Raw genomic sequence first — 57,671 nt, 5'->3', positions numbered from 1 at the left:
AGATGGGCGCGGGCTTCCCGGACGTCCGGGTCGACAAGTTCCACATCGACGCCCTCGCCGCCCAGTTCGTGCTGCACCCCGACCGGTTCGACGTGGTCGTCGCCAGCAACCTGTTCGGCGACATCCTGTCCGACCTGGGCCCGGCCTGCACCGGCACGCTCGGCATCGCCCCGAGCGCGAACATCAACCCCACCGGCGACCACCCGAGCCTGTTCGAGCCGGTGCACGGCTCCGCCCCGGACATCGCCGGCCGCGGCATCGCCAACCCGGTCGGCCAGATCTGGTGCGGCTCGATGATGCTGGACCACCTCGGCCACCCCGACGCCGCCGCCCACCTGCTCGGCGCCATCGAGGACGTCCTGGCCGAGGGCCCTTCGCAGGCGCCGCTCACCCCCGACCTGCACGGCACCGGCACGACGGCCGAGCTCGGCCACGCGATCGCCGAACGAGTCCGGGAACGCGCCCTCGGCTGAGGGCAACCGAAACGCGCGCGCCGGTCTTCATGGGTGAGAGCGAGGACGGCTCAGGGAGCGCGTGACCCCCGGGAGCCCGGGTGCCAGCATGCCGAGGGCGCCCGCGGCGAGCGTACCGATGATCGATGTGATCAGGGCGAGCCGCTGTCCGCGCAGGAGAACGTGCTGAACCTCGCGCTCGCCGACCTCGTCGGCGATCCAGGCCTCGACGGCGCCGGTGGGGATCTCGCCGAGGAAGCAGGTGATCTCCAGGACCGTGCCGACCGCCACCGGTTGGAAGGGGGACAGGCCGGCAGCCTGGACCGGGTAGACGAGCAGCAGGGTGAAGGCGAGCGCGAGGAGGAAGCCGGAGCTCGCGGTGAGCAGGTAGTACACCCCCGCTGATCATCGCGCACGGCGCATTTGTCACACCCGGGCGGTGGTCTCCACGAACGGATTCGGGACCGGGCGGCCGAAGTGGTAGCCCTGGGCGTACTCGTAACCGAGTTCGCGCAGGTAGGCGGCCTGGTCGGCGGTTTCCACGCCCTCGGCTACGGCGCGCAGGCCGAGGCCGTTGCTGACGTGGATGAGGGCGTCGACGATGACGGCGCGCCGGCCGGGGGTGATCTCGTCGACGAACGACTTGTCCACTTTCAGCACGTCGACCGGGACGGTGCGCAGCAGCCCGAGCGACGAGTGACCGGTGCCGAAGTCGTCGAGGGCGATCCGGATGCCGGAGCGGTGCAGCGTCTCGACCGCCTCGACCGCGGTCCGGCCGGCGAACAACGCGGTCTCGGTGACCTCGACGAGCAGGGCGTTCGGGTGCACGCCGGCGTCGGCCAGGATGCCGGCGACGACGTCGGGGAAGCCGGGTTCGTTGAGCTGGCGGGCCGAGACGTTGACGCTGACGTACTGCGGGGCGCGGTCGCCGAGCTCGCGGCCCCACGTGGCGAACTGCCGGCAGGCGGTCCGCATCACCCATTCGCCGAGTTCGACGATCAGGCCGTTGTCCTCGGCGACCGGGATGAACGCGGCCGGGCTGACCGGTCCGCGGACCGGATGTTCCCAGCGCACCAGGGCCTCGACCGCCGCGACCCGCGCGTCGCGCAGCTCGACGATCGGCTGGTAGACGACGCGGAAGTCACCGTCGTCGAGGCTGTGCCGCAGGTCCGCACCGAGCCGTTCGGCGGCCTCGGCCCGTTCGTCCAGCTCGGCGCTGTAGTTGACCAGCTGACCGCCGGACGCCTTGGCCGCGTACCGGGCGGTGTCGGCGCGGCGGACCAGCTCGGTTGCGCCGATGTCGCCGGTGGCCTCGGCGACGCCGAGCCGGGCGTTGAGCAGCAGCTCGTGCTCGCCGGCGTGCACCGGGTGGCGCAGCATCTCGGTCAGCCGGGCGGAGACGGCGTCACCGTCGCCGGGCAGGGTGTCGCAGACCAGTACGGCGAACTCGTCGGCGCCCATCCGGGCCACCACGTCGCCTTCGCGTACGCATTCGCGCAGCCGCCCGGCGACCGCCACCAGGGCCTGGTCGCCGACCGCGCGGCCGAGCCGGTCGTTGATGTGCTTGAACCCGGCCAGGTCGATCATGACGAGGTGGCAGGTGCCCTCCCCGACCGCCGTGGCCGCCCGCCGTTCCAGGTCGCGGCGGTTCGGCAGGCCGGTCAGGTCGTCGCACATCGCCAACTCGCGCAGCTGCCGAGCCTGGCTGTCCACCCGGGCGATGTAACCGGACATCCGCGTCGCGACCAGCACGAACAGCGCCATCGAGCCGAGCGCGACCGCGCCCCAGCTGAGCCGTCCGCCGCCGTCGTTCTCGCCCTGGACCAGCAGGATCGCCGGGACCAGCAGCATCGAGGCGGTCAGCACGACCAGGCGGCCCCGGCCGAGGCTGTCGCCGTCGGCGAGCACCGGCCGGCTCATCGACGGGTGCAGCGCGGCCGCGGCGAACAGGGCGTACGCCATCAGGTACCCGCCGAAGACCAGCTGCGACCCTTCGGCGAACACCGTCGGCAGCAGCGCGTAGACGACGTTGCAGAGCAGGGTGATCGCGCTGCCCGCGGTGAGCAGCCAGAGACTGGCCGTCCGTGACCCGCGGCGCAGCAGGATCGGTGCGATCACCGCGCAGAGCAGGACACCGACCGTGAGGTTGCCGGCGGCGACCAGGCGGGCGGCCGGGGACATCGAGCGGTCGGTCATGACCGGCTCGATCAGGAACGTCCAGTAGACGATGCCGACCGCGACGCCAATGATCGCCGAGTCGATCACGTTGCCGGACCGGGCGGCGCCGCGCTCGCGGGTGAGGCGGAACAGTGCCACGGTCAGCAGGGGGTAAGCGCTCAGGTAGAGGGCGTCCGCCAGGGACGGGTACGACACGCTCTGCTGGATCAGCGCGAACCAGGCGTAGACCAGATCGCCGACCGCCCAGAGGGCGATGCCGCCGGCGAAGAGGTACCACATATTGCGCGACGCCGGCCCGTGGGCGCGGGCGCCGGCGATCATCAGCGCGCACGAGCCCACCGAGATGGCGGTGGAGACGGCAACGGACAGCCATCCGTACGGCAGCAGTGTGAAGACCACCGCGGCGGCGATCCCCGAGGCCAGCCACACCCGCCACCACGGGCGGAGCCGGAAGTCCGTCACACTTTGTCTTTTCGGCGGATGATCCGCGAAGTTGAGGCGTACGCCCTCAAGCCGGCCTCGCCGCTGCCGAAGAAGCGGGTGCGATGAAACTGACGACACCGCGCCCCGCCCGGTTGATCACGCGCGCCTGCCTCGGCCTGTTCGCCGTGGCCGCGGCGTGGTTCGCGGTCAACCTGATCCATCCGGCCGGGCCGCCGGTCCTGCTGTGGCTGACCATCCCGTTCTACGGGCCGCTGGTCGCTGCGGTCTTCTGGCTCACCGCCCGCAATCCGGCGCTGCCGGCACCGACCCGGCGGTTCTGGCGGCATCTGTCCGCCGTGCCGCTGCTGATCGGCGCCGGTCAGACCGCGCAGGCGGTGGACGTCCTGGTTCATCCGGGTGCGCGGGCCTCGTACACCGGGCCGTTGATGTTGATCTTCGATGGTGTCGGCCTGCTGGTGCTCAGCTATGCGCTCAGCCGGCTGCCGGTCGGCGGCGAACAGCGCGGCGCGCTGGCCCGGGTGGTTCTGGATGCGGGCAGCGTGGCGCTGGCCGCGGCCGTGTTCATCTGGCATTTCGGCACCCGGCCGGCGCTCGCCGCCGGGATCAGCCCACCGGTGATCACCTCGCTGATCCTCGCGGTGCTGGCCATCATGGCGGTGTTCGCGCTGGCCAAGGCGGTGCTGGCGGACTTTTCGGCGATCGACGGCCGGGGTCTGCGCCTGCTCGCGGTCGGCGTGCTCGTCGGCGCGCTCGCCCCGATGCTGCAGCCCGTGCTGGCCGGCGTCGACGAGCGGCTCTACATCGCCCAGGTGCACCTGCCCGCCGTCTTCTGCCTGGCGGCGCTGTCGGCCCAGGCGCAGTGGCGGAGCCAGGCGGCGGCCCGCGGGGCCCGCAAGCGGCGGCGCTCGTACAGTCTGCTGCCGCATCTGGCGGTGGTGGCGGTCGACGGGCTGCTGCTGTGGGAGGCCTGGACCGGCGGCGACGACCTCGCGGTCGTGGCGACCTGCGCGGTGGCGCTCACCGCGGTGGTGACGAGCCGGCAGATCTCGGCGCTGCGCGACAACAACCGGCTGCTCGCCCAGGTGAACCACGCGGCCTCGCACGACGCGCTGACCGGCCTGGCCAACCGGGCGCTGTTCCAGCAGCGCCTCACCGAGTCGCTGGCCGCGCCGCACGCCGGCCCGGTGACCGTGGCGCTGCTCGATCTGGACGGGTTCAAGCAGGTCAACGACACGTTCGGGCACGAGGCCGGTGACGCGCTGCTGACCACGGTCGGTGAGGTGCTGCGCGACTGCGTCCGGCCCGGGGACACCGCGGCCCGGCTCGGCGGGGACGAGTTCGTGCTGGTCCTGCCGGACACCGGGCAGGACGAGGCAGCCCGGATGGCCGAGACGATCGGCGCGGCGTTGCGGCGGGACGCGCTGCGTGTCCGCGCCAGCATCGGGCTCGCCTGCGGCGTCGCCGGCGAGGATCCGGACGAGCTGCTGCGGAGGGCGGACGCAGCGATGTACGCGGCGAAGAAGATCTCGGGTACGGCGTACCAGCACGCCGCCTGACCGATGCCGGCTGGTTGACAGACATCCCATGATCTTTGATGTCAAGCGGCAAGTTGTTGATCTTGTTGATGGTGTGTCCAGGCGGTGTGTTCGTCGTACGGGGTGCCGGTCTTGAGGCAGCCATGCAGAATCCCGACGAGGCGGTTGCCGAGCTGGCGCAGCGCGGCGCGGTGCCCGATGCCGCGCGTGCGTTGCTGGTCGTAGTAAGCGCGGGCGCCGGGTGAGGCCTTCAGCGCGGCGAAGGCCTGCTGGCCGAGGGCATCGATGAGCCGGTCGTTGTGGACGTAGCGGGCGAGCACGATCTTCTTCTTGCCGGATGCCTTGGTGATCGGGGAGGTCCCGGCGTAGTTCTTGCGGGCCTTGGCATCGGAGTAGCGGGTCTTGTCGTCGCCGAACTCGGCGAGCACCCGGGCGCCGAGGATGCCACCGAGGCCGGGCTGGCTCAGGTAGACCTCACCGTCCGGGTGCCGGCCAAAATGCGCCCCCACCTGCTGTTCCATCATGTCGATCTGGGTGTTGAAGGTGGTCAGGATCGCGACCTGGGCCTGCACGGTGACCGCGTAGGCGCCGGCGACCACGCTCGGCTGGGCCAGCTGCGGTGTCCGTAACACCTCCTGGATCTTGGCCACCTTGCCGGGTATGCCCCGGCGGCGCGCGCGGCGCAGCGCCGTGGTGATCTGCTCGTCGTCGAGTGCGGCAGCGGTGACCGGGTCCGGTGCCGCCGCCAGCAGTTCGAGGGTGTCCGGGGCGTCCAGGTCGTCGAAGGCGGTCACCGCGGCGGGGAAGAAGTCCAGCAACGCCCGCCGCAGCCGCAGTGTGTGCCGGGTCCGTTCCCAGATCAGCGTCTTGTGCGCCCGGGTCACCACTTTGATCGCCTCGGCCAGGTCACTGTCCCCGGCGACCGGCCGCAGCTGATGCCGGTCGGTACGCACCATGTCGGCCAGGGTGTGCGCATCGGCCGGGTCGCTCTTGGCCCCGGACACGCTGTGCCGTTCCCGGTACCGGGCGACCCGCAACGGGTTGATCGCGTACACCTGATAGCCGGCTGCGAGCAGCGCCTGCACCCATGGCCCCCGCTCGGTCTCGATCCCGACCACGACCTCGACCGGCTCGTCGTCGTCGCCGACGTGCTGGCCGATCATCGCGTGCAACCGGGAGATGCCCGCGATCCCCTCCGGCAGGCGGGCCCTGCCCAACCGGCGACCGGCCTCGTCCTGCACCTCCACATCGTGGTGATCCTCGGCCCAGTCGTCCCCGACCAGCAGCAACAACGCCTCGTCCTCCCTGTTCACGGCCGATCCGTAGCAGCCTGCGGGAGCACTACCGCAACCTAATGATCAAGTGCTCACGCCAAAGCGCAGCGGGCACGACATCCCATCAGCGGTCTGGTCTCCCAACCACCAGGCAGGGGCACGATCTGTCAATAGGACTCGACGTCCTGGGCTAAGCAGTGCTCACCTGCCGGCGGCTACCGGCACCGAGTCTGACTCACGCCGACCCGGTAAATCTCATTAGGGCTGTTAGCGAGGCCCTCGAACAGCCCTGTTAACCAGCCGCATTGCGAACGGCCCTGTCAACCAGCCGCGATGCGCAGGTCGGCCTCGATGGCGGCGGTGGCGGCGAGCAGCGGCGGCAGAAGGCGTTCGCGGATGTCGTCGACGGTGGCGCGGGCGGCGTGCACCGAGACGTTGACCGCGCCGGTGGCCGCGCCGCTGCGGTCGCGGATCGGGGCGGCGATGGCCCGCAGGCCCTCCTCCAGCTCCTGGTCGACGATCGAGTGGCCGGTCTCGCGTACCCGGTCCAGCTCGGCGCGCAGCGCGTCCGGCGTACAGATGGTGCGGTCGGTGAGCGGCTCCAGCTTGGCCCGTGTGAGGTACGCCTCAAGCTCGGCCGGTGAGAGCGCGGCCAGCAGGACCCGGCCCATCGAGGTCGCGTACGCCGGAAACCGCGTCCCGACGTTGATCGCGACCCGCATGATCCTGCTGGTTGGGACACGGGCCACGTAGACGATGTCGTCACCGTCGAGCACCGACATCGACGACGACTCGCGGACCTGGGCGACCAACCGCTCCAGGTGCGGCTCGGCGACCTCGGGTAGCGAGAGGCTGGACAGGTACGAGTACCCGAGCTCCAGGACGCGCGGGGCCAGGGAGAACAGCCGCCCGTCGGTCCGCACGTACCCCAGATCGGTCAGAGTCAGCAGAAATCGGCGTGCCGCGGCGCGGGTCAGACCGCAGGCCCTGGCAACGTCACTGAGGGTCAATTCGCGATGTTGTGCGTCGAATGCGCGGATCACCGCGAGCCCCCGCTCGAGCGACTGCACGTAGTACGGTTCCCGCGGCATCAGATGATCGAAAGCAATCGTTGACGTGACACGGGGCACATCATAGCGTTCTTCATGAGAACTCTTGTTCGGAGAGCGCACACATTTCGAAGGAGCAAATATGCGGCGTCTTCTCGCGGGGATGGTGGCGGTGGCGGTCGCCGGTTCGCTGGCGGCGTGCGGCACATCGAGCGACTCAAGCGGTTCCGGTGACTCGGGCGGCGTGGACAACGTGAAGGTCGGCGTGATCCCGATCGTCGACGTGGCGCCGATCTACCTCGGTCAGCAGAAAGGCTTCTTCAAGAACCGCAACATCGAGCTGACCATGGAGGCCGGACAGGGTGGCGCCGCCATCGTCCCCGGCGTGGTCAGCGGCCAGTTCCAGTTCGGCTTCAGCAACTTCACCTCCCTGATGATCGCGCAGACCAAGAACGTGCCGATCAAGGCGGTGGCCGCGGGTGTCGCCTCCACCGGTGAGCAGGGCAAGGACTTCGGCGCCGTGGTGGTCAAGGCGGACAGCCCGATCAAGACCGCGGCCGACCTGGTCGGCAAGAAGGTCTCGGTGAACACGCTCAAGAACATCGGGGACACGGTCACCCGCGAGTCGGTGCGCAAGGCCGGCGGCGACGGGGCGAACGTGAACTTCGTCGAGATGCCGTTCCCGAACATGCAGGCGGCCCTGGAGAAGGGCGACATCGACGCGGCCTGGGTGGTCGAGCCGCAGCTCTCCACGATCAAGGCGGCCGGTGGCCGTGAGGTGGCCTCGACGTTCGTGGACGCGGCGGACGACCTGACCGTGGCGGCGTACTTCGCCTCCACCAAGCTGATCGCCGACGACCCCGACCTGGTCAAGCGCTTCACCGAGGCGATCAACGAGTCGCTGGCGTACGCCGACGCGCACCCGGACGAGGTCCGCACCACGCTCAGCTCGTACACCAAGATCGACGCGGCGCTCGGCGCCAAGCTGGTGCTGCCGAAGTGGCCGACCCAGATCAACGAGCCGTCGGTCGAGAAGCTCGCGACGCTCGGCGCCACGGACGGCATCTTCTCCGGCAACCCGGACCTGGAGAAGCTGCTCCCGTGACATCGGTTCGCCGCCGCAACCCGGCCCGGTCCGGCAGTCCCGCCCTTCTGGGCGCTGCCGGTCTGGCCGGGTTGCTCCTCATCATCGAACTGCTCCCCCGGCTCGGCCTGGTCGACGACCGCTACCTGCCGCCGACCAGCCGGATCGCCGCCGCGCTGGCCGACGAGACGGGCAGCCCCCAGTTCTGGACCTCACTCGGCGACACCCTGATCGCCTGGGCGCTCGGGCTGGCCATCGCGGTCAGCGCCGGCGTCCTCGCCGGCATCCTGATCGGCTCGGTCCCGGTGCTGCGCGAGCTGACCGCCTCCACGGTCGAGTTCCTGCGGCCGATCCCGTCGGTCGCGCTCATCCCCCTGGCTGTGCTGCTCTACGGCACCGACATCGGCTCCACCCTGATGCTGGTCTGCTACGCCGCCTTCTGGCAGGTGTTCGTGCAGGTCCTGTACGGGGTGGCGGACGTCGACCCGGTCGCGTACGAAACCGCGCGCAGCTTCCGGTTCTCCGCGTGGGCCCGGATCCGGCACGTGCTCTGGCCGACCGCCCTGCCGTACGTGTTCACCGGCATCCGGCTGGCCGCCTCGGTCGCGCTGGTCCTGGCGATCACCGCCGAGCTGGTGATCGGCGCGCCCGGCCTGGGCAAGGAGATCGCGGTCGCGCAGGCGTCCGAGGCCGTCCCCACCATGTACGCGCTGATCGTCGTCACCGGCATCCTCGGCGTGCTGATCAACCTGCTGGCCCGTACCGGCGAGCGCCGCCTGCTCGCCTGGCACCAGTCGGTCCGGGGCGAGGTGACCGCATGAACGTGCTGAAACGGGTTCTCTACGTCGTCGCGCTGCCCGCCGTGCTGTTCGGCGCGTGGTTCGTGCTCAGCGACGGCAGCGAGAACTTCTACTCGCCGCCGCTGCGCAGCATCCTGACCGCGTTCGGCGACACCTGGCAGGCCGACCGACTGCGCGCCGACGTCTTCCCCAGCCTGCTGCGGCTCTTCGCCGGATATCTGCTGGCCGCGCTGATCGGCATCGCGCTGGGCGTGGCGATCGGCCTGAACCGGCGACTGCGGGCCACCGTCGAACCGGTTCTGGAGTTCTTCCGGGCGATTCCGCCGCCGGTGCTCGTACCGGTGATCATGCTCTTCGCCGGCATCGGCGACGGCATGAAGGTGATCGTGATCGTCTTCGGCTGCATCTGGCCGATCCTCCTCAACACCGTCGAGGGGGTGCGCGCGGTGGACAGCGTGGTGCTCGACACCGCCCGCGCGTACGGGGTGACCGGCCCGGCCCGGCTCACCCGGGTGATCCTGCCGTCGGCGGGTCCGCAGATCGCGGCGGGGCTGCGCCAGGCGCTGTCGATCGCGATCATCCTGATGGTGATCAGCGAGATGTTCGCGGCCAGCAACGGGCTGGGCTTCACCATCGTCCAGTTCCAGCGCAGCTTCGCGATCCCCGAGATGTGGAGCGGGATCATCCTGCTCGGCCTGCTCGGTTTCGTGCTGTCGCTGCTGTTCCGGCTCGCCGAGCGGCGGGCTCTGCGGTGGTACGAGGGCCTGCGCGCGGCGCAGCGCCAAGGGTAGGAGGTCGACGATGCTCGAGGTGAAGGGCCTGCGGAAGGTCTACCGGTCCGGTTCCCGGGAGGTGGAGGCACTCCGCGACCTCACGTTCACCGTGGACAGCGGCGACCTGGTCTGTCTGGTCGGGCCGTCCGGCTGCGGCAAGACGACCCTGCTGCGCTGCATCTCCGGACTGCTCGACCCGACCGGCGGCGACGTGCGGGTCAACGGCAAGGCGGTGGACGGTCCACCGCCTGGCATGGCGGTGGTCTTCCAGGAATACGGGCGCAGCCTGTTCCCCTGGATGAGCGTGCGGGACAACGTGGAGCTGCCGCTCAAGCAGAAGAAGGTGGCTCGTAATCGTCGCAAGGAGCTGGTGGACGAGGCGCTGGACGCCGTCGGGCTGACCGGGACCGAGTCGGCGTACCCGTGGCAGCTCTCCGGCGGCATGCAGCAGCGGGTAGCGATCGCGCGCGCGGTGGCGTACGAACCGCAGACCCTGCTGATGGACGAGCCGTTCGCGGCGGTCGACGCGCAGACCCGCGCCGACCTCGAGGACCTGGTCCGGTCACTGTGGAAACGGCTGAACGTGACCATCCTGTTCGTCACCCACGACATCGACGAGTCGGTGTACCTGGGGCAGCGGGTCGTCATGCTCTCCTCGTCGCCGACCGTGGTGCAGGACGAGCTGGTCATCGACCTGCCGGCCGAGCGGGACCAGCTGCACACCCGGGCCGACCCTCGCTTCGTCGAGCTGCGGACCAAGGTGTACGAGCAGATCCAGCTGGCCAAGAAGGCAGCCAGATAGGCGGCGATAGGTATCGATTGGTATGAGGGTGTGAGCTGCCTGCGCTGCCATGCTCAGGCCATGCGAGCACTCTCCCTCCTCGGCGTCGCCACCCTTGTCGCCGGCCTGACCACGGCTGCCGCCGCCCCGGCCCAGGCTGCCGTCCCGGCACCGAACATCCCGGTCGCCAACGTCAAGGCCCACCTGACCCAGTTCCAGAACATCGCCACCGCGAACGGCGGTAACCGGGCCCACGGCCGGCCCGGTTACCTCGCCTCGGTCACCTACGTGCAGAACCTCCTCAACGCCGCCGGCTTCACCACCACCCGGCAGTCATTCACCTACAACAGCGCCACCGGCTACAACCTGCTCGCCGACTGGCCGGGCGGGGACACCTCGGACACGCTGATGATCGGCGGGCACCTGGACAGCGTCACCTCGGGTCCCGGCATCAACGACAACGGCTCCGGCTCGGCGGCCATCCTCGAGGTGGCTCTGCAGGTCGCCCGGTCCGGGTTCCAGCCCGACCGGCACCTGCGTTTCGCCTGGTGGGGCGCGGAGGAGCTGGGTCTGCGCGGCTCCACGGCGTACGTGAACTCGCTGACCACGGCCCAGCGGTCGGCGATCACCGGTTACCTCAACTTCGACATGGTGGGCTCGCCGAACGCCGGCTACTTCCTCTACGACGGCGACAACTCCGACGGCACCGGCGCCGGTCCCGGGCCGGCCGGATCGGCGGAGATCGAGCAGACCCTCGCGGCGTACTTCACGTCGATCGGGGTGCCGACCCGGGGCACCGACTTCGACGGGCGCAGCGACTACGGGCCGTTCATCCGGGCCGGCATCCCGGCCGGCGGCACGTTCACCGGGGCCGAGGGCACAAAGACCGCCGCGCAGGTGCAGCTCTGGGGCGGGACGACCGGGCGGTTCGACCCCTGCTACCACGCGTCCTGCGACACCCTGACCAACATCAACGACACGGCGCTGGACCGGAATGCGGACGCCATCGCGTACGCGGTCTGGAACCTGGCCTCCGCCGGTCAGCAGCCGCCCGGCCAGACGGTCTGGTCCGACGACCTGGAGACCGCCACCACCTGGACCGCGCTGTCGACCGACACCGCCACGGCCGGCCGGCTGGAACGCGGCAACCCGGCGGCCACCAGCAGCTCCGGCGTCGCCACCCAGCTCGATGCGGCCGCCGGCGGCAGCTACGCCCTGATCACCGGCGCCACTGCCGGGTCCAGCGCCGGCGCCAACGACCTGGACGGCGGCGTGACCACCCTGCTCTCCCCGTCGATCACGCTGCCGAGCGGCACGCTGACGCTGAACCTGTCCTGGTACCTCGCCCACCTCAACAACGCGACCAGCGCCGACTACCTGCGGGTCCGGGTGGTCTCGGGGTCGACCACGACCACGGTGCTGAGCCAGAGCGGCGCCGCCAGCAACAAGGCGGCGGCCTGGGCAACGGCAACGGCAAACCTTTCGGCGTACGCCGGACAGACGATCCGCCTCCAGATAGAGGCCGCCGACGCGGGCACCGCCTCTCTCGTGGAAGCCGCCGTCGACAACCTCCGCATCACCAGCGCATAACTCGACCCCGGCTGACGCCCGGTGCTGCCGAACGGCCTCTGAAGCAGCCCCCGGCGTCAGCCGGCCACCCCCAGCTGACCGCCACAGCTGCCTCCCGCCCCCGGAAGCAACACTCACCGTCAGCCGACCGCACCGGCTGACCCCCACAGCTGCCTCCCGCCCCCGGAAGCAACACTCACCGTCAGCCGGCCGCACCGGCTGACCGCCACGGCTGCCTCCCGGGCCCGGAAGCAACACTCACCGTCAGCCGGCCGCACCGGCTGACCGCCACGGCTGCCTCCCGGGCCCGGAAGCAACACTCACCGTCAGCCGGCCGAACCAGCTGACCGCCACAGCTGCATCCCGGGCCCGGAGGCAACACTCGGCGTCAGCCGGCCGAACCGGCTGACCGCCACGGCTGTGTCCCGGGCGCGGAGGCAACGCTCGGCGTCAGCCGGCCGAGCCGGCTGACGGCCAGGGCTGTGTCGTGGGCGCGGAGGCAGCGGTGGTTGTCAGCTGGAGGTGGAGGGTAAGCCCGGCGGGGGCGCTGGGGCGTCTCCATGTGGGTGGTCGCTTGGTGCGGCGGGGACTTTGCGTCACGCGTACCACGGAAGGTTTTCTCAGGCTGGGGCGTGCTGCGCCGATCGGGAACTACGGCCTCTCCCGCAGTCAGAGAAGGACGCGCCCATGAGCAGCCCCGCGCCCGCCGGATGGTACGCCGACCCCAGCGGCCTGCCCGCCCTCCGCTGGTGGGACGGCCAGGAGTGGACCTCGCATGTCCAGCCCGGCGCGCCCGCTGCCCCGCCGACCACCATCTCGGCCGGGTGGCGGGGCGGGCCGGCGACCAAGCCGATCGGCGAGCCGGTGCCGGGGCCGCATACTGGCGAAGCCGCAGGTGGCGAGCTGTTCGCGCCGGCCTCGGCGGAGATCACGGCGCCGTCCATCACCACGCCGGCGGCACCGCTGCCGGCTGCTTCACCGGGGTACGGGTCCGCCTTTCTGTCCCAGCCGGTGGATGCCGTGTCCGAGCAGTTGGGATATACGACTCCGCTGCCGGTGGCTGTGCCGGAGCCGGTCACGGGCCGGATGTCCGCTTCGCGCCGAACGGTCATGGTCGGAGCGGTCAGCCTGGTGATCAACCCGCTGCTGCTGTGCTCGATCTTCGCGATTCTGATGGGGCTGCGGGAGCTGCGCGGGTCGGGGCCGGGGTCGCCGGCACGCCGTGACGGGACGCTGGCGATCGTGCTGGGTTCGGCCGGTGTGGTGACCCAGGCGATCTACGCCTACCTGCTCATCCAGGTGCTCTGACCGGCTCGGCCGGCAGCGGCGGCTCGATCCGGCCGAGCCGCTGCTGCAGGCGGCGCAGCGGAGCCGGCGCCCACCAGTTGGCGTCTCCGGCCAGCCGCAGGAAAGCCGGCATCAGCACGCCGCGGACCAGCGTGGCGTCGACGAGCACAGCGAGGGCCATGCCGATGCCGAGCTGTTGGAGGAAGACGACGCGGCCGGTGGCGTACGCCGCGAACGACGCGGCCAGGATGACCGCGGCGGCGGTGACCAGCGGCGCGCTGCGGGCGATGCCGGCGGGGACAGCGGCGTACGGGTCGCCGGTGCGGTCGTACTCCTCCTTGATCCGGGCCAGCAGGAAGACCTCGTAGTCCATCGACAGCCCCCACGCGACGCAGAACATCAGGATCGGGATGCTCGGCTCGATCGAACCGGTCGGCGTGAACCCGAGCAGCCCGGCGAAGTTGCCCTGCTGGAAGACGAAGACCAGCGCGCCGAACATCACCGACAGGCTGAGCAGGTTGAGTGCGGCGGCCTTCAGCGGGGCGACGACGCTGCCGGTCATCAGGAACAGGACGATGAAGGTGACGATCAGGATCGCGGCGCCGATCAGCGGCAGCCGGTCCAGCACGCCGGCGCGGTAGTCGGCCAGGTCGGCCGGGTAGCCGCCGACGTCGACCGGGGCGGGCGCGGGGACGGCCCGGACGGCGGCGACCAGCGCAGTGGCGTCCGTTTCGAGGGCGGCGCTGGACGGGACGACGGAGAGCCAGGTGCCACCGGAGCCAGTGAAGCGGGCGGGGTCGATGCCGGGCACCGGGGCGCCGGCGGTGAACGAGCCGGCGGCGGAGTCGACGCGAACCACCCCGGTCAGGCGGGAGAGAGCCGCAGCGTAGGAATCGAGGTCCGCCATCGGGGCCGCGACGATCTGCAGGGCGTCGGCCTCCTCCTGGGGGAAGCCGGCGCGGATGTCGTCGTACATCTGGCGGACCGGCGCGGAAGCGGGCAGCACCCGGTCGTCGGGCAGGCCGAACCGGATCCCGAGCAGCGGCGCGCCGAGAAGCAGCAGGACGGCGAGGGCGCTTCCGCCGTACCGGATCGGTTTCTTCATGACCCGCACAGCCAGGCCGTGCCAGAAAGTGCCGTCGCCGCGCGCCGCAGGCTGCGCGCGGCGGCCGAGCAGCGTGAGCGCTGCCGGCAGGAACACCGTCGCGGCGAGCGCGGCGGCCAGCACCACAGCGATGCCGGCGTAGGCGAACGACGCGAGGAAGGGGAAGGGGAAGAGCAGCAGCACGGCGAGGGACGCGGCGACCGTGGCGGCCGAGAAGATCACGGTACGCCCGGCGAAGCGCCTGCTGCGCCGGACCGCCTCGGTGACCGTCGCGCCGGCGCGCAGCTCCTCCCCGAACCGGAAGATCATGAACAGGCCGTAGTCGACCCCGAGGCCGATCCCCATGACCAGCGCGATGTTCGACGCGAACGTGGAGATCTCGACGAACTCGACGACACCGCGCAGCAGAGCGAGCGACCCGAGCACCGCGAAGATCCCCGCCCCGAGCGTGACCGCCGCGGCCGCCGGGCGCCGGAACACCACGCAGAGCAGCACGAACACCAGCGGGAGGACGATCAGTTCGGCGCGCAGGAAGTCGGCCCGGGCCTGCTGCATGACGGTACGGAAGACCTCGTCCCCACCCCCGACCTGCACAGTGATCGTGCCGTCCGCCCGGGTGAACGCCGGCGTGAGGGTGGGCAGGACGTCGCGGCGTACGTGATCCGCGTCCCCGGGCAGCCACGCGAGCACCAGCGCCTGCCGGGCATCGTCGCTGCGCAGCGTGCCCAGGTTGCCGGTGCTCCAGTAGGACCAGACGTCGGCCACTCCCGGTCGCCCGGCCAGTTCCTCGGTGAGGGCCTGTCCGGCGGCGACCACGGCGGGACTGTCCACAGTGCCGGCAGTTGCGGTCACCAGCAGGGTCAGATTGGGGCTTCCGGTGCCGAACTGCCCGGCTAGCGCAGCCCGGGCCCGCATGGACTCGGCGCCGGGCGCTTCGAACCGGTTGAGCGAGAGCCGGTCGAGCACCCCGGCGGCGAGGATCGCGGAGAGGACGGTGAGCAGGGCGGCAACGGCCAGGGTCCACCTGGCCCGGCGACGGGTCATCGGGGTCTCCTGCTATTTTGCGAGCAACGACTCGTGTTTGACGGCCACAATACGAGCGATCGCTCGTGTTTTGCAAGGAGTGTCCATGCCCGACGAACGTCCGCGCCGCCGGCAGGCGCGGGGCGAGCGGCGGATCGCCGAGATCCTCGACGCCGCGGCCGGCGTCTTCGCCCAGGTGGGCTACGAGCGTGCCACCACCAACGCGATCGCCGCGACGGCGGGCATCTCGCCCGGCTCGCTGTACCAGTTCTTTCCGAACAAGACAGCCCTGGCCCAGGCTCTCGCGGACCGATTCGTCGCCGAGATGGGAATCGCGCACCGGGCCGCGTTCGACGGGGACCTCGCGGCCCTCCCGCTCGACGAGCTGCTGGACCGGGTGGTCGATCCGATCCTCGCGTTCAACGTGGACAATCCCGGGTTCAAGGCGCTCTTCGCCCGCCCTGACATGCCGCCCGACCTGGCCGCCGCGGCCGGGCCGATCCAGGGCGCACTGCTCGGCCGGATCGAAGCGATCCTGGCCACGCGGGCCCCGGAGCAGCCGGACGCGGACCGCGTCCGCAGCGCGCGGGTGCTGGTGCAGATCTTCCAGGCGATGGTGCCACTCGTGGTCGCCGCACCCGAGGAGGAACGGCCCGCGCTTGCGGTGGAGCTGAAACGGGTACTCGGCGGGTACCTGAGAACAGTCGAAGCTCCGAAGTGACCGATCACCGACACCGATATGCGGGTTTGTTCACCGGCCGATAATGTGGGTGGCCCCCGCGCCGCCGCATCCGGAGGCACAGATGAATCGGAACTGGCTCACCACCGTCGGCGTCGGGATCCTGCTGGGACTGATTCTCCTCTTCGTGGTGCTGGCCTCCTGCAGCCCGGATGACGAGGGCAACAACACCGGCGGCCAGCCGGGGCCGTCCGCCTCCGCCGTGCCGTCCGGCTCACTGCCGCCGGACAGTCCGTCACCCGTCGCGCCGACGCCGTCCGGGACCCTGCCACCCGACCCGGGCGAGACCGACCCGGAGACCGAGGAGCCGACCCGGACGCCGACCGACCCGGTCTCCACCCGGACGCCGTCCGGTGGGGTGGACGCCGGTGGTGGCAGCGGGGTCAGTGGCCGCAAGCTGGCGCTGCTGGTGACCGGCGCGTTCCTGCTGACCGCGGCGATGGGCACGGCCGGCTACGCGTTCCGGCGCCCGGGACGCGGCTGACGGATGAACGCACGGCGCCCTCCCCCGCTGAGGTGGGCTGATGACGTCCGGCGCGAGGCTCGGCCGCAGTGGGTGGATGACGTCCGGCGCGAGGCTCGGCCGCAGTGGGTGGATGACGTCCGGCGCGAGGCTCGGCCGCAGTGGGTGGATGACGTCCGGCGCAAGGCTCCGCCGCCGTGGGCCCGGCCGGCGCGGTCTTGGGTGCGTGACCGCCGGGCAGCAGCGTTCGCGCTGCTGCTGGCGGTGCTCGGGACGGTGACCACCGCGATGGGGTTCCGGATCGAGGACGGCCTGCCGCCACCCGTCGCCGAGCCGGAGCCGCCGCCGGCAGCCTTTGCCTCGGCCCCGCTTTCGGAGGCCGCCGAACCGGTTCCGGCACCTCCCTCGCGCGCCGCCGCAGTCAAGAAGGACACCATGAAGCGGTCGGCGCCCGTCCGGCTCGACATTCCGGCAATCAAGTTGCGTACACCCGTCACGGCGGTCGGCCTGCGCCGCGACGGGACCATCGACGTCCCGCCACTGCGCGCCGACGCCCCGGCCGGCTGGTACAAGAACGCGCCCTCGCCGGGCGAGTCCGGCGCCGCGGTGCTGGTCGGGCATGTGGACACGGCACGCGAGGGCCCGGCAGTGTTCTACCGGTTGCGCGAGTTGCGGCGCGGCGACCGCATTTCGGTACGGCGTACCGACGGTACCGCAGCCGAGTTCGTGGTTTCCAAAGTGACCACACACCCGAAGAACGACTTCCCGAGCGACGACGTCTACGGCCCGGTGGACGGTCCGGAGCTTCGTCTGATCACCTGCGGCGGGACGTTCGACCGGTCGCAGGGGAGCTATCGGAGCAACGTCGTGGTGTTCGCCCGAAGAGCCCCGTAAGCGATTCCGGGACCGGTTCCAGTGGACTTATCGGACACCGCGGTTCCGGAACCTGACTGCCTTGCCCGACTATGCCCGGGATGCCGGTTCACCCCTCTTGACATGGGCGTTCGCCGATTGCTTCTGTGACCGGGATCATTGCGATCTTGTTTCCGGAAGGGACTCCCCGCATGACCCTAATTCGCGAGCGCATGGGCCGTACCCCACTGCGCCGCATCACCGCCGGAGCGCTCGCTCTCGGCCTGGCCCTCGCCGCTGCCGGCGCCGGCAGCTCGCCGGCCGCCGCCGCGACGGCGAGCGCCGGCGCCCCGAACCTCGGCGCGAACGTGACCGTCTTCGACCCGAGCATGCCGCTGGCCGACATCCAGGCCAAGCTGGACGCCACGCATGCCGCGCAGGTCAACAACGAGATGGGTACGCAGCGGTACGCGTTCCTGTTCAAGCCCGGGACGTACGGCACCGCTGAGAAGCCGCTGCAGTTCCAGGTCGGCTACTACACCGAGATCACCGGCCTCGGCGCGAACCCCGGCGACGTGGTGATCAACGGCAAGGTGGAGGTCTACAACCGCTGCCTGAGCACCGACCCGGCCAACCCGAACTGCATCGCGCTGGTCAACTTCTGGCGCACCATCTCCAACCTGACCGTCAACGTCAACGGCGCCGGGCAGGACGGCTGCCGGGCGGGCGCCAACTTCTGGGCCGTCTCCCAGGCGGTCTCGATGCGCCGCGTCCAGTTCACCGGCGGTCCGCTGACGCTGATGGACTACTGCACCGCCGGCCCGCAGTACGCCAGCGGCGGCTTCATCGCCAACTCCAAGCTGCCGGCCACCACCAACGGCTCGCAGCAGCAGTGGCTGACCCGCAACAGCGAGGTCGCGAGCTGGTCGAACGCCGTCTGGAACCAGGTGTTCGCGGGCGTCACCGGCGCGCCGGACGACTCGGCGTTCCCGAACCCGCCGTACACCACTCTGGACACCACCCCGGTCAGCCGGGAGAAGCCGTACCTGTTCGTCGACGGCTCCGGCCGTTACCAGGTGCGCGTTCCGGCCGCGCAGCGCAACACGAGCGGCGTGAACTGGAGCGGTCCGGGGCGCACCATCCCGCTCTCGGACTTCTACATCGCCAAGCCGGGTGACTCGGTCACCAAGATCAACCTGGCCCTGGCGCTGGGCAAGCACCTGCTGCTGACCCCGGGCGTGTACGACATCGCCCGCAGCATCGAGGTGTGGCGCCCGAACACCGTCGTCCTCGGCATCGGTCACGCGACCCTGACCGCGGTCAACGGCTCGACCCCGATCGACGTCGCGGACGTGCCCGGCGTGATCGTCGCCGGCGTGACCATCGACGCCGGCACCAAGGAGTCGAAGGTTCTGCTGCGCGTCGGCAAGAAGCACGGCCTCGGCATCAGCTCCCCGTCGAACCCGACGACGCTGAGCGACGTCTACTTCCGCGTCGGCGGCCCGCACATCGGCAAGACCGACACCGCGCTCGAGGTGAACAGCGACGACGTGCTGATCGACCACACCTGGGTGTGGCGCGGTGACCACGGCGTCGAGGGCTTCACCGAGGGCGTCAACGGGGACACCGACCGGTGGCGTACCAACACCGGCCGGTACGGCGCGGTCATCAACGGCGACGACGTGACGGCGACCGGCCTGTTCGTCGAGCACTTCCAGAAGTACAACACCGTCTGGAACGGCGAGCGGGGCACCACCGTGCTCTACCAGAACGAGCTGCCGTACGACCCGCCGACCCAGGCGGACTGGATGAACGGCAAGGTCAAGGGCTACGCCGGCTACAAGGTGGGCGACCGGGTCAAGAAGCACACCCTGTACGGCGGTGGCGTCTACGTCTTCAACCAGAACAACCCGTCGATCGAAACCGAGAACGGGTTCGAGGTGCCGCAGACGCCGGGCGTCAAGCTGCACCACATCATGACCGTCAACCTCAGCGCCGGCGTGATCAACCACGTGGTGAACGGCGTCGGTGAGGCCGCGGACATGACGAAGGTCGGGCAGCCGGTCTACGTGACCGACTACCCCGCCGCGCCGTAATCGAGTCTGGTGGTCACCTATCCGCTCGCCGGGTGGGTGACCACCAGCACCGGACGGCCCGCTTTCTCGATCAGGCTCAGCGGCACGCTCCCGAGCAGCCGCTGGGCCACCAGCGGTCGTGCGCTCGACCCGACCACGATCAGGTCGGCGGACTGCTCCTCGGCGTACCGGATGATCTGATCGACCGGGCGACCGGGAAGGACCGCGCGCGACGCCTCGATGCCGGCGTCGGCCAGACGCCGGATGGCGGCCTCCGCGGCGCGCTCGGCGCGCTCGGTGTAGACACTGCGTGGCATCGGGGCCAGGTGCTCGGTCTCCAGCTCGTCGACCGCGACCACCGCCACCGTCGCCCCGGTCTGCCGCACCAGGTCAGCGGCGGCGTCCGTGACCCACGGCTGATCGGCCTCGGGATTGGCGGCGAGCACGATATGCATGGTGGCCTCCCCTAGCTCCCAGGTTTCCCGACACCCAAGGTACGGGTAACGTCACTGTTCCGCAGGTTCCGTGTTTCCGTGGCTTCGGGACGAGGGGCGAGCTATGGCTGATGCGATCAGGACCGAATCGGAACAGCCCACACTGAAACGGGTCATCGGGCCCGCACTGCTGCTGCTCTTCGTGGTCGGTGACATCCTCGGCACCGGGGTGTACGCACTGACCGGCAAGGTCGCGGCAGAAGTCGGTGGTGCGGTGTGGCTGCCGTTCCTGCTGGCCTTCGTGGTCGCGCTGCTGACCGCGTTCAGCTATCTGGAGCTGGTCACCAAGTACCCACGGGCGGCCGGGGCCGCGCTCTACACGCACAAGGCCTTCGGCATCCACTTCCTCACCTTCATGGTCACCTTCGCGGTGATGTGCTCGGGCCTGACCTCGGCGTCCAGCGCGTCCAAGGCCTTCGCGGGCAACTTCGGCGAGGCGTTCGACCTGTCCATCGGCGACGGGTTCGCGCTGACCGCCGTGGCGCTCGGCTTCATCACGCTGGTCGCGCTGATCAACTTCCGCGGCGTCGGCGAGAGCGTCAAGGCCAATGTGGTGCTCACCGTCGTCGAGCTGACCGGTCTCCTGATCGTCATCTGCATCGGCGCGTGGGCGCTCGGCGGCGGCAACGGCGACCTGTCGCGGCTCACCGAGTTCAACACCCCGCCCGGCGACGCCGTCGCCCTCTCGGTCACCGCCGGCACCGCGCTCGCCTTCTTCGCGATGGTCGGCTTCGAGGACTCGGTGAACATGGCCGAGGAGACCCGCGACCCGGTCCGCATCTTCCCCAAGGTGATGCTGACCGGCCTCTGCATCACCGGCCTGATCTACGTGTTGGTGGCCATCTCCGCCGTCGCGCTGGTCGCCCCCGACGATCTCGCCGAGGGCAGCACCCCGCTGCTCAAGGTGGTCGAGGCCGGGGCGCCGGCGTTCCCGCTCACGATCTTCGCCTTCATCACCATGTTCGCGGTGGCCAACTCGGCGCTGATCAACATGATGATGGCGAGCCGGCTGCTCTACGGCATGGCCAACGAGCGGGTGCTGCCGTCGGTGCTCGGCCGGGTGCACCGCACACGGCGTACGCCCTGGGTGGGCATCCTCTTCACCACCGCGATCGCCTTCGGACTCATCTGGTTCGCCGACCTGACCGCGCTCGGTGGCACCACCGCGCTGCTGCTGCTCTGCGTCTTCACCGTGGTCAACGTGGCCGTCCTGGTGCTGCGCCGCGACCCGGTCGACCACGACCACTTCAAGGCGCCCACCGTGATCCCGGTGATCGGGGCGATCGCCTGCGCCTTCCTGGCCAGCCCGTTCTCCGGGCGCGCCACCGCGGACTACCGGATCGCCGGAGTGCTGCTCCTGGTCGGTATCGTGCTCTGGGCGATCACATATGCGGCGAACAAGTACGTGCCGGGCGCGATAACCCGACCCTGAACGAGTGACCATCGCAGATCGATCATGAAGCGGTAACCCTCCGGAAACCCGCATCGACCGAGGTCGGATCGCATCGTGGCACTTCGCCACCCTGATAGTGGCTGCTCAACGTGATGTGCGAAGCTGCCCGCTACCACATGCACCCTCCTCTCCAGTCCGGAGGCCCGATATGGCATCATTCCTCTACTTTGTTGCCGGGCTCGTGATCGGCGTGATAGTCGGCTGGCTGCTCTGGGGCTGGCGCCTCGTCAGCCCGCGGCCCAAGCGCACAGCCGACACGACGCCGGCGGCCGACGCCGCCCCCGCGGTGGTCACCGAGCCGGTCGCCGCCGAGCCCGCCATCACGGCGCCCCCCGCGGCGCCTGCGCCCACCGCTTCCTCCGCCGGCGCTTCCACTTCCGCTGACGCGCCTTCCTCCGCTGCCGACTCTGCTGCTGCCGCTTCTGCTGCGGCTTCTGCCGCGCCTTCGACTGCTGCCGCCTCGGACGAGACCCCCTCCTCGGCCGATGCGTCGCCCGCTGCCGCCGGCACCGAAGCCGAGGCCGAGGCCGAGGCCGCCGAGTCGAAGCCGGCCGCGAAGTCCGAAGAGGTCGCCGCGGCTGTCGACGCCCCGGCCGAGCCCGCCGCTGCCTCCGCATCGGACGAGCCCGCCGCCTCCGAAGCCGAGCCGACCATCGCTGTCACCCCGGACGAGCCGGCCACCGTTACTGCTGCCGCTGAGCCCGCGGCCGCGGACGAGCCCGCCGTGACCGTGGACGAGCCGGCTCCGGTTGCCGACGCCACGCCGGAGCCCGTCGCGGCCGCGCTCGAGCCGATCCCGGCCGCCGAGCCGATGGCTGACGCGCCGGTCGACGAGGCGCCGCCGGTCATCCTCGTACCGCCGGCCGGCGTCGAGGAGCCGGACGACCTCACCAAGATCGCCGGCATCGGCCCGAAGATGGCCATGGCGCTCGCCGCATCGGGCATCACCACCTACGCGAAGCTGGCCGAATCCGACGTCACCAGCCTGAAGCTGGCGCTCACCTCGGCCGGCCTGCGCGGCTCGGCGAGCCTCGCGAGCTGGCCGGAGCGCGCCCGCGAGCTGGCCGGCGTCAAGAGCTGACACAGCTGAGCAGCGATCCGGCATCCGCGGGTGCCGGATCGCTGTGACCCAGGCCACCTGAAAAAGTTGCAGGCCGGGAGCGACCCGGACGATGGTTGCGGCCGTCCACCCCGGCAGCAACCAAGGAGCCACCGAATGTCGATGTCCGTCAGCGCAGCGACCGCTTCGACCTGGAACAGCTACGCCGCATGGAGCCGTCTGCAGGACGCCCGCGGCAGGCTCAGCACCGACTCCGCCTGTGAATCGTCCTCCTCGGCGGCGCTCACCGCCGACCGCGCGGCCGTCGTCAACGCCGCACACGAGGTCGCCCGCATCGAGGCCGCCCGCGCAGCCGACATAGCGCGGCTCAAGAAGGGCAACCACACCTTCGACCTGCTGGTCTGACCTGACTGGGCGCCACACAAGCGCCGGCTGGGCCGCAGAAGCTGAGCCACAGCCGAGTCCCGGCCGTCGCACTCAGACGCACAGCAGTGAACCGTGCAGCCGCAGGCCGGTCATCCATTCATTCGGCAGCCCGGTCTCCCACTTGAGCGACGGCCACCCGCCCGAGCCGTCCCCGCTCACCCAACGACCGCCGCATTCCCTGCGCCAACGACGGCCCAGCGCACCCAGCCGTCGCCCAAGCAGGCAATCACCACCGCATTCCACGCGCCAACGACGGCCCGGCGCACCCAGCCGTCGCTCATGCAGGCAATCACCGCCGCATTCCACGCGCCAACGACGGCTCGGTGGACTCGGCCGCCGCTTGTGCGGGCAATCCGAGCCCCATTGCCGTCTGGGCGACGGCTCGGAGCGGGCAGCCGTCGTTCATGCGCCTTCGTGGCCCGCTGGTCAAGAGCTGGGGATGACGGCTATCCGTCAGGACACGGCGGCGGCTGTGGTCGTCCGGTCGCTGAACTGGGGAGATCGGGCGTACCAAGACCACTGGATCCAGTGAAATCGCGATGTTGGCATCTTGTTGAATCGAAGTTGATCGACATCGGTGACGGCCGCTGGGCGGCGCAACATCATCCCTGGTAGATCGCTGTTCCCGGCGGACCGCGCGACGCCGACCGGATCGAGATCAACGACGCTGCGTCGTGGATGCGTGGCGGTTCGTAATCATCGAGGGGTTTCGGTGGTTGCCCTCGGCATCGCACCATGGATGCAGGGTGATGCGATGAGCGGCCGACGGCTGGCAGTGGTGGTGACAGTCGAGCACCACGAAGATCCTGTCCTGAGCAGGTTCGCGGTGCCGTCGGCTGACGTGCCCGCGTTCGCTGAGGTGCTCGGGGACTCGGGCCTCGGTGGGTACGAGGTGGCGCTCCTGCGCGACCCCGGCACCGCGGAGGCGTTCGGGAAGGTGCGGGCCCTGTTCGAGGGGCGCGATCAGGACGACAGCGTCCTGTTCTACTTCCGGGGCGTCATGCTGACCGGGCCCGGCGGCGGGCTGTTCCTCGCCGGCGCGGACACCAGCATGGGCCGCCCGGCCGACACCGCGCTGGACGTGTCGCAGATCGCTGTAATGCTGCAGCGCAGCCGGGCCGGGCAGGCCGTCGTCCTGCTGGACGGGCGCACCGGTGGGCCGGTCGACGCCGGGCACCACTTCCGGGCGGCGCGCTCGGCGGAATGGCAGAGCCGGGTGGTGATCGCCGCGACGGCGCGGCCCGAGCCGCCGACCTTCGCCGGGATGATCGCCGACGGCGTGCGCAGCGGCGCCGCGGACCGGGATCGCGACGGTTTCATCGGGATCGGCGAGCTCCACGACCACCTGCGGGAACGGGATCCGAGCGTACGTCAGTGGGTCTTCGGTTCGGGCCGTCAGCCGTACCTTGCCCGGGTCCGTCGCCCGGGAAGTGACCAGATGGCGCTGATCGCCCAGCTTGCCACCGCAGCGGCCGGCGAAGATCTGTCCCGGGCCGTCGAGGCCCGCGAGACGCTGCGCCGGATGGCGAACGGCGAGGGCCGCATCGCCGCGGCCGCCTCGGCAGCCCTGCGCCGCACCTCGGTCCGGATCGCGGAGCCGGCGCTGGACTTCGGCCGGGTGGCGCCCGGCACCCGGCAACTGGCCGCGGCGGTGCCCGTGCAAGGGCCGCCGCTGGCCGCCGCTTCGGCCGTGACCACCTCGGCGGACGGGCTGCACGCTCGGCTGGAAGGCGGGGTTCTGCGGATTTCCTGGTTCCCGACCGTGGGCCGCCTGGACGGAGCGATCACCCTGGACGGCCCGGCCGGCACAGCCCGCCTGATCGTGAGCGGCGAGGTGGCCGAAGATTTCGACGTGGCAACCGGCGGCTGGGTGCCGGCTGCCGGTGCGAACGGTGTCGAGCCGGATCCGACTGCGGCCTTCCCGCCCGGGCCGGTGGCCGCGGGGCCGCCGCACGGCTCGCCGGTCGCCGGACCCGGAGCGATTCCGGTCGGGCCGTCAACCGTCGCGCCCGTCGCGCACCTGGCCGGACCCCCGGCCTGGACACCGCACGGCTCGCCGGTTGCTCAGCCGGCCAGCGCGCCGCAAGCCGGACCGGCAGCGCCCCAAACAGGACCAGCGCCCCAAGCGGGACCGGCAGCGTATCCGGACGGAATGCCGGGAAGCACGCCGCCGAGTGCCGGCACGGCGCAAGTCAGGCCGGGGCCGTTCCCGCCGGGCCCACCCAGCGCGGCTGTGACACCGACCGACGACGCTTACCCGCCGGCGACACCCGCGCACGCCCCGTCACCCGCCACATCGGTGACACCAGTCGACGACGCCCACCCGCCGGCGACACCCGCGCACGCACCGTCACCCGCCACATCGGTGACACCAGTCGACGACGTCCACCCGCCGGCGACCCCGGCCCGCGACGCTTCCCAAGAGCCGACCGCGTCCGGTGTTTCGCGAGCCGAATCCGGGGGTGCTCCGCAGGGCGGCCCAGCGGCCGGTGCGATGGGCCGGGCATCCGTCGGTTCCGCCCCGCCGGAAGCGCATCTGCAGGCCGGCACGGTGACTGCGGCCGCCACCGAGCCGGGATCGACCGAGTCCACCAGCGACGCCGAGCCGGTCGCGAGCGGCTCATCGGAGCCCTCGAGCTCCCCCGCGGTGCCGACGCAGCGTGACCGGACCCGGCATCCGATCTCTCCGCCGGCACCCGGTTCATGGCCGGACAGCGGCGGATGGCCCGCTTCGACAGGGAGCGGTTTCGGCTGGTCAAATGCCACACCCCCCAGTTCACCGCCGGCATCTGCCGGGTCGAGCACCCTTTCCGGTACGCCCGAAGCACCCGAACCGCCCGCAACCGCAACCACCGGCGCGGCCACGGATGTGCCCCCGGACAGCGCACCGCAGGCCGCAGAGCCGGAGACTTCCGCGCCCGACTCCGAAGCGGAACCGGCCGCGCCCGCGACCACGTCTTCGAGCGACACCGCACCTGCCGACAGCGAGCACGTCACCGGCGCCCCCGAAGATCAGGCCCCGACCGACACCGATGCGCCCGGAACGCGGCGCCCCGATGCCGAGGCCGAGCCCGCACACGCTGACGCCACGGTCGGAGCAGCCGACACCAGCGACCGTGAACCCACAACAGAACAGCCCGACTCCGACGCTGCGACCGGATCAGGCGCGCCCGGCGACCGCGAACCGCACCAGGCGGGCGGCTACGCCTTCGCCGCGCTCGCCGTCGCCGCAGGCAGAACAGCATCCGGCCGTCGTGACGACGAGTCGTCACCAGCACCCGGCGAAGCATCTTCGGACGCACAGATGCCCACGCCGCCGGAACGTGTCCAGGGCCGGGCTTCCCTGCCCACCCGGCGCGGTCCTGCCGAGGACCGGCCGGCCGCTGCCGCCGGGCTGTGGCCAGGAGAAACCCCGGATGCCGAAGTCCAGCCGACCGCTGCACCTCCGGAGGCGGCCGGGACCACCCCACCGACCGGCCGCGCGACGAGCGCATCACACGGCGGCCCGGGCAATCCCTGGCTGACCTCACCCGTCCGCCCGGAGAACAGCACCGAAAACCGCACGTCCACTCCGGATGCCCCGCCGTCCCCAAGCAGCCCCGCCGGACCCTGGCCGGGCACCGCACCCACCTCCGGCAGCCCCAGCAGCCCCTGGCCGGGCACGGCACCCACCTCCGGCAGCCCCAGCAGCCCTTGGCCGAGCACCGCACCCACCTCCGGCAGCCCCAGCAGCCCTTGGCCCGGCACCGCACCCACCTCCGGCAGTCCAGCCGACCCTTGGCGGGGCACCCCGCCGCCCTCGGCCCAGGCACCCTGGCCTGCCGGCACAGCGCCGACCTCCGGTGGCGCCGCCCGGCCGACCTCCGGCCAACCGACCTCGCCGTGGCCCGACGCGACCCCGGCTTCCGGCGCGCCGGCCGACCCGTGGCAGCACACCGCTCCTGCGTCCGGCGCCCCCGCCGATCCGTGGCAGCACACGGCTCCCACCTCCGGCGCGCAGCCCGCGGCCTGGGCATCGAGCCCGCCCGCCGACCCGTGGGAGACGACAGCGCCTCAAGGCCCCGCCGTCCAGCCCACCTCGGGCGGCCAGACCGCTCCCTGGCCAGGCGACGTACCCACCTCGGGCGGCCAAGCAGCCTGGCCGGGCGGGCAAGCGCCGAGCCGGCCGGCAACGCAAGCGCCGGGCGGGCCGGCGACACAACGACCCGGTGGGCAGCCCACCTCGGGAAGCCCGGCCGCCCCATGGCCGGCGGCGGCCACCGCAGCCGGCGGATGGGCCGCTGCGAACCCGGCCGCCCCAGGATGGCCGGGGAACACCGGCTGGCCCGGGGAACAGCCGGACAAAGCGCCCGGGCAGCAGAATCGGCCGCCCGGTACGGCGTACCCCGAAGAAGCGGAACCATCGCGCGGCCGGCGCGCCGCCAAGGTGGCCGGAATCCTGCTTGCTGTGGTGATTCTGGCCGCCGGGACCTACTTGGGCGCCCGTGTGGCGCTGTCCGGCGACGACGACCGCGGCAGCAACCCGCCCGGAGCCGCGCCCCAGCAGTCGGTCCCGGTGGATCCGCAGGGCAGCGCCGCACCCACCGAGGCGGTGCCGGTGGCAGTGGCGAAACCGGTGGTCGTGGACCGGTTCCGGCTGGGCCGGGAGCCCGAGGGCGTGGCCGTGTCACCCGACAACGGCATGGTCTTCGTCGCCGACCAGGATTCCAAGGACGTGCACTTCATCGACGTCGCATCGCGCAAGATCGCCGCGGTGAAGGTGGCCAACACGCCCCGCTTCCTGGCGGTCTCGCCGGACGGCGGCCGGGTTTACGTGTCCATGTTCGAGAACGATTTCACCGGCAACGGTCTGGCCGTCATCGACACCGCGAAACGGTCGGTGATCAAGACGATCCGGACCGGGCCGCGGCCGTTCGAGCCGGCCGTGGCCGCGGACGGGCAGGTCTGGCTGCCGATTCACAACGGCGCGCGGGTGGAGATCTACGACGGGGAGACGCTGACCGAGGCGGCCCGGATCTCGGTGCCGCCGAACCCGCACTGGGTGACGTTCTCGCCGGACGGCAGCATCGCCTACACGGCGAACCACGAGTCCAGCCAGATCTCGGTGATCAAAACCGAGGAGCGCCTGGTGCTGCGCAACATCAAGGTCGGCAAGTCGCCGCACAGCATCGCGGTGACGCCGGACGGGCGGCGGCTGATCGTCACGAACTACGACCTGGACACCGTGGAGATCTTCGACACCGGTTCGCTGCGGCGGCTGCACCGGACGGCGGTCGGCAAGGAACCGCAGGCGGTGATCACGTCGACCGACGGCAAGTACGCGTACGTGGTGAACGAAGGTTCGGACAACCTGTCGGTGCTCAACATCGCGACCGGGAAGGTGGTGTCGACAGTCGCGACCGGTGACAGCCCACGGGTCATCGCGGTGTCTCCGGACGGCCTGCGGCTCTACGTCACGGACGGCAACGGACGTACGGTTACCGTGCTCAGAACGACCGCGAAGTGACGATTCCCTGGTAACGTCGCGCCATGTCGACGGATTCCGGAATCGATCGCGCCCGCCTGCGCACTCTCGCCGAGCGTGAGCGCGCCACCTTCGCCGACCGCCACCCCCGGTCGAGGGCGGCGTACGGGAAGGCCGACCACCTGTTCGGCCGCGTCCCGATGACGTGGATGAACAAGACGTCTGCCGGCTCCCCGGTCTACCTCGACAGGGCCAACGGCAACCGGATCATCGACGTCGACGGCAACGAGTTCGTCGACTTCTGTCTGGGCGACACCGGCGCGATGGCCGGCCACTCCCCCGAGCCGGTGGTCGCCGCGGTCACCGAGCGGATCCGGGGCGGCCTGGCCACCATGATGCCGACCGAGGACGCCGCCGTCGCGGGTGCCGAGCTGGCCCGCCGGTTCGGGCTGCCGGCCTGGAGTTTCGCGCTGACCGCGACGGATGCGAACCGGTGGGCGATCCGGCTGCTGCGTGCGGTCACCGGCCGGTCGAAGATCCTGGTGAACAGCTACTGCTACCACGGTTCGGTGGACGAGTCGCTGATCGTGGTCGGTCCGGACGGGCGCGGACAGAGCCGGGAGGGCAACGTCGGCGCGCCGGTGGACGTGACCGAGACCAGCCGGGTCGCCGAGTTCAACGACCTGGAGGGTCTGGAGCGGGAGCTCGCGTACGGCGATGTGGCGGCGGTGCTGATGGAGCCGGCGCTGACCAACATCGGGATCGTGCTGCCCGAGGACGGCTACCTGGCCGGGGTGCGGGAGCTGACCCGCCGCTACGGCGCCTACCTGATCAACGACGAGACCCACACGTTCTCGGCGGGGCCGGGCGGTGCGACCGCGGCGTGGGATCTGCAGCCGGACGTGGTGACGATCGGCAAGGCCATCGGCGGCGGGGTGCCCGTCGGCGCGTACGGTCTCAGTGCCGAGCTTGCCGAAGCGCTCACCGGGCGTGGTGATCTGGACCTGGTGGACATGGGCGGGGTGGGCGGCACGCTCGCCGGCAATCCGGTGTCGATGGCCGCGACGCGCGCCACGCTGCAGGAGGTGCTGACGGAGGCCGCGTTCGCTCAGATGATCGGCACGGCGTCGGCATTCGCCGACGGCATTCAAAAGATCATTGAGGGGTACGGGCTACCGTGGTCGGTCAGCCGGCTCGGCGCTCGTGTCGAGTACCGGTTCGCGAACCCGGCGCCGCGCAACGGCACCGAGTCGGCGGCGAGCGCGGACGCCGAACTCGAGGACTTCCTGCACGTCTACCTGGCGAACCGGGGTGTGCTGCTCACCCCGTTCCACAACATGGCGCTGATGTGCCCGGCCACCACGGGCGCCGACGTGGCCCGGCATCACGAGATCTTCGACAAGGCGCTGTCCGAGCTGCTCTGATCACCGGCGGCACCGGGGTCGCGAAAGATCTCTGCGCGGGCCATAGTGGCCTGGTGACTGAGATCCGTACGCCGGACGGGCGGCTTGTGCACGCGTATGACTGGGGCACCGGCGACCGAGTTGTGATGTGGCATCACGGCACCCCGAACGTCGGGTCGCCGCCGCGGCCGCTCTTCGAGGCTGCGGAACGGCTCGGGGTGCGGTTCATCTCCTACGACCGGCCCGGGTACGGCGGGTCTGACCCGCTGCCCGGCCGGGACATGGCGTCGGCGGCGCACCTGGCCGCGACGGTCGCGGATGCGCTGGGCGTCGACCGGTTCGCGGTCCTCGGGCACTCCAGCGGTGGTCCGCACTCCCTGGCTTGCGCGGCGCTGCTGCCGGAGCGGGTCACGGCTGCGGCGAGCATTTCCGGGCTGGCGCCGTTCGACGCGAACGGGCTGGACTGGTTCGCCGGGATGGGTTCCGGCAGCCGGGCCTCGCTGGGCGCCGCGGCGGCCGGGCGCGCGGCCAAGGAGGCGCAGGTCGCGGACGGTGGGGAGCCGGATTTCACGTCCGAGGACTGGACGGCGCTGGACGGCGAGTGGGGCTGGTTCGGCAGCGTGGTGGAGCCGGCGATCGCGGGTGGGCCGGAGCCGCTGATCGACGACGATCTGGCCAATGTGGGCGCCTGGGGCTTCGACCCGGCGGTGATCACGGTGCCGGTGCTGCTCGTGCACGGCGAGGATGATCTGGTGGTGCCGAGTTCGCACAGCGCGTGGCTGGCTACGCGGATCCCGAAGGCGGAACTGCGGGTGGTTCCGGGTGCGGGACACATCTCGGTGCTGCCGGGCGAGGCGGTCCCGGCCCTGGAGTGGTTGGCCCGGGTCGGCTGAGGGGTTCTGATCTTGCTGGAGCCACCTGCCGAACTGGCCGAAAGTGATCTGCTTTCGGCGCTGCGGGCCGGGTGGGGTGTCGAGGCCGGGACGCTGGAATTCCTGCCGTTGGGGGCCGGTAGCTATCAGTGGGCAGTGGCCGATCGCGACGGCCGTGGCCACTTCGTCAAGGTGAACGAGTTGCGCGGCGAGGCGGCTTTCGAGTCGCTTCGCCGATCGCTGGCGACCGCATTGGCGCTGCGGCACGATGCCGGGCTCGACTTCGTCCTCGCCCCGGTGCCGGCGCGGGGCGGCGAGGTGGTGCGGCGGCTGGATCATCGGTACGCGGTAGCAGTGTTTCCGCTGCTCGATGGCGTTTCCGGCGAGTTCGGGCCGCATCGGCCGGCGGATCGCGCGGCGGTTGTCGACATGCTGGCCGATCTGCACCGGGCCGGCTCGGCGGTCATCCAGGATCAGCGCGCCGACTCAGCGGCCGCCGGTGACGAGGGCGCCGGCTCGGCAATCAGCCCGCCTGCCCGCCTGCCGACTGTGCCGCGCGCTGATCTGCGGCTGCCTGGCCGCTCGCGGCTGGAAGCCGTACTGCGGGATACGGCTCGGCCGTGGAACGCCGGCCCCTACGCGGAGGCCACTCGGCGTGTGCTGGCCGTGAACGTGTCGAAGATCGAGGAGTGGCTGACCGAGTTTGATCGGCTGGCCGCGATCGTTGGGGCGGACCGGGCCGGCTGGGTCGTCACGCATGGCGAGCCGCATCCGGGCAACCTGCTGCGGACCGAAACCGGGACGTTCCTGATCGACTGGGACACCGTGCAGGTGGCGCCGCCGGAACGGGATCTGTGGATGCTCACCGCCGGCTTCGCCGATCTGCTCGGCGAGCAGCCCGCCGGGGACGACCGGGCCGTCCTGGACCGCTACCGGAAGTCGACCGGCCGGGCCGTCTCTGCCGCGGGGCTCGAGCTCTACCGTCGCTGGTGGCCCCTGGCCGACATCGCCATCTACGCCGACGAACTGCATCGGCCGCACACCGAGAACGCCGACCTGGCCGCCTCACTCCGATACCTCACCGGCTACCTGCGGTGAGCATTCCCGGTTCCGCTCCGATTCGGTCCTCGCTCGTTCCCGCCTGGTGTCGGAATCCATGTCCGTACCTTTGCAGTAACCCGGCGGGCCGCCGGCAGCTTCCGCCGCATGCCCCAACCAGCTCTTCCCCACGCCGCGCCTCTCGCGGGGCCACTTGCCGGACCTCTCACCTTCCTCTCGCCGCCACCGAAGCCGCCGGCATCGTCGTCCATTCCTGATCCAGCTGGCGCTCAGGGCTGCTTCCGGCCGCCCCAAACAGCACCAAGAGCCAGCCAGACATCCCAGCTGGCGCTCACGGCTGCATCCCGGGCCAGGAGACAGCGCTGCCGGTCAGCCGGACGAACCGGCTGACGCGCACGGCTGCATCCCAGGCCAGCAGACAACGCTGGCCGTCAGCCGGGCGAACCGGCTGGCGCTCACGGCTGCATCCCGGTGAAGTTCCACCCCGGGACCGGACACCGGAGTTTCATGCCGCGAGGGCGATGGGTGGACGGTAGCAGACACGTGCTTCGCGTGGTGTCTGGTGGTTCACGGTGGAATGCAGTCTTTTGTTGTTGTAGTAGTTGATGTAGGCGAACACCGCCCGGCGGGCCTCGGCGCGGGTCGCGAAGACCCGGGTGCCGATCTCGGCTTTGAGGCTGGCGAAGAAGGACTCGGCGACGGCGTTGTCGAAACACGACCCGGTCCGGCCCATCGATGGCCGCATGTTCAGCCTGGTCAGCGTCGCCCGGAACGTGCTGGAGGTGTACTGGCTGCCGCGGTCAGAATGAAAGACCGCCCGCCGGTGGACCAGGCCGCGGCGGTGGGCCAGCTCGACGGCGTCGCAGACCAGTTCGGCGCGCATGTGCGTGGCCATGGCGTGCCCGATGACCTCCCGGTTGAACAGGTCGATCGTGGTCGCCAGATACAGCCAGCCTTCGACGGTGGGCAGGTAGGTGATGTCACCGACCAGCCGCCGGCCCGGCGCTGCGGCGGTGAAGTCACGGCGGATCAGGTCCGGTGCCGGCGCGGCCTTGGCGTCGGGCCGGGTCAGCGACCGCCGCCGGCGTCGGGTGATCCCGGCGAGACCGCGTTCACGCATGACACGTTCGACGCGCTTGCGGTTGATGCGCAGCCCGCGGCGGCGCAGCTCGGCGCTGACCCGCGGGGACCCGTAGCCGCGATGCTCGGCCTGGATCTGCCGGATCAGGGTGGCGAGGTGCTCGTCGTCGGCCTGACGCACCTGCCTCGCCGGTTCGGCGGCCAGCCACTCGTAGTAGCCCTGCCTGCGCTTGACCGCCAGCACACGGCACAGCCGTGCCACGCCGTAGACAGCGTGGTGCTCAGAGATGAACCGGTAGCGGTGGATCAACGACCCATCTCCTTCGCAAAATAGGCGGCCGCTTTCCGCAGGATCTCCTTCTCCGTCTCCAGCTCGGCGACCTTGCGCCGCAGCCGGCGCAACTCGTCTCGCTCGGCGCCGCTCAGCTCGCCGTCGTCCGTACCGCGGTGGCCGGCACGCTGCTCCTCGGCACGTTTCGCGGCGTTGACCCAGCCGCGCAGGGTCTCATGGTTGACACCGAGCTCACGGCCGACGTCACGGATCGTGCGGCCCGCAGAACGGACCAGCTCGACCGCGTCCCGACGGAAATCCTCGGAATACTTCGAAGGGCGGGGCACCCGGACATCCTTCCCCCAGACCACTGTCTGGTTTCAAGGTGTCCGGCTCGAAGGTGGAACCTCACGGGTCCGGAGACAGCGCTGCCGGTCAGCCGGACGAACCGGCTGACGCTCACGGCAGCATCCCAGGCCAGCAGACAACGCTGGCCGTCAGCCGGACGAACCGGCTGACGCGCACGGCAGCATCCCAGGCCAGCAGACAACGCTGGCCGTCAGCCGGACGAACCGGCTGACGCGCACGGCTGCATCCCGGGCTGGGAGACAGCGGTGGTGGTCAGCCGGGCTGGCGGCTGGTGTTGGTTTGCTGTGTCAGCGGCGTTCGTCGAAGCGGCGGCGGGCTGAGCGGCCGGCCCGGAACGCCCGGCGGCTCAGCCAGAAGCCGAGCACGACGAGGGCAATGATCAACAGGAGCAACAGCCAACGCATCAAGACCTCCCCAGCCTGTTCACGCTCCTCTGTGCCCTGCGTGGTTCGTTTTCAACCGGCACTACGGCAAGGCGCGCAACGGTGGTTGGGGTTGGGTGACCACCCGGCCGCGGGGTACTTCGGTGGGGAGGGCGGGTCCGCGGCCGGGTGGTCGGGTGAGGTGTCAGAGGCGGATGCGCTGGCCCGGGAAGATCAGGCTGGGGCTGTCCAGGCGGTCCTTGTTCAGGTTGTAGAGCGTTCGCCAGCCGCCCTTGACGTGGTAGCGCTTCGCGATCTTGGCGAGGGTGTCGCCGGAGCGGATCACGTACGTCTTGCCGGTCGCCTTGGCGGTGGACTTCTTCTTCTTGACCGTCTTGGTGGTCTTGTAGACGCCGGGCTTCTTTCCGCACGTCGGCCACGGCTTGAGGCCGCGCTTCTTGTAGAGCTTCTCGGCGATCTTGATCTGTTCGGCCTTGGTGGCCCGGTTGGCGGTCGGGGCGTACTTGCCGCCGCCGTTCGCGAGCCATGTGCTGCGGCTGAACTGCAGGCCGCCGTAGTACCCGTTGCCGGTGTTGATGTGCCATCTGCCGCCGGACTCGCACTTGGCGAGCACGTCCCAGTTCACCTGGCGGGCGGCTTGTGCCGGGGTAGCGCCGACGAGCATGATGCCGGCTCCGGTTACGCTCGCGGTCATCAGACCGAGGGCAAGGCGCGTTCGTCTACCGATCCGAGACATGGAAGATCCTCCACGCCTGCGAGGTGAGCTGTCGGGTTCGGGCTGAGGTGCCCGGCCGGCTCGATGCGGCTTCACCCCTAGGCGCGGCATGTGGCGCGCCGGATTACGTGGGTCCCCCGCTCCTGCCCTCAAATCGTGTCCGGGAGCGGCGGCAGGATTCGGCGGACCGTCCACGGTGCCCGCAATCGCGGGACGGCCCGACGGTAACCACGGCGGGGAGGCGAAGACCAAGCTTCAGACCCGGAATAGTGACGTTCTTCTCAGTATTTGCCCGATTTGATCTTGTTCGTGCCCTGGAAAGGCAGGCATTCCGGAAACGGGGCTTCAGTCGGTCGTTCCGCTATCGCGGTGGCCGGACACATGGGACAGGCGCCGCCAAGACGCCCGGCAGCAGCGGGCAGCAAGGCCGACGCCGGGAGTGGCGGACCGGCCCGCCGGAAAGCAGCTTGGAGTGGTGCGGGGCCTGCCAGTTGCAGCGCCAGGTGATACGGGGCCAGCAGCCGGAGTCAACACCGAGCCGGCCGCCCGCAAGGCAGCGCAGAGTAGTGGGGTGCCGGCCGCCGGAAAGCAGCGCCAGGTGGTGCAGGGGCAGCCGTCGGAACGCGGCGCCGGGTGGGGCAGGCCGGGTGAGGGCTGGCCGGCCGCCGGAAAGCAGCGCCGGATGGTGCAGAGCCAGCCGCAGGAACGCGGCGCCGGGTGGGGGCAGGCCGGCCGCCGGGAGGCGGCTACGCGGGCAGGGCGACCCGGTCTGTGGCGTGAGCGGCAATGAAGTCGAGGTCGGGCTCCCAGCCCAGGCCCGGCGAGGACGGGACGTCGACGAAGCCGTCCACACAAACGATGGGGCTGGTGGTCACGTCGCGCGCGTAGTACTTGTCTGAGCCGGACACGTCGGACGGCAAGGTGAAGCCGGGCAGGGCGCTGAGGGCGACGTTCGCGGCGCGGCCGATGCCGAACTCGTGCATGCCGCCGCACCAGACCGGTACGCCGGACGCGCGGGCCAAGTCGTGCGCGCGGACTGCGAAAGTGAGCCCGCCCATCCGGGAGACCTTGATGTTGAGGATCCGCCCGGCCCGGAGACGCAGTGCGGTGACCAGGTCCTCCACGTCCTCGACGGACTCGTCCAGACACACCGGCGTGGAGATCGACGACTGCAGGGTCGCGTGCGCCACCAGGGCCCGCGGCGCGAAGGGCTGCTCGATCATCAGCAGCCCCAGCTCATCCAACGCAGAAAAAACCGAAATGTCCGAAACATCAAAGGCGCCGTTGGCGTCGACATGCAAAGGCAAGTCGGGAAAGGCGGAGCGCACCGCGCGAACCGGCGCAACGTCCCAGCCCGGCGCGATCTTGAGCTTGACCCGCTGGTACCCCTCGGCGACCCGGGCACCCACCTGCTCCAGCAGCGCATCGATGGTCGGCTCGATCCCGAGCGAGACCCCAGCGGAAACCCGTGCCCGTTCTCCCCCGAGGGCCGAAGCAAGCGACACGCCCTGAAGAGACGACCACAACGCCCAGGCCGCCACGTCTAACCCGGCCCGCGCGAAATGATTCCCCCGCACCTTCGCCATCGCCGCAGCCAGCTCCGACGGATGCTCCCACGACGTACGCAACACGATCGGCGCCAGGAACGACCGGGCCACCGCCCAGCAGCTCTCCACCGTCTCGGCCGAGTAGAACGGCCCGCTCGGCGAGGCGATCTCACCCCACCCGACAACCCCGTCCGCGCTGCGCAGCATCACCAGGATGTGCTCGAGCGAACGCTTGGCGTGCGAGCTGGTCTGGAACTCGTGCACGAGCGGCAGCCGGACCCGGTGCAACTCGACGTTCTCGATGCGAATCATGGTTCTTCCGAGGAGTAGAGACCCAGCTCGACGGCGAGTGCGTCACGGTCGCGCAGACGGCGGCCGGCGCCCTTGGAGCTGGCGATGGTCAGGGTGGCGAGCAGGTGCAGGGCGAGCACGACCGAGGTGGGCGAGTTCGCGTACGACGCGCTGTCGGTGCCGATGACGATGCTGCTCGTCGCGACGGCGGAGAGCGGCGCATCGTCGGCGTCGGTGATCAGGACCAGGTCGCCGCCGTGCCGCACGTAGGCGGCGGCGACGTCGACGGTGTCGCGACGGTACCGCTCCATCGACACGGCGACGAGCAGATCGCCCTGGCGGATGTCGCTGAGCACGTCGATCGGCCGCAGCGCGGCGCCGTCGACCAGGTGCACGCCGGAGAGGCCGGCGCTGAGGTCGGAGGCGAGCAGCGAGGCATAGCTGAACGACTTGCCGGCGCCGAGCAGGTACCGCCGGCGGGCCGAGACGATCAGGGCGGCGGCGCGCTCGATGGCGTCCTGCTCGGCGGCCCACGCCAGCGCCTTGTCGAACTCGGCCCGCTGCTGCTCGAGGACGCGCTGCTTGAGGACCTGCGCGGAGCGGCGCTGCACGTTGCGGTCGAACCGCTCGGCCGGGGTTGATCGTCGGGTGGTCACCGTGGTCCATTCTCAGGCACTGCATCATTCTCGAACGCGTAGGCCACCCGGTCGGCCCCGGCTCTGGTCACGGCCGTCAGCCGCCCGCCGGCCGCGAACTTCTCCAGCAGCTGCTGACGCAGCCAGTCACGATCCGCCGGGTCAGGCGCCGCATATCGGTCACCCGCAGGCGCCACCACGCTTTCCACAGCATCATCGGTACGCCTACGCGCGCGACTGTCGACCAGGTCCCAGCTGACGAGCACCCGGTCGGTGCCGGGCGCGCCGTAGTAGTCGGGCAGGAACCGGATCCCGGTCGCACCGAGGACCGCGAAATTGAAATGGGCGTTGCGTAACGCGTACGGATCGAAGGTCCAACGCATGCTCTGTGCCCCCGTGCGGCGGGCGGCGGTGGCCTGGGCCTGCTTGAGCATCCGCCCGATGCCGGTGCCCTGGGCGCCGGCGGCGACCACCGCGGCCTGGCTGTAGTGGTAGATCTCGCCGTGCTCGACCGCGCAGAAGCCGTAGCAGAAGCCGATCAGGGCGCCGTCGGGGCCGAAGGCGCCGATCACGGTGCCGGAGTTCTCGCCGAGCGCGGCCAGCAGGCGCGGGCTCAGGCCCCACTCGGGATCCTCGTAACCGAAGACAGCGCGGTAGAGGGCGGAGGCTGCCGTCCACTCGGCGAGCCCGTCCAGGTCGCGCACCACGACGTCACCCATCGGGTCACCTCCTCCAGCAATCAAAGATAGCGAACGTATAACCCGCATCCTGCCGCCATTTTCGCTCGTTGACAACGCCACGGGTGGAACTTAGGTTTCGCATATGCCGTTCACCGAGGCCCTGCGCCGGTATGTGTCGCGAGAGTCACCGACCGGCGATCCGCGCTCGCTCGCGGCGCTCGCCGAGGTGCTCGAGGCGGATGCGGCCCGGGCCGGGTTCAGCACCGCCCGCGAGGCGCACCCCACCGGCGACCACCTGATCTGGACTCTGCCCGCCCGCGACGTGCCGGGTGAGCCGATCCTGCTGCTCAGTCACTACGACACGGTCTGGCCGGTGGGCACCCTCGCCGAGATGCCCTGGTCGATCGAGGGCGACGTGATCCGCGGGCCGGGCGTCTACGACACCAAGGCCGGGATCGTGGCGCTGCTCGCGGCCGCCGAGCGGATCGCTGAACAGGCGCACCCGGAGATCCGGGTGATCGTGGTGGCGGACGAGGAGATCGGCTCGCCGACCGCGGGTGACCTGGTCCGGGACGAGGCGTCCCGTTCGCGAGCGGTGCTCGGGCTCGAACCGCCGCATCCCGGCGGCGACCTGAAGACCGGGCGGCGGGGCAGCACCCGGGCCCGGATCGAAGTCACCGGCATCGAGGCGCACGCGGCCCTCGACCCGGACGCGGGGGTGAACGCCATCGACGAGCTGATCGACCACCTGGTGCGGGTGCGCGAGCTGGTCACCGGGCGGCCGGTGCTGCTGAACACCGGGACGATCGCGGGCGGCGGGCGGACCAACGTGGTGGCCGGGGCGGCGCATGCCGATCTCGGGTTGCGGTTCATCGACCCGGCGGACGAGACGGCGGTGCTGGATGCGCTGCGGGCGCTGCAGCCCGTCCGGGAGCGGGCCTCGGTGTCGGCGCGGCTGCTGTCGCACCGGCCCACGTGGCGGCCCGGTCCGGCCGGGGACGATCTGCTCGCCCGGATCCGGGACATCGCGGCTGGCATCGGGCAGGAGCTGGACGGGCGGCCGGCGGACGGGGCGGCGGACACCAACACGACCGGGGCGCTCGGGCGTCCCACCGTGGACGGGTTGGCGCCGGCCGGGGGTGGTGCTCATGCGCGTACCGAATGGGTCTCGTCAGCGAGCATCGCCGCGCGTACCGATCTGCTTGCGGCCCTGCTGGTCGGTCTCTCATGACCGCCGCGGTGGAGACCGCCCAGCGTAGGCGGCCTGCGGAGATCGCCACCCGGGTGCTGTCCGGGATGGGGCTGGTGGGTGCGCTGATCTGCGGGATCGCCACGGACACGCCGACGATCTGGGGGCTGCTGCCGATCGTGCTGTTCGGCGCGCTCGTCGTGCTCGGGATGGGCATGCTGCCGGCCGCGGTGGTCAGCACGGTCGCGGCCCTGCTGGTGCTGCTGCCCTCGCCCGCCGAACTGGGCGGGCTCGCGGTCGACTCGATCACCAACCAGGTCACCCTGATCGGTGTGATCATCGTGCTCGGCGCGGCGGTCGGTGAGGTGATGCGGCGGACCCGCGTGGCCGACGTGATCGTGCGCGGCTGCGTCGGCCTGGTCGACGGGCGCGGCCCGGTGGTCAGCTCGTTCGCGATCATGATGGCCTGCCTGGTGCTGGTCGCCGCCCTGGGCACGCTCGGCGGCGCGCTCGCGGTGGCGGCGCCGCTGGTCATCCCGGTGGCGGCCCGGCTGGGGTACACGCGCAGCGCCACCGCGGCGATGATGTTCGTCGGCGGGTGCGCGGGTTTGGCCCTCGCCCCGTTCGCCGGCTCCAACGTGGCGATCATGACGGCTGCGGACGCCGGTTATCTGCAGTACCTGATCTATGGCGCGCTGCCGCTCGTGGCGGTGTCGCTGCTGGTCGGTGTGCCGGTGGTGCAGTGCATGCAGCGGCGTACGGCAGATTTCTACGACGACTCCGATATTCCGGAAGCGGCCGTCTCTCCTGGCCGCCGGGCCACCACGGCGACGGCTGTCTTCGCGGTGATCCTGCTGGCCGCGGTCGCGTGGGCGATCGTCGCCGGGGCCGGCATCGTCGTGCCGCTCGTGGTGCTGCCGCTGCTCGGCGTGGTGACCGGCCTGGTCGGCGGCCTCGGCCCCGCCGGAACGATCCGGGCGCTCGGCGTCGGCGCCCGCTCGATGCTCGGCATGCTGGCCCTGTTCGTGCTGCTCGCCGCCCTGTTCGTGGCGATCGAGGAACTCGGCCCGTTCGACGTGGTCCTCGACCGGTACGGCGACCAGATGGCCGGGTTGAGCCCGTTCGCCCTCGCGATCGCCGTCGCCCTGCTGGGCTGGGTCGGTGTGCCCGGCGCGACCGCCGCCCAGGTGGTCCTCCTCGACCAGCTCTTCGGCGAGATCGCGGCGACCGCCGGGATCGGCCTGGCCAGCTGGATCGTGGTGCTGCTGTTCGCGTCCAAGGCCGACACCTACGGTCCGTTCCCGAACGCCAACATGATCGGCGCGATGGGCCTGGCCCGCTGTCTCAACCTGCGGGCCATCCTGCTCACCGGCTGGGCGATCCTGGTGCCCGCGTGCGTCGTCTACACCGTCCTGATCTACGTCGAAACACACTGAAGGGTTCTCTCGTGCACGAGCTCGTGATCACCGGCGGCACCGTGCTCGACGGCACCGGAAGCCCCGGACGGCGGGCCGACGTCGCCATCGACGACGGCCGGGTCACCGCGATCAGCAGCGCCCCGCTCACCGGGCGCCGGATGATCAGCGCCCGGGACCGGGTGGTCACCCCCGGCTTCGTCGACCTGCACTCGCACGCCGACTTCACGCTGCCCGCCTCGCCCGGTGCGGTCACCCAGCTCGCCCAGGGCGTGACCACGCTGATCGGCGGGAACTGCGGGCACTCCCCGTTCCCGCTCACCGCCCGGAACCGGGACACCGGGGGCTTCGCCGGGTTCGACCCGGCCACGCTCGGCTGGGAGTGGTCGGACGCAGCCGGATATTCGGAGATGATCACCTCGGTGCGACCGGGTGTGAACCTCGGGCTGCAGGTCGGGCACAACATGGTTCGATCGGCGGTGCTCGGCGGCTCGGACCGGGCGCCGACGCCGGCCGAACTCGCCGAGATGCGGGACCACGTGCTGACCGCGGCGGCGCAGGGGGTGCTCGGGTTCTCCACCGGGCTGATCTATCCGCCGGGGCTCTTTGCGGAGTCCGGCGAGGTGGTCGAGTTGGTCCGGGCGGCGGCTTCGCGGGGACTGCTCTACTCGACGCACGTGCGCAACGAGACCGACCGGGTCATCGAGGCGGTCACCGAAGCGCTGGAGACGGCACGGGCGGCCGGGGCACGGTTGCAGGTTTCGCACCTCAAGAGCATGGGGCCGGGGAATCACGGGCTGGCGCGGGCCGCACTCGAACTGATCTTCTCGGCGCGGGACTCGGGGCTGGACGTGGCCTGTGACGTTTATCCGTACACGGCATCCAGCACCTCCCTCGCCTCGCGGCTGCCGGCCTGGGCGCTCGAAGGTGGCGCCCCGGCGGTCGCGCAGCGACTGATCGACGAGGAGACACGCGGGCGGGTGCTGGACGGGCTGCGGGAACGGTTCGGGCGGGACATCGACCCGGCCGGGATCGTCCTCGCCGAACTCGGGCCCGGACCCTTCGCCGAACAGGCCGGGCGGTCGCTCACCGAGATCGGCGCGGCGATCGGGCAGCCGCCGGAGATGGTGGTGCTGCTCGTGCTGGCCGGGCACGGTGACGTGGCGATCGTCAACCACGCGATGGACGAGGGTGACGTACGGGCGGTGCTCTCCTCGCCGCTCGCCGCCGTCGCCAGCGATGGATGGATCATGGACGCTGCCGGGGCGGGGCATCCGCATCCGCGCAGCTTCGGGACGTTCGCGCGGGCCGTTGGGCATTACGTCCGGGACGGGGTGCTGTCGCTTCCGGAGGCGGTACGCAAGTCGACCTCGCTGCCTGCCTCACGTGCGGGGCTGGTTGATCGCGGGCGGCTCGCGGTGGGGGCGGCGGCGGACGTGGTGGTGCTGGATCCGTCACGGATCGTCGACAAGTCGACCTATGAGCGGCCGTGGCAGCTGGCCGAGGGGGTGGACACCGTGCTGGTCAACGGGACAGTCGCGGTTGACGGCGGTGAGGTCACGGGTTCGCGTGGGGGGCGGGTGCTGCGGCGCTGACTTGCTTGTTTTCTCGGCGAGGTTTGCGGTGGTCTTCTCCGGGGTAGAGCCAACTCCCTGAAGACTCCGAGGAAGCCATCGATGTTGGACGATGATGAGCGCCGCATCCTCGCCGACCTGGAGCGCGACTTCCAGGAACCGGAGGAACGCCCCTTCCCCACCATCTCGGTGCTGTGCGTCGGGCTCTTCATCGCCTTCCCGATCGTCATGCTGCTGTTCGGCTGGCCTGGGTTGATCATCACCCTGGATCTGTTCGCTGCTGCGGTTGCGATCGTCCTGCTCCGCCGTCGGCGGTAGCTCTCCTCCTCGGGCCCGGCTGACCCTCACGGTCGCTTCCCGCGCGTTTTGACAGCGCTGCCCGTCAGCCCAGCCCCCTCGGCTGACGCCCAACGTCGCCTCCCGCGCGTTTTCACAGCGCTGCCCGTCAGCCCAGCCCCCTCGGCTGACGCCCAACGTCGCCTCCCGCGCGTTTTCACAGCGCTGCCCGTCAGCCCAGCCCCCTCGGCTGACGCCCAACGTCGCCTCCCGCGCGTTTTCACAGCATTGCCCGTCAGCCCGGCCCCTCGGCTGACGCCCAACGTCGCTTCCCGCGCGTTTTCACAGCGCTGCCCGTCAGCCCGGCCCCTCGGCTGACGCCCAACGTCGCTTCCCGCGCGTTTTCACAGCATTGCCCGTCAGCCCGGCCCCTCGGCTGACGCCCAACGTCGCTTCCCGCGCGTTTTCACAGCATTGCCCGTCAGCCCGGCCCCTCGGCTGACGCCCAACGTCGCTTCCCGCGCGCCCAGGCAGCACTGCCGGTCAGCCGAGGTCCTTGGCTGGCGGTCGGCGGCGAAATGGGGCGAAGGCGCGGGACCGGGTGCGCGCCGGGCCGGGTGGGTGCGCCGGGCCGGGGGGTGTGGGCTGGGCCGGCGGGAGTGCGGGGTGGCCGGGGCGGCTGGCTGTTGGGAGGGCCGGCGGCTGGCGGGTGGCTCGAGCTGTCAGCTGATCACGGCAGTCAGGCCTTCGGATGCTCGGCCGGCGGTGGTCAGGGCCTCGATGCGGGCGGCGACTGCGGGGAGGCCGCCGTCGCCGAGAGGGCTGGTGGAGCGCAGCGTGATCAGGTGGCGCAGCACCGTGAGGTGCTCGGTCAGGTCGGCTGGGCCGCGCGGGAAGTCTGCCTTCACCATTTCGGTCACGGTGTCGGGGAGCGCGCTGAGTACGTGGCCGAGCTGGGTGTGGGCCGACGCGGCGAACTCGGTGACGTCGATGCCGGCCGCCTGGACTGCGGCCAGGGCGCGGAGTAGGCCGAGCTGGGCGTCGTACCAGAGGCCGAAGAGGGTCAGGTCCCAAAGGGCCGCGGCGGTGGGTGACTCCCCGGCGAAGCGGGGCGGGCTGAGCAGGCGCAACGTGGGCAGATGTCGGTCGTACGCGGAACGGTCGCCGCCGTACAGGATGACGGCCTTGTCGGTGCCGATGGTCTCCGGGGCGGCCTGCACGCCGGCGTCGAGGTATCGGGCGCCTGCGCCGGAGACGAGCTGGGCCGTGCGGAGGGCTTCGTCGGGGGTGCCGGTGGTCAGCGTGACGATCGTTCGGCCGTCCTGGCCGGGCGGCAACCCGGCCAGGACGGCGTCGACTGCCTGGTAGTCGGTGAGGGTGAGCAGGACCAGATCACTCGCCGAGAGCGCCTCGGCTACTGAGGTGGCTGGGCGGGCGCCGGCTGCGACCAGGGTGGTCAGGCGGGCGGGGGTGCGGTTCCACACCACGACCTCGCGGCCGGCGTCGAGCAGGCGGTGGGCCACCGCTGTTCCGATGGCACCGGTTCCGATCAGGGTTACGGCGTCAGTCATGCCTTCATGCTCGGACCTCAACCTTTCTTCAGGTCAAGCAGGACGGGGGCGGTCAAGCAGGAAGGGAACGGTCGAGCAGGAAGGGGATGGTCAAGCAGGAAGGGGAACGGTCGAGCAGGAAGGGGATGGTCAAGCAGGAAGGGGAACGGTCGAGCAGGAAGGGGATGGTCAAGCAGGAAGGGGATGGTCAATCAGGAAGGGGAACGGTCGAGCAGGAAGGGGGCGGTCAAGGAGAAAGGGAACGGTCGAGCAGGAAAGAACCGTCGAGCAGGACGGGACGATCAGGCGGTCACGTCGAGCAGGTCGCCGCTGTTCAGGACGTCGCGTAGGGCGTACAGGTCAACGCCCTTGTCCTTGAAGAGGGTGACCAGCTCGGAAGGGCGACTGGCCTGCTTGCTGACGTCCGCGGAGGCCATGCCGAGCAGTTTGCTGAGCTCGGCCAGCTTGGCCTCGTCGCGCAGGCCGGCGTTCTCGCCGCGCGGCGCGGCCGGGTCGGGTGCGCTGCGCTGGGCCGCGATCTTGGCGGCCGTCGTGCCGGCGTCCGCGGTGGCGACCGGGAGGCTGCCGCGGATCGCGTTGATCAGCTGGTGGTGCGGTATGCCGCGGGCCGCCGCGATCTCGTTGAGGCTGCGGCCCAGGTCGAGCTGGTCCTTGAGCGTGCCCGAACTGAGGTCGAGCGCGTCGGCGACCCGGGTCAGGGGGTCTACCCGTTCGTTGCGCCCGGGCATGACGTAGACCCGGCCCGACGAGATGCTGCTGATGGTGGTCACCCGTGCTCCTCGCGTCCGGCGGGGCGTGGTTGCCCCGCGTGGCGAGAGTCATCGGCTGGAAGTGGCGCGGGTTGCGGAAACATCAGCCACTTCACAGCAGCGCCTGCGGGTCGGCAGCGGAGAGGAAGAGGCCGTCGGGCAGTAGCACCGCGAGCGTTAGGGCGGCGGCAACCGCGGCGCCGAGGACTGCGATGAGCCAGGCGCGGCGGCCGGGTGCGGGTGGCCGGGACGGGATCAGGCCGGCGGCGGCGCCTACCGTCAGGGTCAGCAGGGCGAGCATGGAGAGCGCCCGGGACGTGTAGATCGACGCGGAGAAGAGTGGGTCCTCGAAGTCGGGCAGGTAGCGCAGCAGCACCCCGGCCGCGACTGTGAGGGCTGCTACCGGTCCGGCCAGGAGAGCGTCGCCGAGGCCGGCTGCGCCGCGCAGGCCGAGCAGTAGCAGGACCAGGGCGAATCCGGCGGCGGCAGCGGTGCACCAGTCGCGTTCGGCGGCCTGGTGGGGTTCGACCGTGCTGAGTGGGGTCAGCCAGCGGACGGCGAGGGCGCTGAGACCGGCGAGGAGACCGGTGGCCGCGACGGGAACGGCCCGCCGGCCCAGGCTGACGGCGATCGCGACGGCGAAGACAGCCGCGCCGCCGGCCAGGACGTTGCGCCAGGTACCGAGGAAACCGGCCGTCCAGAGCCGGCTGATCAGGCCGTCGGGCAGGCCGATCGCGGCGAACACCGGCGACGGCACGGCGGCCATGACCGAGCCGATCCAGAGGGCGCCGGCGAAGGCTGCTGCGCTGAGCACGGCCGTGACCAGCCACTGCCGCGAGAGGCCGGGGCGCGCGGCCGCAGCGGTGAGGGCGAGCGTGCAGCCCCCGGCGCCGGCCATCCCCAATGGCAGATAGACGAGCTCGCGCCCATCACCGGAACCGGACACGACGAACATCGCGTTCGGGTCGAGGGTGAGCACCAGCCCGACCCCCACGCCGACAGCCAGGCCGGCCATCGCAGCCCGGGGCGGGCGCGCGCCCGGGGACTGCGGCCACAGAGCCAGCCCCCAGGTCACCGCGAGCAGCGCGCCGGCCAGCAGGCCGGTCAGGAGCTGCGAATACGGCTCGAGCGGCGTGGCGAGGAAACCAGAGAGAGCGATGGTCGCCCCGAAGGTCCAGACCGAGACGGCCAGCGCCGCCGCGATCACGGCGATCACGGCCGGGATGCCGGGCGGCCGCTCATCCAGGAACGCCGCACGCCGGACCGGTGACGGATGCATGGCGAGCAGCCGCCGCAACCGCGCACGCAGCGGCGCAAAAGCCGGAGCCGCACCGAGCAGAGCTGTCAGCGCCGGGCCGGACCCCGCAAGGGCCGCATGCGCATCCGCCTCGTGCTCCCGGTCGCGCATCACACCGCGGGCCAGCAGATAACCGGCCGCCCAGAGCAGGGCGCCGCGACCGGCGTACTCGAGCCAGAACGGCACGTCGCCGAGCCCGCCGGTGAAGGCCGCCACCACCAGCGGGACCGGCAGGATCAGCGGCAGCGCCCACAGCAGCGAACGGGTCAGCCACACCAGGGTGACGTCACCGGCGGCGACGTGGGCGGTCTCGTGCCGCAGCACGGCATCCAGGTGAGCGGCCGGCAGGCGCCGGACGCCCGGGGGCAGCACGATCTGGTTGGTGCCGTTCGCGCGTACCGTGAAGGGCTCTCTGAGGTCCCACGGCCCCACCGAGACCGCCGGCGCCCGGCGCACGCCCAGTTGGTCGGCGATCTCGGCGGCCCGGGCGCGCAGCGCTTCGGACGCCGGCCGCAGCGTGCCGAGCCGGCGCAGCAGACGCCGCGGCAGCAACCACGCGAGAAGCGCCGCGACCGCGAGCGTCAGCAGGCTGCCGGCCACGCAGCACAGCGCGAGCCGATGCTCGACCGACGCGCGGCAGGCGCTCAGAGCCTGCTGGCGTTCGGCGACCGCCTCGCCCGGCACGAGTTCGGCGACCGAGGACAGGCAGGCGGATGTCACGCCGGCCCAGTCGGCGCCGAACACCAGCAGGTGGGTGACGTACCCGGCGAACGCCCCACCCAGCAGCAGCACCACGATGATCAGCAGGTAGCGGCCGCGGGTTCCGGAGGGCGGCCGCCGGATCACGGCGCCCGCCGCAGCCGCAGCGCGCCGATCACCGCCTCGGCCAGCCGGTCCGCCTCGTCCTCGGGCAGCCGGTCCGTGGCCCGCTCGCGGATCAGCCGGTACACGTCGCGTTCCTGCTCGGGGGTGAGCCATTCCGGGGCCGCCTCGACGGCCGGACCGCGGCGGAAGGCCGCCGCCAGCTTCTCCCGGGTCGCGGTGGTCAGGTATTTCGCGGTGTCCTCGACCGCGCTGCTGAACACCGCGGTGGCCAGCAGCGACACCGCGGAGAGCACGATCGGGACCACGGAGGCGAACTCGAGGCCCATGCCGACCGGTGGGCGGACGCCGTCCGCGAGGGGCCGCGGCGCGGTACGGAACCAGGCCGCCGCCGCGTCGAAATCGTCCAGCTCATCGGGGTACGCCGTCCGCACGACGGCTTCCCCGACCTCACGAATCTCCGGCCAGTACGCCTCCACAACCCTCGATTATGGACAGTGCGCACAAGCACTCAGCCGGCGTTCACCAGGATTGCGGTGACCACCCCTTCCGCGTCCGCGCTGCCCTGCACGGTGACCTGCTGCCCGGCAGTGAGGCTGGACAGCGCCGCCGGCTGCGCCACCTTCACCGTGGTGGCGTCGCTGGTCTTCACGGTGACCGTCCCCCCGTCCGCGGTCTGCAGATAGAAGGTGCTGCCATCGACGAGCTTGACGGTTCCGGACGTGCCCGAGGACACCGAGGTGGGCACCACCGACGTGGTGACCCCCCAGCGTTCCTGGACCTGCATCCCGCCGATGAACCCGCCGATCAGCAGTGCCGCGCCGATCAGGGCCAGCGTGGTGCGGTTCCACCAGCAAGTGCTGCTCACTCGTTCCTCACTCGTAGCGCAGGGCGTCGATCGGCCGCAGCCGGGCGGCGCGGGCCGCCGGCAGCCCGCCGAAGAACAGTCCGATGACCACCGAGACGCCCAGGGCCAGCACCACCGAGCTGGGCACGATCACCGGCTGCACGCCGACGATCTCGAACCGGCTGCCGAGCACGGCGGCGGCGACGCCCAGAACGCCACCGATGACGCTGAGCAGGGTCGCCTCGACCAGGAACTGGGTGACGATCACCCGGCGGGGTGCGCCCAGGGCTTTACGGATGCCGATCTCGCGGGTCCGTTCGGTGACCGTGACCAGCATGATGTTGGTGATGCCGATGCCGCCGACGAGCAGGCTGATCGCGGCGACCGCGCCGAGCAGCTTGGTGAACGTGTCGGCGGTGTCGGACTGCGTCTCCAGCAGTTGGGCGGCGTTCTGGATCCGGTACGAGCCGGCGGCCAGCCGCTGATTCAGGATGGTCGCCACCTCGGCCTGCGCGACGTCCACCCGCCGGGAGTCGGCCGCTTCGACCAGGATCGAGCTGAGTGGCCCGTACCCGGCGAGCACGTGCCGGACGGCGGCGAGCGGGGCAACAGCAGTGTCGTCGGTGCCCTGCGAACCGGCCTCCAGCACCCCGACCACGGTGAACAGCGCTCCCCCGACGGTCACCTGCTTACCGACCGGGTCGGCGCCGGGGAAGATCTCCTCGGCGACGGTCTGCCCGATCACCACGACCCGGCGGGCTTGCGCCTCGTCATCGGCGCTGAAGACGGCCCCGCCGGCGGCCGGGGAGTTCGACGCCGCGAACCAGGATGCCGTGGTGCCGACGAACGAGCCCACCTCGTGCTCGGTCCCCTGGTACGTGATCGTCGCCGGCATGCTGACCACCGGGGACACCGACCTGACGTCCGGGGCGAGGACCGGGTCGTCGAGCGCCTCGGCGATCTCCAGGGAGAGGTCGCTGCCGCTCATCACGGTCAGCGTGTTGGCGCCCAGCGCCTCGATCCGGGCGGCGACCTTCCGCGCCGACCCGTTGCCGACCGCGACCAGCAGGATCACCGCGGCGACGCCGATCAGGATGCCGAGCATGGTCAGCCCGGAGCGCAGCTTGTTGGCGTACAGGCCGCGCAGCGAGAACCGGATGACCTCCACGAGACTCATGCGAACTGCCGTTCGTCGGACACGATCGTCCCGTCGACCAGGCGGACCACCCGCTGGGTATGGGCGCCCAGCTCCTCCTCGTGGGTGACCAGCACGATAGTGCGGCCGGCCGCGTTGAGATCGTCGAGCACGCTCAGCAGCTCCTCGGTGGCGTGGCTGTCCAGGTTGCCGGTGGGTTCGTCGGCCAGCAGCAGCGCAGGTTCGGTGACCAGGGCGCGGGCCACCGCGACCCGCTGCTGCTGACCGCCGGAGAGCTGGTGGGGCTCGTGGCCGGCCCGGTCGGCGAGGCCGACCAGGTCCAGCGAGAACATGGCCCGGCGATGGCGTTCCGCGGCGCGCATCCCGGAGTACGCCAGCGGCAGCTCCACGTTCGCCACCGCGCTGGTCCGCGGGATCAGGTTGTACGCCTGGAACACGAACCCGATCGACCGGTTTCGGACCGTCGCCAGCCGCGCGTCGTCGAGCCGGCTGACGTCCACCCCGTCCAGCAGGTAGCTGCCGGCGGTCGGGCTGTCGAGGCAGCCGAGGATGTTCATCAGGGTGGACTTGCCGGACCCGGAGCACCCCATGACCGCCACGTACTCGCCGCGTTCCACCTGCAGCGACACGTCGTCGAGCGCCCGTACCGCGGTGTCGCCGTCGCCGTACACCTTGGTCAGCGACCGCACGTCGAGGACCGCCATGCTCAGAGCCCGCCGGTCGAGGACGCGGTCGGGACGATCACCCGCTCGCCCGCGGCCAGACCCGAGGTGACCTGGTACGCCTCGTCCCCCTCCAACCCGACCTGGATCTGCCGGACCTCGTGCTTCCCGTCGCCGCCCACCACGGTCACCGACCGCCGCTCGCTGATGGTGGTGACCGCCGCCGAGTTGATCGTGACCGCGTTCTCCACACTGCCGGTGACCACCGAGACCGAGACGGTCTGCCCGGGTCGGGTGCCCTCCGGCGGGTTCGGCAGGCTGATCGCCACCCCGTACGTGACCACGCCGTCCTTCTTCGTCGCGGCCGGGTCGACGGCGACGACCTGGCCGGTCGTCTCGGTGCCCTCCAGCGCGTTCCAGACCACCGTCGCGCTCTGCCCCTCCTTGAGCTCGGTCGCGGCGGCTTCTGAGAACGCGGCCCTGACCTGCAGCTTTCCGAGGTCGGCGAGGTCCACGAAACCCTCGCTGCCGGAGGGCCCGCCGATCGAGCCGTTCACCGCGATCACCGTCCCGGCGACCGGCGCGATCAGGTTGGTGCCCGCCACCGCCGCCTCGGCCGCGTCCACCGCGAGCTCCGCCTGGGTCATCGCGGTGATCGCGGTGGTGGTGTCGGTGCCGGCGGCCTCGGCGCGGTCCAGGGCGTGCGTGGCCGCGGCCAGGTCGGCCCGGGCCAGCGCCAGTTCGCGCTGGGCGTCGGCGGGGTCGATCCGGGCGAGCAGGGTTCCGGCGGCGACGGTCTGCCCGACCTTCACCTTGATGCTGGTCACCGTGCCCGGGGTGCCGAACGTGGCGGTCGCGGTCGAGGCGCTCTCCACGGCGCCGTCGGCGGTCACGGTCCGGGTGACGGTGCCCTGGGTCGCGGTGAGCGTGCGCACCCCGGACGCGTTCGCCCCGGTGTCCGCGTCGGTGTCCCGCAGCAGGGTCCAGCCCCAGCAGACGGCACCGACGATCAGCAGGGCCAGCAGGGCGTTCACCGCCGTGCTGGGACGAGGCAGCGCTTTCACATTTTCATCATGTCCGGTGCGGCCCGGTTCGGGGCCGGGATTCACCAGGAACGGACGACCTGCTCGCCTTCGGCCAGCCCGTCGGTGATCTCGGTGTACTGATCGCCGCGCAGCCCGACGGTCACCGGACGCTCCTCCGACCGGTTCGCGCTGCGCACCAGCACGGTCCCGGCGGTCCCGGAGATGTCGTGGACGGCGGTGGACGGGACGCGTACCACCGGGGTGACCTCGTCGGTGCGGACCCTGACCTGCGCGGTCTGCCCGACGAGCAGGTCGTCGGGGGCGTCGGCGAAGGCGAGCAGCACGCCGTACCGGACCAGCGTGCCGTCCGACGTGCCGACCGGGTCGACCTGCGCCACGGTCGCGTCGATCGTCACGTCGGAGCCGGGAGCGGAGCCGGCCAGCGTGACGGTCGCGGTCTGCCCGGCCGCCAGCGATCCGGCATCCGCCTCCGGGAACCGGGCCCGCACCTGCATGGTGGTGGTGTCGGCCAGGCTCAGCACCGCCGTCCCGCTGCGCACCTGGTCGCCGACGCCGGCCGTCACCTTCACCACGGTCCCGGCGATCGGCGCCTTGATCACCGTCCCGCGCAGGGCGTCGGCGGCGTCGTCGACCGCCTTCGCCGCCCGGTTGACCGCCTGTTCCGCGCTGAGCACCTGGTCGGAGCCGGTGTCCGGGAAGCCCTGGGTGGCGCAGGCGACCACGACGACCGGCTGGGTGGCCGGCGCGCAAGCGGTGGCGTTCCTGGTGGCGGTCGCGGCGACGCCAGCAGCGCTCGCCAGCCGGACCTCGGCCGCGGCGAGCTGCGCCTGCGCGTCGCTGAGGTCCTCGACCAAGCCGGTGTCGTCGAGCGTGGCCAGGGTCTGTCCGGCTTTGACCCGGTTCCCGGCGCGGACGGCGACGGACTCCACGGTGCCGTCGACGGTGAAGGCGAGGCTGCGGGTGCTGGCCGGTTCGACGGTTCCGGTGGTGGCCACGTCCACGGTCACCGCGCCGCGGTCGACGATCGCAGTGACGACCGCCGTGCTCCGGGCGCCGTCCTCCCGGCCGGCCACCAGCACGACGCCTGCGGCGATCGCGCCGGCCAGCACGATGCCGGCCCCGATCCAGCGTGCCTTGCTCATGCAGCGATTGTTGCGGTTCCCACTCCCCCGAGAACCTGCTTTCCGGTACGAGCGACGCGCTCTTCCCCGTGCGTCCCGCGATCACCAGCCCGGTCCCGGCCGCCCGGCGACCGCCGGGCTCAAGCAGCGGGTCGATGTCACACCTTGCGTTCCCGCTCTGTCTCGGTTACTGACGAAGGGTGAGACGACCATGGCGTTACTGACGTACAACACCGGCCGGGGCCGGTGGGTGCTGGCCGCGACGGTGGGCGGTTCGGCGATCGCCTCGATCGACGCGACCGCGGTGAACATCGCGCTGCCCGCGATCGGTCACGAGTTCGGCACCGGCCTCGAGACACTGCAGTGGGTGGTCACGTCGTACACCCTGACGCTGGCCGGCCTGCTGCTGGTGGCCGGGGCCCTGGGTGACCGCTACGGCCGCCGGCGGGTCTTCGACATCGGCATCGTGTGGTTCGCGCTGGCCTCGCTGCTGTGCAGCCTGGCCTGGAACCCGGAGACGCTGATCGGTGCCCGGGCCCTGCAGGGTGTCGGCGCCGCCCTGCTGACACCGGGCAGCCTGGCCATCCTGGAGGCGGTCTTCGTGCCGGCCGACCGGGGCCGGGCGATCGGCGCCTGGTCCGGCCTGACCGGTGTGGCCAGCGCGATCGGCCCGTTCCTGGGCGGCTGGCTGATCCAGACCGCGTCCTGGCGGTACATCTTCGCGATCAACCTGCCGATCGCCCTCGCCGTGGTGCTGATCTCCCGGCGGCACATCCCGGAGTCGCGCGACCCGGAGGCCACCGGTCAGATCGACGTGACCGGCGGCGTACTCGTCACCCTCGGCCTGGTCGGTCTCACCTTCGGCCTGATCCAGGGTCCGTCGATCCCCGCGCTGGTGGTCGGCGTCCTGCTGCTGGCCGCGTTCATCGCCTGGGAGCGCCGCGCCCCGTCCCCGATCCTGCCGCTGCACCTGTTCAAATCGTCCCAGTTCAGCGCCACGAACCTGGTGACCTTCATCGTCTACGGCGCGATGGGCGGGGCGCTGTTCCTGCTGCCCATCCAGCTGCAGGAGGTCTCCGGCTACACCCCGCTGCAGGCCGGCATCTCGCTGCTCCCGGTCACCGTGATCATGCTGCTGCTGTCGGCCCGGTCCGGCGCGGTCGCCGCCCGCATCGGCCCGAAACTGCAGATGAGCCTCGGCCCGATCCTGGTCGGCCTGGGCTTTGCCCTGTTCACCCAGATCGACGCCACCGGCTCGTACCTCACCTCGGTGCTACCGGGAGTGACCGTGCTCGGCCTCGGTCTGGCTGTGACCGTGGCCCCGCTGACCGCGACCGTTCTGGCCGCCGTCCCGGCCCGGCACGCCGGCGTCGCCTCCGCGGTCAACAACGACGTGGCCCGCGCCGCCGCCCTGATCGCGGTCGCGGTCCTGCCTGCGGCGGCCGGCATCACGAGCAGCGCGTACCTGAGCGCCACCCAGTTCACCGAGGGCTTCCACACGGCGTCCCTGATCTGCGCCGCCCTCTGCATCCTGGCCGGCGTCCTGGCCGCGCTGACCATCCGCAACGAGACCCGCGCCCCGGTGGCCCCGCCCACCCAGCCGTGGCACTGCCAGCTCGACGCCCCGATCCCGCGGGTCGCCGCCGCCCCGGAAACCACCGAGCCCCGCACATAGGCAGGGTCACAGCGTGTCGAGGCGGCGGCGCAGGAGGGCTCGTTCCGGTTCCGTGCCGGCCTGGCCGAGCGCCGCCTCGTAGGCCTGCCGGGCCTCGCCGGGGCGGCCCAGGCGGTCCAGCAGGTCGGCGCGGGCGGCCAGGTACGGGTGGTGGCCGCGCAGCAGCGGCTCGCCCGCCAGTGAGTCGAGCAGGTCCAGCCCGGCCTGCGGGCCGTCGCGCATCGCCACCGCGGCGGCCCGGTTCAGCGCGACCACCGGGGACGGGGTGAGGGCGAGCAGCACGTCGTACAGGGCCACGATCTGCGGCCAGTCGGTCTGCGCGAAGTCCGGGGCCTCGTCGTGCAGGGCGGCGATCGCGGCCTGCACCCCGTAGGGCCCCGGCGGCCCGCCGGTCAGCGCGACCACCACCAGGTCTCGGCCCTCGTCGATCATCGCCCGGTCCCAGCGCGCCCGGTCCTGCTCGGCCAGCAGGAGCAGCCCGCCGTCGCGGGCCTCGCGCCGGGCGTGGACCAGCAGCATCAACGCGAGCAGCCCGGGGATCTCCCGCTCGGAGGGCAGCAGCCGGTGCAGGATCCGGGTGAGCCGGATCGCCTCTTCGGCGAGGTCGGGGCGCTGTGCCGCGTACCCCTCGGTGAAGATCGAATAGATGGCCTGCAGGACCACCGGCAGGCGGTCGGGCAGCTCGTCCGCGCCCGGCACCCGGAACGGGATCCGCGCCTCGCGGATCTTCTTCTTGGCCCTCGTGATCCGTTTCGCCATGGTCTCGGTGGGCACCAGGAACGCCCGCGCCACCTCCGGCGTGGTCAGCCCGCCCAGGCAGCGCAGGGTCAGCGCGATCCGGTCCTCGGCGGCGAGCGCCGGGTGTGCGCAGGTGAAGAAGAGCTGCAGACGCTCGTCCGGCAGCTCGGCGCCGAACTCCGGGGCCGGCACCGGCCCGGCCCGGTCGGCCTCCACCTGGAGCACCGCGAGCCGCGCGGCCAGCACCTGATCGCGGCGCAGCCGGTCGACGGCCTTGCGGCGGGCGGTGGTCATCAGCCAGGCGCCCGGCTTCGGCGGCACACCCTCGGCCGGCCAGTGCCGCAGTGCGGCCTCGATCGCCTCCGAGGTGACCTCCTCGGCCAGGTCGAGGTCGCCGTAGCGGCGGACCAGTGCGGCCAGCAGACGGCCGTGCTCCTCGCGGAACACGGCCTCCACCGACTCCATCAGAAATCCGCGACCGGGCGCACGGTGATCGAGCCGTCACGGGAACCCGGGCAGCGGGCCGCCCAGTCCAGCGCGGCGTCCAGGTCGGGCACGTCGATCACGTAGAAGCCGCCGAGGACCTCCCGCGTCTCGGCGAACGGCCCGTCGGTCACCGTCCGCTTGCCGGCGGCGTCCACCCGTACGCTGGTCGCGGTGACCAGGTCGGCCAGCGACTCACCGGAGACGAAGATCCCCGCCTCCTTGACCTCCTTGTCGTAGGCCATCCAGTCCGCCGGCTCGCAGCCCGGCGGCTTGCCCGCCTCATCGACGGTGTCCGCGTTGATCAGCAGCAGGTACTTCACGATCGGCTCCTTCGTTCGTGTGCCTATGTCATCACTACGAACGGGGCCGCGCGAGATGGACACCGTCCGAGAAGTTTCTCGTGGTTGCTGATTCACGCGGGTTGTCTAACGTCAGCCGGGTCAGACATTGACGCCCATGACAGGAGGCGACGAATGATCCGGCGAATCCTCACCATGCTGCTCGCGCTGAGCGCGACGGTCACGCTGCTGCCGGCCGCTGCCCAGGCAGGGGATCGGGTACGCCCACTCACGCGCGCCCACGCCCACAACGACTACGAACACGAGCGGCCGCTGTTCGACGCGCTGTCGCACGGGTTCACCAGCGTGGAGGCCGACATCTACCTGGTCGACGGGGAGCTGCTGGTCGCCCACGACCCGGAGGACGTGGTGCCCGGCCGTACCCTGCAGAGCCTCTACCTGGATCCGCTCGCCCGGCTGACCCGCTCGGGCAAGGTCCGGAAGCTCCAGCTGCTGGTGGACATCAAGAACACCGGGGCGGCCACCTACACCGAGCTGGACCGGGTGCTCCGGTCGTACCGGAAGATGCTCACCTCGTACCGCTACGGCCGGGTGTCCCGCGACGCCGTCACCGTCGTGGTCAGCGGTGACCGACCGCGCGAGCTGATGCAGGCGCAGCGGGTGCGGTACGCGTTCTATGACGGCCGCAGCACCGACCTGAACTCCGGTGTCCCGGCCTCGTTCATCCCGCTGATCAGCGACAACTGGAACAACCTGTTCACCTGGCAGGGTGCCGGCCCGATCCCGGACGCCGAGCGCGCCAGGTTGCGGCAGTTCGTCCGGGACGCGCACGCCGCCGGCCAGCGGGTCCGGTTCTGGGCCACCCCCGACGTGCCCGGCCCGGCCCGCGAGGCGGTCTGGCGTGAGCTCGTCGCCGCGGACGTCGACCACATCAACACCGACGACCTGGCCGGTCTGGAGGCGTTCCTGCGCTCGCTGCCCCCGTCCCGCGCCGCCGCCTGAGATATTCACCTGTTCGGTTACTGGCACGCCCGGCGGCGAACCGCCACCCGCCGCCGGGCGTAGCCCTCATCGAGAGTCAGCTGTCGATGAGGCCAGGTGATGAAAGAGATGAACGTGTACGTGAGCCCGCAGTGGTGGTGGCGTCTGCTGATCGTGGCCGCCGGGGTGACGGGGCTATACGGCGCCGGCTACAACATCGTCGCGTACACGACCCAGAGCACGATCATCGTGATCGGCTACTACAGCGGCGTCCTGTTCTGGATGCACCGCCGCCGCACGGTCGACGCGGCCGCACCCCGGCTCCGCGCCGCGGTGCTCTCCTGGATCCTGCTGAGCGGCGTGGTGCTGCACTTCGTGCTGGCCGGCGGCAGGAGCCCATTGCCCGGCCTGACCAGCACCGCCGGCACCCCGGTCGTGCTGGCGAACTGGTCGAGCTTCCTGCTGCACTACGCCCTGCCCGGGATGGTCCTCCTGGACTGGCTGCTGACCCGCCCGTACGGCGCCGTCCGCTGGCGTGACCTGCTGCTGTGGACCCTGTACCCGCTCGGCTACGCCGCCGTGCTCCTGGCCCGCGGCGCCCTCTTCCCCGACGCCGGCTACCGCTACCCCTACGCGTTCCTGGACCCCACCTTCCAGGGCTGGACCGCCGCTGGCACATGGATCGCCCTGCTGACCGCCGGCTTCCTCCTGCTCGGCGCCGTCCTGGTAGCGATCGACCAGCTACGCCGCCCCCACGCACCCTCCCCCACCACCTGGCCCGAAGCCACCGCCCCGGCACCCAGCTGGCCCGAGGCGGCCGGCCCCACGCCCACCTGGCCAGACGCCGCGCCTTCCTACGGTTCCGGCTACCGACCGGCCGCTGATCCCCGCACCGCAGTGGCCGCACCGTCATGGCCCACCGCCGCTGACCCTCGCACCGCAGAGGCCGCACCGTCATGGCCCACGGCCGCTGACCCTCGCACCGCAGACGCCGTACCGTCATGGCCCACGGCCGCTGGGCCCGAGCCCTACAGCGCCACGCCACCAGCCGCGACCGGCCCCCGCGCGCCGAACCACGAACCCACCACCGCAGCCGCACCTTCCTGGCCCACAGCCACCGGCCAATCACCTCAGGCAAGGCCCCGCACAGCGATGATCCCGCCGTCCTGGGGCGAAACCGGCGACCCCTACAACGCGGCCCCACCGCACCCGGACGGTCCGCGCCCGTCGGCTACCGGCCCCTGGAACGCGCCCACTCCCTCGCCCTGGTCCACGCCTCCGGGTTCCTACGGCCAAGATCAGGACCAGGAAAGTGCCTGGCCCTCGCCGCGCCGCCGAACCTGACCGCAACAGCACCCCGGCCCCCGCCCGAAGTCCCACGCCCGGAAGGATCAGGCAGCCGCGAGCCCTTGCCGGAGCGCCGCAGCAGACTCCCGCGGGTCGTACCCCGCTGGAACCCCGTCCACGATGATCACATCACCCTCGATGTGCCGGGTCCGCAGCGGCAGGATCTCCTGATAGGCCGGCGACGCATACCAGGCACGAATCGCCTCCGTGCCCGGGAACTCGAGCAGCACCACAGCTCCGGGCCACTCCCCCTCGACCACCTCGATCTCGGCCATGTGCACCAGGAATCGACCACCGAACGGGTCCATGGTGTCCTGAATGCGATCGATGTACTCGATCACCTCTTCGTTCATCTCCGTGGGACGCAGATGGGCGATGGCGTAGGCAGTCATGGCTCGTCCTTCCAGCTCGGTGTCGCGTCGTTGGCACCGATCCTCACGCCGGAGCCGGGCCGAAGGCGATTACCCGCGAGGTAATGGCCCCGGTGACGCCGAGCCGCCCGCGGAGATCGCGGCCGGGTCCGGGCCTGGGCCACGCCGTGCCGTGCCGTGCCGTGCCGTGAGTAGAGCAGGCCGGAACCGGCTCAGTCCGCCACCAGCAGGACGTGCAGGTGGCGGGGCCCGTGGACGCCCTCAACCCGGTTCAGCTCGATGTCGCTGGTGGCCGACGGCCCGCTGATCCAGGTGAGCGGCCGCCGCGGATCCAGGCGGGCCACCGCGTCCGGCACCGCGGCCA

At 71.3% G+C, this 57,671-nt stretch carries 51 protein-coding genes and 1 riboswitch (2 of these 52 running past the window's edge); of the genes, 26 read left to right on the top strand and 25 right to left on the bottom strand.

What is annotated here, in order from left to right; genetic code table 11:
* Positions 1-473: the end of a tartrate dehydrogenase gene (locus tag OHA21_RS01770; RefSeq protein WP_328469414.1), read on the top strand. The gene continues 619 nt to the left of window position 1, outside the view; only the last 473 of its 1,092 coding nucleotides appear in the window; its start codon lies beyond the left edge, outside the window; the stop codon is at positions 471-473.
* A 27-nt stretch (positions 474-500) separates the two neighbouring features.
* On the opposite strand, the gene OHA21_RS01765 is transcribed toward OHA21_RS01770, so the two are convergent.
* Positions 501-848 (bottom strand): hypothetical protein, encoded by a 348-nt coding sequence (locus OHA21_RS01765; RefSeq protein WP_328469412.1) that lies wholly within the window; start codon positions 846-848, stop codon positions 501-503.
* Between the two features lie 30 nt (positions 849-878).
* The gene (locus OHA21_RS01760) at positions 879-3,092 is read right to left on the bottom strand and encodes a putative bifunctional diguanylate cyclase/phosphodiesterase (protein ID WP_328469410.1); all 2,214 of its coding nucleotides are present in this window, start codon (positions 3,090-3,092) and stop codon (positions 879-881) included.
* Positions 3,093-3,175: 83 nt separating this feature from the next.
* On the opposite strand from OHA21_RS01760, the gene OHA21_RS01755 reads away from it, so the two are divergent.
* Positions 3,176-4,630, top strand: a complete 1,455-nt coding sequence (locus OHA21_RS01755) for a GGDEF domain-containing protein (protein WP_328469408.1) — start codon at positions 3,176-3,178, stop codon at positions 4,628-4,630.
* A 41-nt stretch (positions 4,631-4,671) separates the two neighbouring features.
* On the opposite strand, the gene OHA21_RS01750 is transcribed toward OHA21_RS01755, so the two are convergent.
* Together OHA21_RS01750 and OHA21_RS01745 are read right to left on the bottom strand one after the other, a co-directional pair.
* On the bottom strand, positions 4,672-5,898 hold the full coding sequence (locus OHA21_RS01750) for an IS110 family transposase (RefSeq protein WP_328478252.1): 1,227 nt from the start codon (positions 5,896-5,898) through the stop codon (positions 4,672-4,674).
* 305 nt (positions 5,899-6,203) lie between these two features.
* Positions 6,204-6,974, bottom strand: a complete 771-nt coding sequence (locus tag OHA21_RS01745; RefSeq protein WP_328469406.1) for an IclR family transcriptional regulator domain-containing protein — start codon at positions 6,972-6,974, stop codon at positions 6,204-6,206.
* 100 nt (positions 6,975-7,074) lie between these two features.
* On the opposite strand from OHA21_RS01745, the gene OHA21_RS01740 reads away from it, so the two are divergent.
* The 6 genes from OHA21_RS01740 to OHA21_RS01715 all read left to right on the top strand — a co-directional run bounded on the left by OHA21_RS01740 (position 7,075) and on the right by OHA21_RS01715 (position 13,247).
* Positions 7,075-8,037, top strand: coding sequence for an ABC transporter substrate-binding protein (locus OHA21_RS01740; protein ID WP_328469404.1), 963 nt, complete (start codon positions 7,075-7,077; stop codon positions 8,035-8,037).
* Positions 8,034-8,837 (top strand): ABC transporter permease, encoded by an 804-nt coding sequence (locus tag OHA21_RS01735; protein ID WP_328469402.1) that lies wholly within the window; start codon positions 8,034-8,036, stop codon positions 8,835-8,837. The genes OHA21_RS01740 and OHA21_RS01735 overlap by 4 nt, the downstream gene beginning before the upstream one ends.
* Positions 8,834-9,607, top strand: a complete 774-nt coding sequence (locus OHA21_RS01730; RefSeq protein ID WP_328469400.1) for an ABC transporter permease — start codon at positions 8,834-8,836, stop codon at positions 9,605-9,607. The genes OHA21_RS01735 and OHA21_RS01730 overlap by 4 nt, the downstream gene beginning before the upstream one ends.
* 10 nt (positions 9,608-9,617) lie before the next feature.
* Entirely contained in the window at positions 9,618-10,391 is a 774-nt protein-coding gene (locus OHA21_RS01725; RefSeq protein ID WP_328469398.1) for an ABC transporter ATP-binding protein, read from the top strand.
* A 60-nt stretch (positions 10,392-10,451) separates the two neighbouring features.
* Positions 10,452-11,960 (top strand): M28 family metallopeptidase, encoded by a 1,509-nt coding sequence (locus OHA21_RS01720; protein ID WP_328469396.1) that lies wholly within the window; start codon positions 10,452-10,454, stop codon positions 11,958-11,960.
* Positions 11,961-12,626: 666 nt separating this feature from the next.
* Entirely contained in the window at positions 12,627-13,247 is a 621-nt protein-coding gene (locus OHA21_RS01715) for a DUF2510 domain-containing protein (protein WP_328469394.1), read from the top strand.
* On the opposite strand, the gene OHA21_RS01710 is transcribed toward OHA21_RS01715, so the two are convergent.
* A complete protein-coding gene (locus tag OHA21_RS01710) occupies positions 13,231-15,375 on the bottom strand; it encodes an MMPL family transporter (protein ID WP_328469392.1) in 2,145 nt (714 codons plus the stop codon). The genes OHA21_RS01715 and OHA21_RS01710 overlap by 17 nt on opposite strands.
* Positions 15,376-15,460: 85 nt before the next feature.
* Here OHA21_RS01710 and OHA21_RS01705 point away from each other — a divergent pair, with 85 nt between their 5' ends.
* The 4 genes from OHA21_RS01705 to OHA21_RS01690 all read left to right on the top strand — a co-directional run bounded on the left by OHA21_RS01705 (position 15,461) and on the right by OHA21_RS01690 (position 19,504).
* A complete protein-coding gene (locus tag OHA21_RS01705; RefSeq protein WP_328469390.1) occupies positions 15,461-16,075 on the top strand; it encodes a TetR/AcrR family transcriptional regulator in 615 nt (204 codons plus the stop codon).
* Positions 16,076-16,157: 82 nt separating this feature from the next.
* Entirely contained in the window at positions 16,158-16,577 is a 420-nt protein-coding gene (locus tag OHA21_RS01700; protein ID WP_328469388.1) for a hypothetical protein, read from the top strand.
* Positions 16,578-16,778: 201 nt separating this feature from the next.
* Positions 16,779-17,450, top strand: coding sequence for a class F sortase (locus OHA21_RS01695; protein ID WP_328469386.1), 672 nt, complete (start codon positions 16,779-16,781; stop codon positions 17,448-17,450).
* 191 nt (positions 17,451-17,641) lie between these two features.
* Entirely contained in the window at positions 17,642-19,504 is a 1,863-nt protein-coding gene (locus tag OHA21_RS01690) for a glycosyl hydrolase family 28-related protein (RefSeq protein ID WP_328478249.1), read from the top strand.
* A gap of 17 nt (positions 19,505-19,521) precedes the next feature.
* On the opposite strand, the gene OHA21_RS01685 is transcribed toward OHA21_RS01690, so the two are convergent.
* Positions 19,522-19,938: a universal stress protein gene (locus OHA21_RS01685; protein WP_328469384.1), complete on the bottom strand. Its 417-nt coding sequence runs from the start codon at positions 19,936-19,938 to the stop codon at positions 19,522-19,524.
* A 103-nt stretch (positions 19,939-20,041) separates the two neighbouring features.
* Here OHA21_RS01685 and OHA21_RS01680 point away from each other — a divergent pair, with 103 nt between their 5' ends.
* From OHA21_RS01680 to OHA21_RS01650, 7 genes are all read left to right on the top strand, one after another.
* Positions 20,042-21,409 carry an APC family permease gene (locus OHA21_RS01680; RefSeq protein WP_328469382.1) on the top strand — a complete coding sequence of 456 codons (1,368 nt, stop codon included), beginning with the start codon at positions 20,042-20,044 and terminating at the stop codon, positions 21,407-21,409.
* A gap of 169 nt (positions 21,410-21,578) precedes the next feature.
* Complete coding sequence (locus OHA21_RS01675) at positions 21,579-22,511, top strand: helix-hairpin-helix domain-containing protein (protein WP_328469380.1); 933 nt, start codon at positions 21,579-21,581, stop codon at positions 22,509-22,511.
* Between the two features lie 135 nt (positions 22,512-22,646).
* Positions 22,647-22,895, top strand: a complete 249-nt coding sequence (locus OHA21_RS01670; protein WP_328469378.1) for a hypothetical protein — start codon at positions 22,647-22,649, stop codon at positions 22,893-22,895.
* A 775-nt stretch (positions 22,896-23,670) separates the two neighbouring features.
* The gene (locus OHA21_RS01665) at positions 23,671-28,422 is read left to right on the top strand and encodes a beta-propeller fold lactonase family protein (RefSeq protein WP_328469376.1); all 4,752 of its coding nucleotides are present in this window, start codon (positions 23,671-23,673) and stop codon (positions 28,420-28,422) included.
* A gap of 23 nt (positions 28,423-28,445) precedes the next feature.
* The gene (locus OHA21_RS01660) at positions 28,446-29,804 is read left to right on the top strand and encodes a transaminase (protein ID WP_328469374.1); all 1,359 of its coding nucleotides are present in this window, start codon (positions 28,446-28,448) and stop codon (positions 29,802-29,804) included.
* 53 nt (positions 29,805-29,857) lie between these two features.
* Positions 29,858-30,676 carry an alpha/beta fold hydrolase gene (locus OHA21_RS01655; protein WP_328469372.1) on the top strand — a complete coding sequence of 273 codons (819 nt, stop codon included), beginning with the start codon at positions 29,858-29,860 and terminating at the stop codon, positions 30,674-30,676.
* Between the two features lie 12 nt (positions 30,677-30,688).
* Positions 30,689-31,753 (top strand): phosphotransferase, encoded by a 1,065-nt coding sequence (locus OHA21_RS01650; protein ID WP_328469370.1) that lies wholly within the window; start codon positions 30,689-30,691, stop codon positions 31,751-31,753.
* A 466-nt stretch (positions 31,754-32,219) separates the two neighbouring features.
* On the opposite strand, the gene OHA21_RS01645 is transcribed toward OHA21_RS01650, so the two are convergent.
* The 6 genes from OHA21_RS01645 to OHA21_RS01620 form a co-directional block, all read right to left on the bottom strand.
* Positions 32,220-33,104 (bottom strand): IS3 family transposase, encoded by an 885-nt coding sequence (locus OHA21_RS01645; protein WP_328459739.1) that lies wholly within the window; start codon positions 33,102-33,104, stop codon positions 32,220-32,222.
* Positions 33,101-33,412: a transposase gene (locus OHA21_RS01640; protein ID WP_328459742.1), complete on the bottom strand. Its 312-nt coding sequence runs from the start codon at positions 33,410-33,412 to the stop codon at positions 33,101-33,103. The genes OHA21_RS01645 and OHA21_RS01640 overlap by 4 nt, the downstream gene beginning before the upstream one ends.
* A 589-nt stretch (positions 33,413-34,001) precedes the next feature.
* Positions 34,002-34,511, bottom strand: coding sequence for a transglycosylase family protein (locus OHA21_RS01635; RefSeq protein WP_328469368.1), 510 nt, complete (start codon positions 34,509-34,511; stop codon positions 34,002-34,004).
* 40 nt (positions 34,512-34,551) lie between these two features.
* A riboswitch (cyclic di-AMP (ydaO/yuaA leader) is annotated at positions 34,552-34,727 on the bottom strand.
* Between the two features lie 551 nt (positions 34,728-35,278).
* Positions 35,279-36,391 carry an o-succinylbenzoate synthase gene (gene menC, locus OHA21_RS01630; protein WP_328469366.1) on the bottom strand — a complete coding sequence of 371 codons (1,113 nt, stop codon included), beginning with the start codon at positions 36,389-36,391 and terminating at the stop codon, positions 35,279-35,281.
* The gene (locus OHA21_RS01625) at positions 36,388-37,026 is read right to left on the bottom strand and encodes a MurR/RpiR family transcriptional regulator (protein WP_328469364.1); all 639 of its coding nucleotides are present in this window, start codon (positions 37,024-37,026) and stop codon (positions 36,388-36,390) included. The genes menC and OHA21_RS01625 overlap by 4 nt, the downstream gene beginning before the upstream one ends.
* Positions 37,023-37,724: a GNAT family N-acetyltransferase gene (locus tag OHA21_RS01620; protein ID WP_328469362.1), complete on the bottom strand. Its 702-nt coding sequence runs from the start codon at positions 37,722-37,724 to the stop codon at positions 37,023-37,025. The genes OHA21_RS01625 and OHA21_RS01620 overlap by 4 nt, the downstream gene beginning before the upstream one ends.
* 103 nt (positions 37,725-37,827) lie before the next feature.
* On the opposite strand from OHA21_RS01620, the gene OHA21_RS01615 reads away from it, so the two are divergent.
* The 4 genes from OHA21_RS01615 to OHA21_RS01600 all read left to right on the top strand — a co-directional run bounded on the left by OHA21_RS01615 (position 37,828) and on the right by OHA21_RS01600 (position 42,181).
* Positions 37,828-38,916 carry a M20/M25/M40 family metallo-hydrolase gene (locus OHA21_RS01615; RefSeq protein WP_328469360.1) on the top strand — a complete coding sequence of 363 codons (1,089 nt, stop codon included), beginning with the start codon at positions 37,828-37,830 and terminating at the stop codon, positions 38,914-38,916.
* The gene (locus OHA21_RS01610; protein ID WP_328469358.1) at positions 38,913-40,310 is read left to right on the top strand and encodes a Na+/H+ antiporter NhaC family protein; all 1,398 of its coding nucleotides are present in this window, start codon (positions 38,913-38,915) and stop codon (positions 40,308-40,310) included. Before OHA21_RS01615 ends, OHA21_RS01610 begins: the two co-directional genes overlap by 4 nt.
* Before the next feature lie 11 nt (positions 40,311-40,321).
* Positions 40,322-41,884 (top strand): N-acyl-D-amino-acid deacylase family protein, encoded by a 1,563-nt coding sequence (locus OHA21_RS01605; RefSeq protein WP_328469356.1) that lies wholly within the window; start codon positions 40,322-40,324, stop codon positions 41,882-41,884.
* 81 nt (positions 41,885-41,965) lie between these two features.
* Entirely contained in the window at positions 41,966-42,181 is a 216-nt protein-coding gene (locus OHA21_RS01600) for a DUF3040 domain-containing protein (protein ID WP_328469354.1), read from the top strand.
* Positions 42,182-42,861: 680 nt separating this feature from the next.
* Here the strand turns inward: OHA21_RS01600 and OHA21_RS01595 are convergent.
* From OHA21_RS01595 to OHA21_RS01555, 9 genes are all read right to left on the bottom strand, one after another.
* On the bottom strand, positions 42,862-43,710 hold the full coding sequence (locus tag OHA21_RS01595; RefSeq protein ID WP_328469352.1) for an NAD(P)-dependent oxidoreductase: 849 nt from the start codon (positions 43,708-43,710) through the stop codon (positions 42,862-42,864).
* A gap of 281 nt (positions 43,711-43,991) precedes the next feature.
* The gene (locus OHA21_RS01590; RefSeq protein WP_328469350.1) at positions 43,992-44,480 is read right to left on the bottom strand and encodes a hypothetical protein; all 489 of its coding nucleotides are present in this window, start codon (positions 44,478-44,480) and stop codon (positions 43,992-43,994) included.
* 91 nt (positions 44,481-44,571) lie between these two features.
* A complete protein-coding gene (locus OHA21_RS01585) occupies positions 44,572-46,602 on the bottom strand; it encodes a M48 family metalloprotease (RefSeq protein WP_328469348.1) in 2,031 nt (676 codons plus the stop codon).
* Positions 46,599-47,057, bottom strand: coding sequence for a hypothetical protein (locus tag OHA21_RS01580; RefSeq protein WP_328469346.1), 459 nt, complete (start codon positions 47,055-47,057; stop codon positions 46,599-46,601). Before OHA21_RS01580 ends, OHA21_RS01585 begins: the two co-directional genes overlap by 4 nt.
* 32 nt (positions 47,058-47,089) lie before the next feature.
* A complete protein-coding gene (locus OHA21_RS01575; RefSeq protein ID WP_328469344.1) occupies positions 47,090-47,446 on the bottom strand; it encodes a hypothetical protein in 357 nt (118 codons plus the stop codon).
* Positions 47,447-47,453: 7 nt separating this feature from the next.
* Positions 47,454-48,602, bottom strand: a complete 1,149-nt coding sequence (locus OHA21_RS01570) for an ABC transporter permease (RefSeq protein ID WP_328469342.1) — start codon at positions 48,600-48,602, stop codon at positions 47,454-47,456.
* A complete protein-coding gene (locus OHA21_RS01565; RefSeq protein WP_328469340.1) occupies positions 48,599-49,285 on the bottom strand; it encodes an ABC transporter ATP-binding protein in 687 nt (228 codons plus the stop codon). The genes OHA21_RS01570 and OHA21_RS01565 overlap by 4 nt, the downstream gene beginning before the upstream one ends.
* A 2-nt stretch (positions 49,286-49,287) precedes the next feature.
* The gene (locus OHA21_RS01560) at positions 49,288-50,307 is read right to left on the bottom strand and encodes an efflux RND transporter periplasmic adaptor subunit (RefSeq protein ID WP_328469338.1); all 1,020 of its coding nucleotides are present in this window, start codon (positions 50,305-50,307) and stop codon (positions 49,288-49,290) included.
* Positions 50,308-50,348: 41 nt separating this feature from the next.
* A complete protein-coding gene (locus tag OHA21_RS01555) occupies positions 50,349-51,431 on the bottom strand; it encodes an efflux RND transporter periplasmic adaptor subunit (protein ID WP_328469336.1) in 1,083 nt (360 codons plus the stop codon).
* 190 nt (positions 51,432-51,621) lie between these two features.
* On the opposite strand from OHA21_RS01555, the gene OHA21_RS01550 reads away from it, so the two are divergent.
* Positions 51,622-53,085, top strand: a complete 1,464-nt coding sequence (locus OHA21_RS01550) for an MFS transporter (protein ID WP_328469334.1) — start codon at positions 51,622-51,624, stop codon at positions 53,083-53,085.
* A 6-nt stretch (positions 53,086-53,091) separates the two neighbouring features.
* Here OHA21_RS01550 and OHA21_RS01545 read toward each other — a convergent pair whose 3' ends face one another.
* Positions 53,092-54,288 (bottom strand): RNA polymerase sigma factor, encoded by a 1,197-nt coding sequence (locus tag OHA21_RS01545; RefSeq protein ID WP_328469332.1) that lies wholly within the window; start codon positions 54,286-54,288, stop codon positions 53,092-53,094.
* Entirely contained in the window at positions 54,288-54,629 is a 342-nt protein-coding gene (locus OHA21_RS01540; protein ID WP_328469330.1) for a YciI family protein, read from the bottom strand. Before OHA21_RS01540 ends, OHA21_RS01545 begins: the two co-directional genes overlap by 1 nt.
* 153 nt (positions 54,630-54,782) lie before the next feature.
* Here OHA21_RS01540 and OHA21_RS01535 point away from each other — a divergent pair, with 153 nt between their 5' ends.
* Positions 54,783-55,610: a phosphatidylinositol-specific phospholipase C/glycerophosphodiester phosphodiesterase family protein gene (locus OHA21_RS01535; RefSeq protein ID WP_328469328.1), complete on the top strand. Its 828-nt coding sequence runs from the start codon at positions 54,783-54,785 to the stop codon at positions 55,608-55,610.
* Between the two features lie 108 nt (positions 55,611-55,718).
* The gene (locus OHA21_RS01530; RefSeq protein WP_328469326.1) at positions 55,719-56,933 is read left to right on the top strand and encodes a Pr6Pr family membrane protein; all 1,215 of its coding nucleotides are present in this window, start codon (positions 55,719-55,721) and stop codon (positions 56,931-56,933) included.
* 47 nt (positions 56,934-56,980) lie between these two features.
* Here OHA21_RS01530 and OHA21_RS01525 read toward each other — a convergent pair whose 3' ends face one another.
* The gene (locus OHA21_RS01525) at positions 56,981-57,328 is read right to left on the bottom strand and encodes a DUF1330 domain-containing protein (RefSeq protein ID WP_328469324.1); all 348 of its coding nucleotides are present in this window, start codon (positions 57,326-57,328) and stop codon (positions 56,981-56,983) included.
* 191 nt (positions 57,329-57,519) lie between these two features.
* Positions 57,520-57,671: the final stretch of a LutC/YkgG family protein gene (locus OHA21_RS01520; RefSeq protein WP_328469322.1), read on the bottom strand. Its footprint extends 445 nt past the window's final position; only the last 152 of its 597 coding nucleotides appear in the window; the start codon falls outside the window, past its right edge — the gene reads right to left on this strand; the stop codon is at positions 57,520-57,522.

Source organism: Actinoplanes sp. NBC_00393, from assembly GCF_036053395.1.
Classification (GTDB): Bacteria; Actinomycetota; Actinomycetes; order Mycobacteriales; family Micromonosporaceae; genus Actinoplanes.
The sequence above is the reverse complement of the archived record's forward strand: the minus strand, read 5'-3'. Positions and strand labels throughout refer to the sequence as shown.

Bases quoted from the DNA above. Each gene is read 5' to 3' on its own strand.
- OHA21_RS01755 (WP_328469408.1), top strand. From the start codon at position 3,176: ATGAAACTGACGACACCGCGCCCCGCCCGGTTGATCACGCGCGCCTGC.
- menC (WP_328469366.1), bottom strand. From the start codon at position 36,391: ATGATTCGCATCGAGAACGTCGAGTTGCACCGGGTCCGGCTGCCGCTC.
- OHA21_RS01535 (WP_328469328.1), top strand. From the start codon at position 54,783: ATGATCCGGCGAATCCTCACCATGCTGCTCGCGCTGAGCGCGACGGTC.
- OHA21_RS01720 (WP_328469396.1), top strand. From the start codon at position 10,452: ATGCGAGCACTCTCCCTCCTCGGCGTCGCCACCCTTGTCGCCGGCCTG.
- OHA21_RS01660 (WP_328469374.1), top strand. From the start codon at position 28,446: ATGTCGACGGATTCCGGAATCGATCGCGCCCGCCTGCGCACTCTCGCC.
- OHA21_RS01745 (WP_328469406.1), bottom strand. From the start codon at position 6,974: ATGCCGCGGGAACCGTACTACGTGCAGTCGCTCGAGCGGGGGCTCGCG.
- OHA21_RS01550 (WP_328469334.1), top strand. From the start codon at position 51,622: ATGGCGTTACTGACGTACAACACCGGCCGGGGCCGGTGGGTGCTGGCC.
- OHA21_RS01555 (WP_328469336.1), bottom strand. From the start codon at position 51,431: ATGAGCAAGGCACGCTGGATCGGGGCCGGCATCGTGCTGGCCGGCGCG.
- OHA21_RS01565 (WP_328469340.1), bottom strand. From the start codon at position 49,285: ATGGCGGTCCTCGACGTGCGGTCGCTGACCAAGGTGTACGGCGACGGC.
- OHA21_RS01690 (WP_328478249.1), top strand. From the start codon at position 17,642: ATGGGCCGTACCCCACTGCGCCGCATCACCGCCGGAGCGCTCGCTCTC.
- OHA21_RS01685 (WP_328469384.1), bottom strand. From the start codon at position 19,938: ATGCATATCGTGCTCGCCGCCAATCCCGAGGCCGATCAGCCGTGGGTC.
- OHA21_RS01600 (WP_328469354.1), top strand. From the start codon at position 41,966: ATGTTGGACGATGATGAGCGCCGCATCCTCGCCGACCTGGAGCGCGAC.
- OHA21_RS01715 (WP_328469394.1), top strand. From the start codon at position 12,627: ATGAGCAGCCCCGCGCCCGCCGGATGGTACGCCGACCCCAGCGGCCTG.
- OHA21_RS01525 (WP_328469324.1), bottom strand. From the start codon at position 57,328: ATGACTGCCTACGCCATCGCCCATCTGCGTCCCACGGAGATGAACGAA.
- OHA21_RS01610 (WP_328469358.1), top strand. From the start codon at position 38,913: ATGACCGCCGCGGTGGAGACCGCCCAGCGTAGGCGGCCTGCGGAGATC.
- OHA21_RS01700 (WP_328469388.1), top strand. From the start codon at position 16,158: ATGAATCGGAACTGGCTCACCACCGTCGGCGTCGGGATCCTGCTGGGA.
- OHA21_RS01570 (WP_328469342.1), bottom strand. From the start codon at position 48,602: ATGAGTCTCGTGGAGGTCATCCGGTTCTCGCTGCGCGGCCTGTACGCC.
- OHA21_RS01710 (WP_328469392.1), bottom strand. From the start codon at position 15,375: ATGACCCGTCGCCGGGCCAGGTGGACCCTGGCCGTTGCCGCCCTGCTC.
- OHA21_RS01615 (WP_328469360.1), top strand. From the start codon at position 37,828: ATGCCGTTCACCGAGGCCCTGCGCCGGTATGTGTCGCGAGAGTCACCG.
- OHA21_RS01675 (WP_328469380.1), top strand. From the start codon at position 21,579: ATGGCATCATTCCTCTACTTTGTTGCCGGGCTCGTGATCGGCGTGATA.
- OHA21_RS01545 (WP_328469332.1), bottom strand. From the start codon at position 54,288: ATGGAGTCGGTGGAGGCCGTGTTCCGCGAGGAGCACGGCCGTCTGCTG.
- OHA21_RS01620 (WP_328469362.1), bottom strand. From the start codon at position 37,724: ATGGGTGACGTCGTGGTGCGCGACCTGGACGGGCTCGCCGAGTGGACG.
- OHA21_RS01705 (WP_328469390.1), top strand. From the start codon at position 15,461: ATGCCCGACGAACGTCCGCGCCGCCGGCAGGCGCGGGGCGAGCGGCGG.
- OHA21_RS01530 (WP_328469326.1), top strand. From the start codon at position 55,719: ATGAACGTGTACGTGAGCCCGCAGTGGTGGTGGCGTCTGCTGATCGTG.
- OHA21_RS01635 (WP_328469368.1), bottom strand. From the start codon at position 34,511: ATGACCGCGAGCGTAACCGGAGCCGGCATCATGCTCGTCGGCGCTACC.
- OHA21_RS01740 (WP_328469404.1), top strand. From the start codon at position 7,075: ATGCGGCGTCTTCTCGCGGGGATGGTGGCGGTGGCGGTCGCCGGTTCG.
- OHA21_RS01730 (WP_328469400.1), top strand. From the start codon at position 8,834: ATGAACGTGCTGAAACGGGTTCTCTACGTCGTCGCGCTGCCCGCCGTG.
- OHA21_RS01725 (WP_328469398.1), top strand. From the start codon at position 9,618: ATGCTCGAGGTGAAGGGCCTGCGGAAGGTCTACCGGTCCGGTTCCCGG.
- OHA21_RS01665 (WP_328469376.1), top strand. From the start codon at position 23,671: ATGAGCGGCCGACGGCTGGCAGTGGTGGTGACAGTCGAGCACCACGAA.
- OHA21_RS01680 (WP_328469382.1), top strand. From the start codon at position 20,042: ATGGCTGATGCGATCAGGACCGAATCGGAACAGCCCACACTGAAACGG.
- OHA21_RS01670 (WP_328469378.1), top strand. From the start codon at position 22,647: ATGTCGATGTCCGTCAGCGCAGCGACCGCTTCGACCTGGAACAGCTAC.
- OHA21_RS01595 (WP_328469352.1), bottom strand. From the start codon at position 43,710: ATGACTGACGCCGTAACCCTGATCGGAACCGGTGCCATCGGAACAGCG.